At 36.5% G+C, this 56834-nt stretch carries 69 protein-coding genes and 1 riboswitch (1 of these 70 running past the window's edge); of the genes, 16 read left to right on the top strand and 53 right to left on the bottom strand.

Annotation, left to right across the window (positions count from 1 at the left end; all coding sequences use genetic code 11):
• The 9 genes from ccsB to BFA01S_RS04310 form a co-directional block, all read right to left on the bottom strand.
• A protein-coding gene (gene ccsB, locus BFA01S_RS04350; protein WP_066226270.1) for a c-type cytochrome biogenesis protein CcsB crosses the window boundary here: on the bottom strand, positions 1–93 show its beginning. Its footprint begins 1083 nt before the window's first position; only the first 93 of its 1176 coding nucleotides appear in the window; its start codon is at positions 91–93; its stop codon lies off the left edge, out of view.
• A 25-nt stretch (positions 94–118) separates the two neighbouring features.
• On the bottom strand, positions 119–1750 hold the full coding sequence (gene resB / locus BFA01S_RS04345) for a cytochrome c biogenesis protein ResB (RefSeq protein WP_066226268.1): 1632 nt from the start codon (positions 1748–1750) through the stop codon (positions 119–121).
• A 16-nt stretch (positions 1751–1766) separates the two neighbouring features.
• Positions 1767–2288 carry a thiol-disulfide oxidoreductase ResA gene (gene resA / locus BFA01S_RS04340; RefSeq protein WP_066226266.1) on the bottom strand — a complete coding sequence of 174 codons (522 nt, stop codon included), beginning with the start codon at positions 2286–2288 and terminating at the stop codon, positions 1767–1769.
• Positions 2289–2378: 90 nt separating this feature from the next.
• Complete coding sequence (gene rluB / locus BFA01S_RS04335) at positions 2379–3113, bottom strand: 23S rRNA pseudouridine(2605) synthase RluB (RefSeq protein WP_066226264.1); 735 nt, start codon at positions 3111–3113, stop codon at positions 2379–2381.
• A 118-nt stretch (positions 3114–3231) separates the two neighbouring features.
• Positions 3232–3759, bottom strand: coding sequence for a spore maturation protein (locus tag BFA01S_RS04330; RefSeq protein ID WP_066226262.1), 528 nt, complete (start codon positions 3757–3759; stop codon positions 3232–3234).
• 6 nt (positions 3760–3765) lie between these two features.
• Positions 3766–4353, bottom strand: a complete 588-nt coding sequence (locus tag BFA01S_RS04325; RefSeq protein WP_066226260.1) for a nucleoside recognition domain-containing protein — start codon at positions 4351–4353, stop codon at positions 3766–3768.
• A complete protein-coding gene (locus BFA01S_RS04320) occupies positions 4346–5497 on the bottom strand; it encodes a D-alanyl-D-alanine carboxypeptidase family protein (protein ID WP_066226257.1) in 1152 nt (383 codons plus the stop codon). The genes BFA01S_RS04325 and BFA01S_RS04320 overlap by 8 nt, the downstream gene beginning before the upstream one ends.
• Before the next feature lie 138 nt (positions 5498–5635).
• Positions 5636–6229 (bottom strand): SMC-Scp complex subunit ScpB, encoded by a 594-nt coding sequence (scpB, locus tag BFA01S_RS04315; protein ID WP_066226256.1) that lies wholly within the window; start codon positions 6227–6229, stop codon positions 5636–5638.
• Between the two features lie 3 nt (positions 6230–6232).
• Positions 6233–7018, bottom strand: coding sequence for a segregation/condensation protein A (locus tag BFA01S_RS04310; protein WP_066226254.1), 786 nt, complete (start codon positions 7016–7018; stop codon positions 6233–6235).
• 122 nt (positions 7019–7140) lie between these two features.
• Between BFA01S_RS04310 and BFA01S_RS21725 the strand changes: the two genes are divergently transcribed.
• A complete protein-coding gene (locus BFA01S_RS21725) occupies positions 7141–7236 on the top strand; it encodes a YjcZ family sporulation protein (protein ID WP_082799849.1) in 96 nt (31 codons plus the stop codon).
• A 104-nt stretch (positions 7237–7340) separates the two neighbouring features.
• Entirely contained in the window at positions 7341–7871 is a 531-nt protein-coding gene (locus BFA01S_RS04305; RefSeq protein WP_066226251.1) for a DUF309 domain-containing protein, read from the top strand.
• Positions 7872–7894: 23 nt separating this feature from the next.
• Here BFA01S_RS04305 and BFA01S_RS04300 read toward each other — a convergent pair whose 3' ends face one another.
• The 6 genes from BFA01S_RS04300 to BFA01S_RS04275 form a co-directional block, all read right to left on the bottom strand.
• Positions 7895–8254: a GNAT family N-acetyltransferase gene (locus BFA01S_RS04300; protein ID WP_066226250.1), complete on the bottom strand. Its 360-nt coding sequence runs from the start codon at positions 8252–8254 to the stop codon at positions 7895–7897.
• A 140-nt stretch (positions 8255–8394) separates the two neighbouring features.
• Complete coding sequence (gene ribH / locus BFA01S_RS04295) at positions 8395–8859, bottom strand: 6,7-dimethyl-8-ribityllumazine synthase (protein WP_066226249.1); 465 nt, start codon at positions 8857–8859, stop codon at positions 8395–8397.
• A 17-nt stretch (positions 8860–8876) separates the two neighbouring features.
• Positions 8877–10070 carry a bifunctional 3,4-dihydroxy-2-butanone-4-phosphate synthase/GTP cyclohydrolase II gene (locus BFA01S_RS04290; RefSeq protein ID WP_066226247.1) on the bottom strand — a complete coding sequence of 398 codons (1194 nt, stop codon included), beginning with the start codon at positions 10068–10070 and terminating at the stop codon, positions 8877–8879.
• Positions 10071–10089: 19 nt separating this feature from the next.
• Positions 10090–10734 carry a riboflavin synthase gene (gene ribE / locus BFA01S_RS04285; protein WP_066226244.1) on the bottom strand — a complete coding sequence of 215 codons (645 nt, stop codon included), beginning with the start codon at positions 10732–10734 and terminating at the stop codon, positions 10090–10092.
• A 5-nt stretch (positions 10735–10739) separates the two neighbouring features.
• Positions 10740–11828, bottom strand: coding sequence for a bifunctional diaminohydroxyphosphoribosylaminopyrimidine deaminase/5-amino-6-(5-phosphoribosylamino)uracil reductase RibD (gene ribD, locus BFA01S_RS04280; RefSeq protein WP_066226241.1), 1089 nt, complete (start codon positions 11826–11828; stop codon positions 10740–10742).
• 149 nt (positions 11829–11977) lie between these two features.
• Positions 11978–12126: riboswitch (FMN riboswitch) on the bottom strand.
• Between the two features lie 169 nt (positions 12127–12295).
• Positions 12296–12502 carry a DUF3006 family protein gene (locus tag BFA01S_RS04275; protein WP_066226239.1) on the bottom strand — a complete coding sequence of 69 codons (207 nt, stop codon included), beginning with the start codon at positions 12500–12502 and terminating at the stop codon, positions 12296–12298.
• Between the two features lie 239 nt (positions 12503–12741).
• On the opposite strand from BFA01S_RS04275, the gene BFA01S_RS04270 reads away from it, so the two are divergent.
• The gene (locus tag BFA01S_RS04270; RefSeq protein ID WP_066226236.1) at positions 12742–13632 is read left to right on the top strand and encodes a hypothetical protein; all 891 of its coding nucleotides are present in this window, start codon (positions 12742–12744) and stop codon (positions 13630–13632) included.
• A gap of 258 nt (positions 13633–13890) precedes the next feature.
• Positions 13891–14790 (top strand): hypothetical protein, encoded by a 900-nt coding sequence (locus BFA01S_RS04265; RefSeq protein WP_066226234.1) that lies wholly within the window; start codon positions 13891–13893, stop codon positions 14788–14790.
• A 202-nt stretch (positions 14791–14992) separates the two neighbouring features.
• Here BFA01S_RS04265 and BFA01S_RS04260 read toward each other — a convergent pair whose 3' ends face one another.
• Positions 14993–15430 carry a peptidylprolyl isomerase gene (locus BFA01S_RS04260; protein ID WP_066226231.1) on the bottom strand — a complete coding sequence of 146 codons (438 nt, stop codon included), beginning with the start codon at positions 15428–15430 and terminating at the stop codon, positions 14993–14995.
• A 272-nt stretch (positions 15431–15702) separates the two neighbouring features.
• Here BFA01S_RS04260 and BFA01S_RS04255 point away from each other — a divergent pair, with 272 nt between their 5' ends.
• Positions 15703–16581: a DUF1002 domain-containing protein gene (locus tag BFA01S_RS04255; RefSeq protein ID WP_174521579.1), complete on the top strand. Its 879-nt coding sequence runs from the start codon at positions 15703–15705 to the stop codon at positions 16579–16581.
• A 123-nt stretch (positions 16582–16704) separates the two neighbouring features.
• On the opposite strand, the gene lysA is transcribed toward BFA01S_RS04255, so the two are convergent.
• The 21 genes from lysA to BFA01S_RS04150 all read right to left on the bottom strand — a co-directional run bounded on the left by lysA (position 16705) and on the right by BFA01S_RS04150 (position 34197).
• Positions 16705–18024, bottom strand: coding sequence for a diaminopimelate decarboxylase (gene lysA / locus BFA01S_RS04250; protein ID WP_066226226.1), 1320 nt, complete (start codon positions 18022–18024; stop codon positions 16705–16707).
• Positions 18025–18295: 271 nt separating this feature from the next.
• Positions 18296–19771, bottom strand: coding sequence for a spore germination protein (locus BFA01S_RS04245; protein ID WP_066226223.1), 1476 nt, complete (start codon positions 19769–19771; stop codon positions 18296–18298).
• The gene (gene spoVAEA / locus BFA01S_RS04240) at positions 19764–20333 is read right to left on the bottom strand and encodes a stage V sporulation protein SpoVABEA (RefSeq protein WP_066226220.1); all 570 of its coding nucleotides are present in this window, start codon (positions 20331–20333) and stop codon (positions 19764–19766) included. The genes BFA01S_RS04245 and spoVAEA overlap by 8 nt, the downstream gene beginning before the upstream one ends.
• Before the next feature lie 5 nt (positions 20334–20338).
• The gene (spoVAE, locus tag BFA01S_RS04235) at positions 20339–20689 is read right to left on the bottom strand and encodes a stage V sporulation protein AE (RefSeq protein ID WP_066226217.1); all 351 of its coding nucleotides are present in this window, start codon (positions 20687–20689) and stop codon (positions 20339–20341) included.
• Positions 20689–21711, bottom strand: coding sequence for a stage V sporulation protein AD (gene spoVAD, locus BFA01S_RS04230; protein ID WP_066226216.1), 1023 nt, complete (start codon positions 21709–21711; stop codon positions 20689–20691). The genes spoVAE and spoVAD overlap by 1 nt, the downstream gene beginning before the upstream one ends.
• A 16-nt stretch (positions 21712–21727) precedes the next feature.
• Positions 21728–22183: a stage V sporulation protein AC gene (spoVAC, locus tag BFA01S_RS04225; RefSeq protein ID WP_066226213.1), complete on the bottom strand. Its 456-nt coding sequence runs from the start codon at positions 22181–22183 to the stop codon at positions 21728–21730.
• Between the two features lie 14 nt (positions 22184–22197).
• The gene (locus BFA01S_RS04220; RefSeq protein WP_066226211.1) at positions 22198–22620 is read right to left on the bottom strand and encodes a stage V sporulation protein AB; all 423 of its coding nucleotides are present in this window, start codon (positions 22618–22620) and stop codon (positions 22198–22200) included.
• Positions 22610–23230, bottom strand: coding sequence for a stage V sporulation protein AA (locus tag BFA01S_RS04215; protein ID WP_066226210.1), 621 nt, complete (start codon positions 23228–23230; stop codon positions 22610–22612). Before BFA01S_RS04215 ends, BFA01S_RS04220 begins: the two co-directional genes overlap by 11 nt.
• Positions 23231–23497: 267 nt before the next feature.
• On the bottom strand, positions 23498–24256 hold the full coding sequence (gene sigF, locus BFA01S_RS04210) for an RNA polymerase sporulation sigma factor SigF (protein ID WP_066226208.1): 759 nt from the start codon (positions 24254–24256) through the stop codon (positions 23498–23500).
• A 12-nt stretch (positions 24257–24268) separates the two neighbouring features.
• Positions 24269–24709, bottom strand: coding sequence for an anti-sigma F factor (gene spoIIAB / locus BFA01S_RS04205; protein WP_066226205.1), 441 nt, complete (start codon positions 24707–24709; stop codon positions 24269–24271).
• On the bottom strand, positions 24706–25059 hold the full coding sequence (gene spoIIAA, locus BFA01S_RS04200) for an anti-sigma F factor antagonist (RefSeq protein ID WP_066226202.1): 354 nt from the start codon (positions 25057–25059) through the stop codon (positions 24706–24708). The genes spoIIAB and spoIIAA overlap by 4 nt, the downstream gene beginning before the upstream one ends.
• Before the next feature lie 95 nt (positions 25060–25154).
• Positions 25155–26315, bottom strand: coding sequence for a D-alanyl-D-alanine carboxypeptidase family protein (locus BFA01S_RS04195; RefSeq protein WP_066226200.1), 1161 nt, complete (start codon positions 26313–26315; stop codon positions 25155–25157).
• A 144-nt stretch (positions 26316–26459) separates the two neighbouring features.
• Complete coding sequence (locus BFA01S_RS04190) at positions 26460–27758, bottom strand: pyrimidine-nucleoside phosphorylase (protein WP_066226197.1); 1299 nt, start codon at positions 27756–27758, stop codon at positions 26460–26462.
• Positions 27759–27770: 12 nt separating this feature from the next.
• Positions 27771–28583 carry a purine-nucleoside phosphorylase gene (locus BFA01S_RS04185; protein WP_066226194.1) on the bottom strand — a complete coding sequence of 271 codons (813 nt, stop codon included), beginning with the start codon at positions 28581–28583 and terminating at the stop codon, positions 27771–27773.
• 1 nt (position 28584) lies between these two features.
• Entirely contained in the window at positions 28585–29778 is a 1194-nt protein-coding gene (deoB, locus tag BFA01S_RS04180) for a phosphopentomutase (RefSeq protein WP_066226191.1), read from the bottom strand.
• A 181-nt stretch (positions 29779–29959) separates the two neighbouring features.
• The gene (gene xerD / locus BFA01S_RS04175; protein ID WP_066226188.1) at positions 29960–30853 is read right to left on the bottom strand and encodes a site-specific tyrosine recombinase XerD; all 894 of its coding nucleotides are present in this window, start codon (positions 30851–30853) and stop codon (positions 29960–29962) included.
• A 6-nt stretch (positions 30854–30859) separates the two neighbouring features.
• Complete coding sequence (locus BFA01S_RS04170) at positions 30860–31084, bottom strand: YqzK family protein (protein ID WP_066226185.1); 225 nt, start codon at positions 31082–31084, stop codon at positions 30860–30862.
• A 100-nt stretch (positions 31085–31184) separates the two neighbouring features.
• Positions 31185–31646: a ferric iron uptake transcriptional regulator gene (gene fur, locus BFA01S_RS04165; protein WP_066226183.1), complete on the bottom strand. Its 462-nt coding sequence runs from the start codon at positions 31644–31646 to the stop codon at positions 31185–31187.
• Positions 31647–31760: 114 nt separating this feature from the next.
• Positions 31761–32414, bottom strand: a complete 654-nt coding sequence (gene spoIIM / locus BFA01S_RS04160) for a stage II sporulation protein M (protein WP_066226181.1) — start codon at positions 32412–32414, stop codon at positions 31761–31763.
• 63 nt (positions 32415–32477) lie between these two features.
• Complete coding sequence (locus BFA01S_RS04155) at positions 32478–33644, bottom strand: TIGR00375 family protein (protein ID WP_066226179.1); 1167 nt, start codon at positions 33642–33644, stop codon at positions 32478–32480.
• A 1-nt stretch (position 33645) separates the two neighbouring features.
• Positions 33646–34197, bottom strand: coding sequence for an NUDIX hydrolase (locus BFA01S_RS04150; RefSeq protein ID WP_066226176.1), 552 nt, complete (start codon positions 34195–34197; stop codon positions 33646–33648).
• 77 nt (positions 34198–34274) lie between these two features.
• Between BFA01S_RS04150 and mciZ the strand changes: the two genes are divergently transcribed.
• On the top strand, positions 34275–34397 hold the full coding sequence (gene mciZ / locus BFA01S_RS22265; protein ID WP_412758869.1) for a Z-ring formation inhibitor MciZ: 123 nt from the start codon (positions 34275–34277) through the stop codon (positions 34395–34397).
• A 316-nt stretch (positions 34398–34713) separates the two neighbouring features.
• Positions 34714–35619 carry an aldo/keto reductase gene (locus tag BFA01S_RS04145; protein WP_066226174.1) on the top strand — a complete coding sequence of 302 codons (906 nt, stop codon included), beginning with the start codon at positions 34714–34716 and terminating at the stop codon, positions 35617–35619.
• A gap of 106 nt (positions 35620–35725) precedes the next feature.
• Here the strand turns inward: BFA01S_RS04145 and BFA01S_RS04140 are convergent, their stop codons facing one another.
• From BFA01S_RS04140 to BFA01S_RS04130, 3 genes are all read right to left on the bottom strand, one after another.
• Positions 35726–35959: a YqkE family protein gene (locus BFA01S_RS04140; RefSeq protein WP_066226171.1), complete on the bottom strand. Its 234-nt coding sequence runs from the start codon at positions 35957–35959 to the stop codon at positions 35726–35728.
• 87 nt (positions 35960–36046) lie between these two features.
• Positions 36047–36928: an RNA polymerase sigma factor SigJ gene (gene sigJ, locus BFA01S_RS04135; protein WP_169800431.1), complete on the bottom strand. Its 882-nt coding sequence runs from the start codon at positions 36926–36928 to the stop codon at positions 36047–36049.
• A 7-nt stretch (positions 36929–36935) separates the two neighbouring features.
• Positions 36936–38072: an NAD(P)/FAD-dependent oxidoreductase gene (locus BFA01S_RS04130; RefSeq protein WP_066226165.1), complete on the bottom strand. Its 1137-nt coding sequence runs from the start codon at positions 38070–38072 to the stop codon at positions 36936–36938.
• Between the two features lie 348 nt (positions 38073–38420).
• Here BFA01S_RS04130 and BFA01S_RS04125 point away from each other — a divergent pair, with 348 nt between their 5' ends.
• Together BFA01S_RS04125 and BFA01S_RS04120 are read left to right on the top strand one after the other, a co-directional pair.
• Positions 38421–39326, top strand: a complete 906-nt coding sequence (locus BFA01S_RS04125) for an alpha/beta hydrolase (RefSeq protein WP_066226162.1) — start codon at positions 38421–38423, stop codon at positions 39324–39326.
• Positions 39327–39547: 221 nt separating this feature from the next.
• Positions 39548–41092 carry a methyl-accepting chemotaxis protein gene (locus BFA01S_RS04120; protein WP_066226161.1) on the top strand — a complete coding sequence of 515 codons (1545 nt, stop codon included), beginning with the start codon at positions 39548–39550 and terminating at the stop codon, positions 41090–41092.
• A gap of 80 nt (positions 41093–41172) precedes the next feature.
• Here the strand turns inward: BFA01S_RS04120 and BFA01S_RS04115 are convergent, their stop codons facing one another.
• From BFA01S_RS04115 to BFA01S_RS04095, 5 genes are all read right to left on the bottom strand, one after another.
• Positions 41173–41673, bottom strand: a complete 501-nt coding sequence (locus BFA01S_RS04115; RefSeq protein ID WP_066226158.1) for a hypothetical protein — start codon at positions 41671–41673, stop codon at positions 41173–41175.
• 14 nt (positions 41674–41687) lie between these two features.
• Entirely contained in the window at positions 41688–42932 is a 1245-nt protein-coding gene (locus BFA01S_RS04110) for an aminopeptidase (protein WP_066226155.1), read from the bottom strand.
• Positions 42933–42953: 21 nt separating this feature from the next.
• Positions 42954–43715: an ABC transporter permease gene (locus tag BFA01S_RS04105; protein ID WP_066226152.1), complete on the bottom strand. Its 762-nt coding sequence runs from the start codon at positions 43713–43715 to the stop codon at positions 42954–42956.
• A 1-nt stretch (position 43716) separates the two neighbouring features.
• Positions 43717–44652, bottom strand: a complete 936-nt coding sequence (locus BFA01S_RS04100) for an ABC transporter ATP-binding protein (RefSeq protein WP_066226149.1) — start codon at positions 44650–44652, stop codon at positions 43717–43719.
• A gap of 429 nt (positions 44653–45081) precedes the next feature.
• Positions 45082–45780 carry a class I SAM-dependent methyltransferase gene (locus tag BFA01S_RS04095; protein ID WP_066226144.1) on the bottom strand — a complete coding sequence of 233 codons (699 nt, stop codon included), beginning with the start codon at positions 45778–45780 and terminating at the stop codon, positions 45082–45084.
• Between the two features lie 153 nt (positions 45781–45933).
• Here BFA01S_RS04095 and BFA01S_RS04090 point away from each other — a divergent pair, with 153 nt between their 5' ends.
• Both BFA01S_RS04090 and BFA01S_RS04085 read left to right on the top strand, forming a co-directional pair.
• Positions 45934–46992, top strand: coding sequence for a flavin-containing monooxygenase (locus BFA01S_RS04090; protein WP_066226141.1), 1059 nt, complete (start codon positions 45934–45936; stop codon positions 46990–46992).
• Positions 46979–47287, top strand: a complete 309-nt coding sequence (locus tag BFA01S_RS04085; protein WP_066226140.1) for an ArsR/SmtB family transcription factor — start codon at positions 46979–46981, stop codon at positions 47285–47287. Before BFA01S_RS04090 ends, BFA01S_RS04085 begins: the two co-directional genes overlap by 14 nt.
• A 30-nt stretch (positions 47288–47317) precedes the next feature.
• Here the strand turns inward: BFA01S_RS04085 and BFA01S_RS04080 are convergent, their stop codons facing one another.
• Both BFA01S_RS04080 and BFA01S_RS04075 read right to left on the bottom strand, forming a co-directional pair.
• Positions 47318–47635, bottom strand: a complete 318-nt coding sequence (locus tag BFA01S_RS04080) for an iron-sulfur cluster biosynthesis family protein (protein ID WP_066226137.1) — start codon at positions 47633–47635, stop codon at positions 47318–47320.
• A gap of 114 nt (positions 47636–47749) precedes the next feature.
• A complete protein-coding gene (locus BFA01S_RS04075) occupies positions 47750–48400 on the bottom strand; it encodes a GDSL-type esterase/lipase family protein (protein ID WP_066226134.1) in 651 nt (216 codons plus the stop codon).
• Between the two features lie 150 nt (positions 48401–48550).
• Here BFA01S_RS04075 and BFA01S_RS04070 point away from each other — a divergent pair, with 150 nt between their 5' ends.
• Positions 48551–48757 carry a YqzH family protein gene (locus BFA01S_RS04070; RefSeq protein WP_066226131.1) on the top strand — a complete coding sequence of 69 codons (207 nt, stop codon included), beginning with the start codon at positions 48551–48553 and terminating at the stop codon, positions 48755–48757.
• 3 nt (positions 48758–48760) lie between these two features.
• Here the strand turns inward: BFA01S_RS04070 and BFA01S_RS04065 are convergent, their stop codons facing one another.
• The 3 genes from BFA01S_RS04065 to BFA01S_RS04055 are packed head-to-tail and all read right to left on the bottom strand — an operon-like array spanning position 48761 to position 50371.
• A complete protein-coding gene (locus BFA01S_RS04065; protein WP_066226128.1) occupies positions 48761–49030 on the bottom strand; it encodes a hypothetical protein in 270 nt (89 codons plus the stop codon).
• Positions 49027–49563, bottom strand: a complete 537-nt coding sequence (locus BFA01S_RS04060; protein ID WP_066226302.1) for a hypothetical protein — start codon at positions 49561–49563, stop codon at positions 49027–49029. Before BFA01S_RS04060 ends, BFA01S_RS04065 begins: the two co-directional genes overlap by 4 nt.
• Before the next feature lie 13 nt (positions 49564–49576).
• Positions 49577–50371 carry an SDR family NAD(P)-dependent oxidoreductase gene (locus tag BFA01S_RS04055; RefSeq protein WP_066226126.1) on the bottom strand — a complete coding sequence of 265 codons (795 nt, stop codon included), beginning with the start codon at positions 50369–50371 and terminating at the stop codon, positions 49577–49579.
• 156 nt (positions 50372–50527) lie between these two features.
• On the opposite strand from BFA01S_RS04055, the gene proC reads away from it, so the two are divergent.
• From proC to namA, 3 genes are all read left to right on the top strand, one after another.
• The gene (proC, locus tag BFA01S_RS04050; protein ID WP_082799846.1) at positions 50528–51364 is read left to right on the top strand and encodes a pyrroline-5-carboxylate reductase; all 837 of its coding nucleotides are present in this window, start codon (positions 50528–50530) and stop codon (positions 51362–51364) included.
• Positions 51365–51382: 18 nt separating this feature from the next.
• Positions 51383–51790 (top strand): 3-hydroxyacyl-ACP dehydratase FabZ family protein, encoded by a 408-nt coding sequence (locus tag BFA01S_RS04045; RefSeq protein ID WP_066226123.1) that lies wholly within the window; start codon positions 51383–51385, stop codon positions 51788–51790.
• Between the two features lie 109 nt (positions 51791–51899).
• Entirely contained in the window at positions 51900–52904 is a 1005-nt protein-coding gene (gene namA / locus BFA01S_RS04040; protein WP_066226118.1) for an NADPH dehydrogenase NamA, read from the top strand.
• 96 nt (positions 52905–53000) lie between these two features.
• On the opposite strand, the gene BFA01S_RS04035 is transcribed toward namA, so the two are convergent.
• The 3 genes from BFA01S_RS04035 to rnz all read right to left on the bottom strand — a co-directional run bounded on the left by BFA01S_RS04035 (position 53001) and on the right by rnz (position 55018).
• Complete coding sequence (locus BFA01S_RS04035; protein ID WP_066226114.1) at positions 53001–53330, bottom strand: hypothetical protein; 330 nt, start codon at positions 53328–53330, stop codon at positions 53001–53003.
• A gap of 95 nt (positions 53331–53425) precedes the next feature.
• Positions 53426–53761 (bottom strand): hypothetical protein, encoded by a 336-nt coding sequence (locus BFA01S_RS04030; protein ID WP_066226110.1) that lies wholly within the window; start codon positions 53759–53761, stop codon positions 53426–53428.
• 330 nt (positions 53762–54091) lie between these two features.
• Positions 54092–55018 (bottom strand): ribonuclease Z, encoded by a 927-nt coding sequence (gene rnz / locus BFA01S_RS04025; protein ID WP_066226108.1) that lies wholly within the window; start codon positions 55016–55018, stop codon positions 54092–54094.
• A 227-nt stretch (positions 55019–55245) separates the two neighbouring features.
• Between rnz and zwf the strand changes: the two genes are divergently transcribed.
• A complete protein-coding gene (zwf, locus tag BFA01S_RS04020; protein ID WP_066226105.1) occupies positions 55246–56739 on the top strand; it encodes a glucose-6-phosphate dehydrogenase in 1494 nt (497 codons plus the stop codon).
• Positions 56740–56834 lie beyond the last annotated feature (95 nt).

The raw sequence follows: 56834 nt of genomic DNA, 5'->3' as shown, positions 1-56834 counted from the left end.
TCGATTATTCCGTACTGTACCGCCGAATAAAAAGGTTCCGACTAAGTATGCTATAAAAGCGATATAAAGAAGTGTACTACTAATTTCTGCCACTATTTTCCCCTCCTTAACCCCTTATTTATTCCTTGTCTTTTTGATCTGCCGGTATATTTATTGATGTGCCATCCAGTACATATTTAAGCTCGTTACTTAACCCATACCAGTTTTTATTCGTATGCCCAGCAACTAATATTTCGTCTCCATTACGTTTAATCCATATGCGGCGGTGATTCCAGTACATGCCTTGGATCACACCTATCATAAAGATCGCTCCACCGATTCCAATTACCCATAAAGTCATATCTTTTCTGACTGTCAGTGCTGTAAGATTTTTCGTTTCTACACCTGCAAATTTCATTTTGTATTTATTATCTTCGTTCGGTTCAATTGTCTGTCTAATACCGACAAAACTTGACTCGCCTTCCGGTTTGTCCGGTGTAATCATTTTAAATACAAAGGCAGGATTATCCGGCACTCTCGTTTTTGTTGCAGGCTCTCCATCATCATTAAAATAGAAATTAGGCAAGTAGCTTGCAATCTCTACTCTATATCCGTTTCCAAGATCATATTTCTTTTTAGGATTTAATAAATCGACCGTAATTTCCCCAAAACTTTTATCTGACTGCTTCTCTACTAAATTAAATCTCATTTTATTCAGTTCATTCAGCTTATAACTTGTCTGATAAAGAGCATATCCATCATGCTTTAACGGTTCATTAACCCGTACTTCTTTCCTCTTGATTTCTTTCAGCTCAGGCTCTGCTCCGGGAATAATTTCACCTTTTCTCTCATACAGTACAACATTTGCCTGAAAGTTTTTAATAACAGAGCCGTCCCCCTGTCTATCAATCGCATCACTGAATACTTCGTTTTCTTTATCTTTCTCGTAAACTTCCATAATGAATTTTTCATTTTTCAAAAAATACTTTCCATCTGTACCAGGTATGCCGGCTGTTTCTCCTTCCCGCACCCACAGTACTTCATCTATGTACATTCCTGGAATGAAACGAAGCATCGCACCAATTAAGAAAATAATAAGCCCGATATGATTGACATAAGGACCCCATCTTGAGAAACGTCCTTTTTCAGCTAGGATATTTCCATTTTCCTCCCGCACTGTATAACGGCGTGATTTTAATTTCTTTTTAATTTGCTCATACTCATTTCCATTATGATTATTTATAGAAGAGGAGCTGTATAGCCTTTGCCTTTTCATAAATGATTCATGTCTTGTTACACCTTGTTTTTTCAATGCACGATAAAGCGGAATTACACGGTCTAAGCTGCAAATGACCAATGAAATTCCAATGGAAGCGACAAGAATTAAATACCACTCAGAATTATATAAATTATGAAAGCCGAGCGCATAATATATTTGTCCAAAGATGCCGTACTCATCTTTGTAAAACTCACTCGCTGTCACTGTTGGAGGAATATACATCTCCTGTGGATAAATTGTTCCAAGTGCGGAGGCAATTAAAGTAATAACAATTAGCCATACTCCAACTTTTACAGATGAGAAGAAATTCCATATTTTATCGATGACTGTTTTATTATACGTTTGGGAGCGCCTTGCACTTCCGTCATAACGCATATCTATAAGCTGTTTTTGCTTTTCCCCTTCATCGAGGCTTGTCGCCCTACCGCATGATTCACAAATAATAGTCCCAATAGGATTGACATGCCCGCATTCACATTTTACCTCTCTCATGTTTAAAACTCTCCGTTCAAGGTTTAATCTTTTCCATATAGTCCCGAACCATTCTTTCTGTCATCGACCTTGTCTGAATTTCTACCACTTTTCCTTCTTTATCTATTAAAAAAGTGGTCGGCAGCGGCTTAACTCCATAGGCATCTTTTACTTGCCCATCTTTATCTAATAAGATAGGGAAAGTAAGTTCATGTTTATTGACAAAGTTTTGCACCGCAATATCTGATTCGCCAATATTAACAGCCAGAACTACTACACCCTTATCTTTATAATATTTATACTGATTTTCCATATAAGGCATTTCATATTCACAAGGTGCACACCAAGTACCCCAAAAATTCAGAAAGACACCCTTTCCCTTATAATCAGAAAGCTTATGCTTATTGCCTTCTAAATCAGTTAAAATAAAGTCCGGAGCCTGATCTCCCGGCTTAACGAGTTCTTTATTAGCAAAAAAGTTTATATAGAGCGTATAACCAAGTGCTCCAATTAAGATGACTAAAATAACCGTGCGTACGAGTAAACGATTTTTTTTCATAGCTTTGCTCCCTACACTAATTACATTCAAAATAATTATATCATTATCCAAAATGGCAGCTTTAGAGATTATATGAAGTTTATGTGAAACTTAATTGGCATTTCTTCCATGTAATGCCAACGCTCTTAATTGCTTCACTTCATGGGGAGTAAGCTCGCGTGAATCACCAGTACTAAGCCCTTTTAAATCTAAGAAGGCAAACTGCTCACGTTTCAGCTTCTGAACTTGATGGCCGATTGCTTCAAACATTCTCCGCACTTGGCGATTGCGTCCTTCCCTAATTTTTATTTCAACGATCGATGTTTGTTTCTTTTTATCAATCGATAGAACTTTCACTTTTGCCGGAGCTGTTTTCCCGTCTTCTAACTGAATTCCTCTTTCCAGCTGTTTTACCTGTTCACGAAGCGGGATGCCTTTTAATTTTGCCACATATGTTTTTTCAACTTCATAACGGGGATGCGTGAGGATATTTGCAAACTCCCCATCATTTGTTAACAATAGAAGTCCCGATGTATCATAATCAAGTCTGCCAATCGGATAGATACGTTGTGTTATATAAGGGAAAAAATCAGTAACGACTTTTCGATTTTTATCATCTTTAACAGCCGAAATAACCCCTGTCGGCTTATACAGCAGTAAATATACCGGTTCTTCGCGCTCAAGCGGTACACCTTCCACTTCTACTCTGTCCTGGTCAGTAACCTTTGTCCCAAGCTCTGTAACAACCTTTCCATTTACTTTCACTTTTCCTTCTTGAATCAGCTGTTCTGCTTTTCTTCTTGACGCAATTCCTGCGTGTGCAATTACTTTTTGTAAGCGTTCCATTTGCGTTCACCTCGTTAACATATTACTCGTTTCTACGTTTTTTAACAAGTTTTGATACAATTCTCCATATGAAACGGTTCTCTTTTTTCCTAAATAAAAAAACGCCATAAGGCGCTTATTAAAAAAGAAGTGTAACAATTATAACCGAAGCTACAATTCCGACTACATCAGCAAGCAAACCGACCTTTAGCGCGTCTCCCATCTTCTTAATGCCGACCGCCCCGAAGTAAACAGTTAGAACATAAAGCGTCGTATCTGTGCTCCCCTGCATAACAGAAGCAAGCCTTCCGATAAAAGAATCAGGACCGTATGTGGCGATAATATCAGTCGTTAATCCTAATGCTGCCGTTCCTGAGATCGGTCTGATTAAAGCGAGCGGGAGCATTTCGGCTGGAAAATGAATGAAATTAAGAACCGGCTTAAAAAAACTCATCATAAATTCCAATGCCCCTGATGCCCTGAAAATAGAAATGGAAATGAGCATACCGACTAAATAAGGAATGATGGAGAATGAGATTTTAATCCCTTCTTTTCCTCCCTCAACAAATGTTTCATACGTCGGTACTTTTTTTATCGTCCCATATAATAAAATAAATCCGATTATGAGGGGAATTAACCATAAGGAAACAGTGCTTATTAATCCCATCTTCCATTACCCCTTTCTTTTTCTCCGGTAATAAAAATATCTGTCAATTAAAATAGCACCGATCGCCGATAAAACAGTCGCTAAAAGTGTTGGTCCAACAATCTCTGTCGGGGAATCAGAGCCGTATGTCATACGGATTGCAATAACAGTCGTTGGAATTAACGTAATACTTGATGTATTAATCGCTAAAAATGTAATCATCGAGCGGCTGGCGTGTTCTGATCCGCCATTTAAAACTTTTAATTGCTCCATTGCTTTTATTCCAAGCGGTGTTGCAGCATTTCCTAAACCGAACATATTCGCCATCATATTCGATAACATATATCCCATCGCTGGATGTTCCGGCGGCACTTCTGGAAAAAGCCTTGAAACGAACGGCTTAAATAGGTTTGATAATTTCTCCAGCAATCCTGCTGCCTCAGCAATTTTCATTAAGCCAAGCCAGAAAACAAGTACACTTATTAAACCGATTGAAATTGTAACAGCTTCCTTCCCACCTTTAAAAATGGCTTCATTTACTTCTTCCATTGTTCCGTTAAACATCGCAAAGACGATCCCTATCAACGTGAGAAAAACCCAAATTAAATTAACCATAATATTTACCACCGGCTAACGCAAAAAACAACATGCGAAATGACTGCAGAACAGAGTCGTCAGTCGTGCTTACATTTCCGTTATCATAGTAAATTGGCAGTTCTTCAATTTTTTTATCATTTAGTAAAATCGTCATTCGTCCTACTATATTTGGAATATCTTTTGCATCATTCCATTCTTTCTTCGGTTTTAACAGCCTAATATCTATTTCCAGCTGATCTAACTCTTCCTCTTTTAATGGATAGAGTACATCACGCTTAATGAAAATCTTATTTTTGTAAACTGAATCTTTAATATTTTTTATCGTTCCTTTTCTTTTAATTTTGACGAGTTCATATGAGGCGAATGCATAATTATGCAAATTCATATGATCGCGCCAATCATCAGGATCATTAATCGTTACGACAATCGTATCTAATCCACTCTTGGAAGCCGTTGATACGAGCGTCCTTTTTGCCCTTTTTGTATACCCCGTCTTCCCTCCGGTAGCATATTCGTATAAACCTGTTACTAATTTATTTTTATTTCTCCATACCCGATCCCATTCTTCATTCGGATTTGGTGCACGATATGTTTCCGTTCCTGATATTTCGCGAAAAATTGGATTTCCCATCGCGTATTTTGTTAAAATCGCCATATCGTATGCGGTTGAATAATGGTTTTCATGATCATCCAATCCATGCGGATTTGCAAATTCTGTATTTTTCATCCCAAGTTCTTCGGCTTTTTTATTCATTAAATAAACAAAGCCTTCCAGACTCCCGCCAACATGTTCTGCAATGGCAACTGCCGAATCATTTCCTGAACGGAGCATTAAGCCGTAAACTAAATCCTCCAGCTTTATCTTCTCCCCTTTTTGTAAATAGATGGAGGAACCTTCGGCAAGTGTCGCTCTCTCACTCACTTTCACCTGTTCATCCAGTTTCTCTGACTCAATTGCTAAAATTGCTGTCATAATTTTCGTTATGCTCGCAATTCTTAGCTTTTCATGGGCATTTTTTTCATACAATATCCGCCCCGATTCCTGCTCCATTAAAATTGCACCTTGTGCACTCACACCTAATGCGGATGAGCGTAATGGGAAAAGTGCAAAAATGAATATAAGAACGATTGCTATTATTGTTATTTTCTTTAATTGCGACATAACCTCCACGTCCCCTTAATTGTTTTGTACAAGTTTATGCGAGTGGACAAAGGTTATGAATGAAAATTAAAATAACAAAAAGAGGAAACCGAATATTGGTTATCCTCTCTTAATGATACGTAGACAGCCAGCCGGCCTTTACATATCTTCAAATGTTGAATTAAATTTTTCAAAAAATAAATCCGCTTCCTCCTGAACGAATTCATCCTCTTCTCTTTCACTGAGGGGCGGAAGTTCTTCAATTGTTTTTAAACCGAAATGTTCTAAAAATTCCTTCGTTGTACCGTATAAAATAGCTCGGCCTGATCCTTCGACCCTTCCGACTTCTTTAACAAGTGTCTTTGCTACTAATGTCTGCAACGGACGCTCTGCTTTCACACCGCGTATTTCTTCAATTTCTATTCTTGTAATCGGCTGACGGTAAGCAATGATCGCCAGTGTCTCAAGCGCTGCTTGGGATAAAGATGCATTCCCCGGTGTTTCTACTAGCTTTTTTAAATATACTGCATGAATTTTCTTTGTCGTTAACTGATAAATACCAGCTACTTGAACGAGCTCAATTCCCCGTTCTTCATTCTCATATACTTCCGCCAATTCAGCTAATATATCTGTTACTGCCTGTTCATCCAATTCAAGCACTGTCATCAATTGACTGATAGAGAGTCCCTCATCTCCTGCCGCAAACAGTAATGCTTCGACGATTGATTTCCATTCGGCAACTGCTAAAGCCATGAATTATTCACTCCCTACTATATATATATCTGCAAAATTATTTTCTTGTTCAATCGTAATATGATTTGTTTTCATCAATTCTAAAATAGCTAAAAAAGTAACAACTAAATACTCTCTGCTATCAGAAGGGAATAAATCCTGAAATCTTCTCCTGCCAGGCCTTTTTCTTAAATCAATGAGTATTTCATCCATCCTCGTCTGAATCGGAATTTCCTGTTTTGTAATTTTCGTTTGCAAAGGCTTTTGAATTTTCTTCCGTCTCATCATTTTCTGGAATGCACCGAGCATATCATATAACGTAACATTTAATATTTGCGGTTCATTGTTCTTTTGCTCTGTATACTCACTTAAATCGCTTGGAGCTTTCGTATATACTTGTGCCCGCTCTTCTTCTAAAGAACGCAGCTCCTCTGCCGCTTCTTTATATTTGCGATAGTCAATTAAACGCTCAATTAATTGTTCACGAGGATCTTCTTCATACTCCTCGCCAAATTCCGATTCAAACAGCTCTTCTTGTTTTGGAAGAAGCATTCGGCTTTTTATCGATAAAAGCGTAGCTGCCATTACTAAATATTCTGAAGCAACATCAAGCTTCAGCTCCTGCATTGTATGGATATATATCATATACTGCTCTGTAATTTTAGCAACCGGTATATCATAAATATCAATTTCCAGCTTATTTATTAAATGCAATAAAAGGTCCAGTGGCCCTTCAAATGCATCAATTTTCACTTGATACTGCAAATAAATCCCACCATTCTCAAATAGACAACATCTAGTATAGAACATTATGCCACTTTGACCAATAGTTAAATAGAAAAAACAAAGAAGCGAGACATTCGCCCATACAATTATTCATTCTAATCATATGATACAAATGTAAAATCTTAAAAATTGAGGAGGAATTTTCAATGGGTGATGCAGGTTTTAACTATGGCGGAGGTTTTGCGTTAATCGTTGTATTATTTATTTTATTAATTATTGTTGGGGCAGCTTGGCTTTACTAAGCACATATGAAACAGACGGGTTTTCCTATAAACGGGGAAACCCTTTTTCAATCTATGGTAAACTAGTGGCTATACATAATTTAATCTTGAAAGGATTGTTTTTCATGTATGATCATGCATATATTAATTACCTCGTCCACTTTCATGGGGACCGTGACTATTTCGAATGCCATGAAGTTCTCGAGGAACATTGGAAAGAGGCCCCCCCTTCTGAACGAAAAGATTATTGGGTCGGTCTTATTCAAATTGCTGTCGGACTTTACCATCAAAGAAGAGGGAATTTTAAAGGAGCTTTAAAAATGATTAACAGCTCCATTAACCTTTTAACCGTCAATACTGCTGCTATTACACAACTCGGCTTACAAGCGAATGAGCTTCTTGTCCAATTACAAAGAGTAAAAGCTGATATTATTGAATATAAGCCTTATAAAAGTTTCACGATGCCGATTGCTGATCAGGCTTTAAAAGCAAAATGTATAGAAGAATGCAAAAAGCGCGGACTTATTTGGGACCAGGAAAGCGATCTAAAAAATGAATTCATCCTTCATAAACATTCAAAAAGGGACCGGACAGACGTCATAAAAGAAAGAGAGCTTAATCTTTTAAAAAGACAAAAGGACAGAGGATGTAATTAGCCGCTGTCCTTTCGTCTTTATGATTATTTTTTATCTTTATCATGACATTTTTCAAAGAATGGTTCGGTAAGATTATTCGACAGCACTTTCTTATTTTTATAAAAATCGGTTAGTGCCGTTACCATTTTCTTTCCAATACCTTGTGAACGGTGGGAAGGATTAACAGAAATATGCTGAATTTCAACAATTTCTTCCCCTTTTAATACGACTCCAACTGCACCGACGATATCTTCTCCTTCTTTCCACAAAAAGAGCTGCCAATCATTCTCTGTTTCATATTGCTTTATCGTTTGTTGCAATTGTTTTAAATCTTTTTCTGCTGGCATAAAAGAGAGCAAACCCATTGCAATTTTTTCAAAACTTTTCTTAAAGCGTATTAACATTTTTACCCCTCATTAGCGAAATAAGAAAAGCAAAAGCTTATTATACTTTTACTTTTCTTCATTTTATTGTTTTAGAGAAGAACTACTTCTCAAAACATTATATACAGTTTTCGCTCGCTTTTAAACAGTAAATGCTAAAATTAATGAATAGACCTAAGTAAATTTGCCATTTCAATTGCAGTAATAGCTGAGTCATATCCTTTATTACCTGCTTTTGTCCCTGCACGCTCAATTGCCTGTTCAATTGTTTCTGTCGTTACCAGACCGAAAATAACAGGAACACCAGTTGATAATGATGCTTGTGAAATACCTTTAGCTGCTTCATTACAAACATAGTCATAATGCGTTGTCGCACCTCTAATAACTGTTCCCAGCGTAATAACTGCATCGTATTTTTTAGATTCAGCCAGTTTTTTTGCTACTAACGGAAGTTCAAATGCACCCGGAACCCACGCAATATCAATATTATTTTCTTCCACACCATGACGTATAAGACCATCTTGTGCCCCGCCTAATAAACGGCTCGTAATAAAATCATTAAATCTCGCTACAACGATTGCTACTTTTAATCCTGATCCTAGTAAATTACCTTCAAATGTTGTCATTTCTAATTCCCCCAAATTTAAAATTTTAAAAGATGTCCCAATTTTTCACGTTTTGTTCTTAAATAATTTTCATTCTCTTTCTTCGTTGGCATCTGAATCGGCACTCTATCAGCAATTGTTAAACCATAGCCCTCCAACCCTGCAATTTTACGCGGGTTATTCGTCAATAATCTCATTTCTTTTACACCTAGATCTCTTAATATTTGCGCACCGATTCCATAATTCCTTAAATCAGGAGCAAAGCCAAGTTTTTCATTTGCTTCAACAGTGTCATAGCCTTCTTCCTGTAATTTATAAGCTCTCATTTTATTAAGGAGGCCAATTCCTCTTCCTTCCTGGCGCATATAAAGAAGTATTCCTTTTCCTTCTTCCTCAATTTGTGCCAGTGCCGCATGTAATTGCGGTCCGCAGTCACAGCGGAACGAACCGAATACATCCCCTGTTAGACATTCAGAATGAACACGGACCAATGTAGCTTCATCCGATGTTATTTCTCCTTTGACAAGAGCAATATGTTCTTTGCCGTCAATAATATTCGAGTAGCCGACTGCTCTAAAGTCCCCAAACTCTGTGGGAAGCTTGATCTCAATTTCTCTTTGTACTAATTGATCCGTTTTATTACGGTAAAGAATTAAATCTTTAATCGTAATCATTTTCACATCTAATTGTTCAGCAATAATTTTTAAATCGGGAACTCTCGCCATCGTTCCGTCTTCTTTAATAATTTCGCAAATAACACCAGCCGGCTTTGCACTGCTAAGTCTTGCTAAATCAACAGCGGCTTCCGTATGTCCAGCTCTTCTTAAAACCCCGCCCTCTTTTGCAATAAGCGGAAAAATATGTCCTGGACGTTTAAAATCACCTGGCTTAGCATCTTCACGCAACAGTGCTTGGATCGTTTCTGCACGTTCAAATGCGCTAATACCTGTAGTCGTCGTTTTGTAATCGACACTAACAGTAAAAGCCGTTCCATGCGGGTCTGTATTATGATCAACCATCGGATGCAGATCAAGATTTTCTGCTATTTCCTCTGTAATTGGAACACAAACTAAACCGCGTCCATGTTTAATCATAAAATTAATTGCTTCTGCTGTAATTCCATCCGCTAATGCAACAAAATCACCTTCATTTTCACGATCTTCATCATCAACGACGATAATTACTTTCCCTGCTTTTAAATCATCAAGTGCTTCTTCAATTGAATGAAACATCATAATCCCCCTTCCTTACTTAAAAACCGTTTTCTTCTAAAAATGCTTTGCTTATAGATGACTGCTTATTATGCTGCTGTCCTGAGATAAGTTTTTTCACATATTTCCCGAGCATATCACATTCAATATTGACGATATCACCCGCACCTTTAAATCCGAGAACTGTTTCAGACAATGTATGCGGAATTATAGAGATAACGACCTTCGTCGCCTCAAGTCCAAATATCGTTAGGCTTACGCCATCAACTGTAATGGATCCTTTTAAAATAAGTGTTTCTGTCAACTCTTCAGCAAGCTCAATTTCATAATAAACCGCATTGCCGACAGGCTGTTTTTTTATAATTTTCCCGACACCGTCGACATGACCTGAAACAAAATGACCTCCAAAACGGCCATTCGCTGCCATTGCCCGTTCCAGATTAACCGGTGAGCCTTTCGTTAAATCTTTTAAAGACGTTGCTTTAATCGACTCAGGCATCACATCAACAGTGAATAATTGACCTGTAAAAGATGTAACTGTTAAGCAGACACCGTTAACAGCGATACTATCACCTAAATGAACATCTTCTAACACTTTCTTCGCCTTAATCGTAAGAACAATCGCATCACTGGCACTTTCTATTTTCTCAATTCGTCCAATCTCTTCGATAATACCTGTAAACATATAGGTCACCCTTTTTTCGGTGAAGCGACAATTTTCAAATCGCTCCCGATTTGTGTAAATTCATTTATTTTTAATGCAGGGACATCTACCATTTTTGAAAATCCTTCTCCACCAATGGAAGCAGGAGCAGCCTGTCCTCCGATTATTTTCGGTGCTAAATAGAAAATCAGTTCATTGAACATACTATTCTTTATAAAGCTGCCATGCACAGTCGAGCCGCCTTCAACATAGATGGACATAATCTTATGTTCTCCTAAAACGTTTAAAACTTCCTCTATTTCAATCGTATCATTTGAAAGCTGAATAATTTTCACATCATTTTGCTCAAATATATTTATTTTCTCCTGATCCGCCTGATTGCTGACGATAATCCATGTTGGGGCTAGTTTATCAATTACAATATTCGCATCTTCCGGTGTTCGCAAATATGTATCAAGAATAATTCGAACAGGCTGGCGCTTCGGATTTTCCGTACGGCAAGTTAAGCTCGGATTATCAGCAATGACTGTGTTCACACCTACGAGAATCGCATCATGCAGTTCCCGCGATTTATGAACATCTTTTCTTGCATCTTCACCTGTAATCCATTTGCTTTCACCAGTTACTGTCGCTGTTTTGCCGTCAAGTGATGATGCAGCTTTTAACGTTACAAAAGGCTTTCCCGTCTGGACGAAATGAAAGAAATGTTTATTCAGCTCTGCTGCTTCCTCTTCTAAAAGACCGACTTCCACTTCAATCCCTGCATCTTTCAGTTTTTTAATTCCTCTGCCGCTCACCACAGGGTTTGGATCTGTTACGGCTACAAACACTTTTTTCACTTTAGAACGGACTAAAAGATCAGCACATGGCGGTGTCTTTCCGTAATGACTGCAAGGCTCTAACGTCACATACACAGTGGAGCCTTCTGCTTTATCACCTGCCATTTCAATCGCATGAACTTCCGCATGCTTCTCACCTGCTTTTAAATGAGCACCCATTCCTGCAATTTGATTATCCTTTACAACAACCGCACCTACGAGCGGATTAGGACTTGTCTGACCTGCAGCCTGTCTCGCTAACTCAATCGCTAATTTCATATAATCTTTATCTGTCACGCTTCACACCCCCTCTGCTTTTAATAATGAAAAAAAGCCCCAACTAATAATAGTCAGGGCTTTAAAGAGAGAATTTTTAGGCATGTCAAAAAAGAGTATGCATTTTCTATATTTTCACAGAAAACTACTACTCGTTTCAAAAGAAACATGTGATCCTTCTCCCATCCAGACTTTCACTGTCGGCCCTAGAATTTCACTAGATCCACCGCTTCCATTAAGGTTCGCGGGTCACGGACTAAGAAGCTTTAAAAGCTTCATCACCGCCGGTTGGGAATTACACCCAGCCCCGAAGGATATCAATTATGAGTAAAAGTAATGAATACTTTTAATTGAAGAAAATATTATCACTGAAAATGAGAAAAAGCAAGAAATTAGTTTTTAAATTAGCTTTAAAACGACATTTTTCTTATAAAACAGACTGCCGCTTATGTGGCGGCAGTCCTAATAATTACAAGAAATTTCTCTTTCTATTTGTTTTTATTCATCATTTTCTCTAATAATTGCTGCACATTTTCGCGTGCCGATTCTGTGGCATCTTCAAGAACTTCAGCATTTGCTATATTTCCTTCTTCATCAAAGAAAACACTTAAAATCGTATCTTCTTTCATATGTTGAGGTAATTTATGACGTGGTACATCTATTTGTACAGTTTCAACTTCTCTTAATATTATCAAGATGTCTCTCTAATATAATTCCACAAATATATTATATTAAAAGAGTGCAACATAAAAAGAAAGAGAAAAACCTATATTTAAATAAAGATAGACTATCGAAAAAATACTCTTTTTATAAGGTAAATGTTTCACTAAAATTACAAATAATACAAAAAACAGATAAAATATACTGGAATAAATGTAAAATATATATTATTATGTTAATTGTTGTAATAAAAAACATAAAGAGGAGAATCATTTTGAAAAACAAAAAGATAGTTACTATTCTATTATTTTTCACACTAATATTTACTAGTTTTTCGGCTTTCTTATCAACTGACCAAGCTTCAGCTGCAACACCAAGTTTCCTGATGGATACTAAAAAGATCTATACTTACAGCTTGGATTATAAAAATAAAAAAGAAACTATGACTGCAAGTTTCACTGGAAAAATGAACAATGGTGATCTTTGGAATTTCCAAACAGAGGAATTCTTTTTCAACGAACTGCAGATTCAAGATAATGAAAGCCTAAGAATAGGAGATCCTTTTGATAATACATGGTCCAAGGAATTAATGTTTCCTTTAACGGCAGGAAAACAGTGGAAGAGCAGTGAATCATTTACTGCTAAAATTATATCTTTAGATACTGTGGTTAAGACTTCTGCCGGTACATTTAAAGCAGTAGTAATCGACCATGGTGTCCAGAATGGAAAATCTTACTATGCTCCCGGTGTAGGATTAGTCAGGGAGGAAGATGGTGTTGGACATGTAAGAGAATTAACAAAGATTAGCAATGCACACTATGGCAGAGTTTTAATTAAACAAACAGGCATAAAGCAATACACTCCAAAGGGAGCTGTTCACAAAACATTAAAGAAAGGCGAAGCTCTCAAAGTATTTAAAGAAAATGCTGACTCTTATGATGTAGGAAACGGCTATTATGTAAAGAAAGAGAAAAATACATTATTCTTCACTGGAACTATTTATGGTACAGAAGCACCGTTATCTGTCTATTCTTCAAATGGGAAATTATTTAAAAAGTTTGCAATTGATGAGCCGGTAAGAGTATACGGCTTTAAAGATGGAAAATTCCAAGTTGGCGGCGGCTATTACGTTCCTGCTGCAGATCATATTTTATACGAAAGATAAGCTTAAAATACGGGCACTCGATGTTTTTAACAACGAGTGCTTTTTCCTTGCTTTATTAGCGATAACCTATAGCTGCTTCTCCCTTCTATTAAAAAATTCTCCTGCCTCTATTTATCAAACTTAGGTCTAAATAACCTTAACTTTTTTAAAAAAACAGACTAAATTATTAAAAAATAAGTTAAAATGCACTCGATAATATGGAATTTTTATATTAATTTGGAATTATAAGTATTTAAAATATTTTAAAGGAGAATTGCATTGAAAAATAAACAAATAGTTATCATTACCTTATTTTTCACTTTAGTATTTGGCAGCTTCTCATCCTTCTTATTCAATGATAAGGCCGCAGCCTCAACACCTAGTTTTTTAATGAATACAAAAAAAATCTATACTTACGCCTACTATTATAAGAATACGAGTAAATCTAAAGAGTATATGACTGCGAGTTTTACAGGCAAAATGAATAAAGGTGATTTATGGAATTATCAGTGGGGAGATTTCTTTAATAATGAATTAACTATCCAAAATAGTGAAGGATTAATAAAGGGTGACCCTTTCGAAGATTCAATGTCCCTACAAATAGCATTTCCATTAACAGTCGGAATGGAATGGGAAAGCGATGGACATATTTTTAAAACGATCTCGCTGAATCAGACTGTTAAAACGCCTGCCGGTACATTTAGAACTGTGATGATCGATAACGGTCGCGGCGATACAGGTATTTCTTATTACGCTCCCGGTGTCGGCTTAGTGAAGTATGAAAATGAGGATGGATATGTAACAGAATTAGTAAGCATTAAAAATTCACATTACGGCAGAGTATTAATTAAGCAAAATGGAGTAAAGCTGTACAATCCAAAGGGCAGCGTTTATCGAACATTGAAAAAAGGAGAAGGTCTTAAAGTATTTAAAGAAAATTCCGACTCCTTTGATGTTGGCGGAGGCTATTATGTAAAGAAAGATAAAAACACATTATTCTACACTGGATTTATTTTCGGGACAGAAGAGCCGTTATATATTTATGCTCCTGATGGACAGGTGTATAGAAAAGTTCCTTCTTATGAAGCAATCAGAGCATACAGCTTTGAAAATGGAAGATTCCACGTTGGCGGCGGCTATTACGTTTTTGCCGATTACCATATTTTATATGAAAGATAAGTAATGAGAAGCACTTGACGCATTATAGCTGCAAGTGCTTCTTTGCTTTCTTCACATCAAAAAGTATTATTATTACCATAGAAATCTAAAGTGAACTAATAAATATAAGTGTGATATAATACTCAATTTTAAATAATAAAAGACAGTGTTATCCTCAATAAGGAAGCCCACTGCCTTTATATTTTTATCAGCCTATTATCTATTATGCTTCAAAAACCTCTACTTTTTCCATTACATCTCCGTTTTTCATCGCTTTAGCCGCTTCAAGTCCAGATGTAACTTGTCCGAAAACTGTATGTACACCGTTTAAATGCGGTTGTGGATCATGGACGATGAAAAATTGACTTCCACCTGTATCTTTACCCGCATGTGCCATTGATAATGCACCTGCTGTATGTTTGTGCGGATTACCTTCTGTTTCACATTTAATTGTGTAGCCAGGACCGCCTGTACCAGTTCCGCTCGGGCACCCTCCTTGACTTACGAAGCCAGGAATAACACGATGGAAATTTAAACCATTATAAAACCCAGAGTTAGCTAATTTCTCGAAGTTAGCAACTGTTCCCGGAGCTTCATTCTCAAATAAATCAAATTCAATTTTGTCTCCGCTTTGCATTAAAAAATAACCTTTTTTAGCCATTATTCAAACATCTCCTTATATGTAAAATCAATCAGTCTTTATAATATCATTATTCTCGTAATAAAGAAAAGCGAGACATGTTATTTGATTAAAAGTTTCATTTTTATGAAATAGAGGGAATAATGAAAATAAATATTGAAACTTCTTCTTTCCTTTCCCCGTCTAACTATTTGTTCCGTCTCGCCATTCCTTTAAAAAGCTTCATTGATTAAATAAAACGTACTATAATAGAAGCGAACAGTTGGTCAGCTTTACCATTTAAGGAGGAAAATATATTGAAAAAACTAATATTACCGTTTATTTTGGCTGCTTTACTTGCATTCCCATCCGTTAGCTTTGCGGATGCAGTTGTCGGCGATACAATTATTACTCTCGGAGAAAATCTAACGCCGAAGCAAAAAGAGGATTTGCTTAGTGAAATGAATGCACCTGAAGGTTCACAGCAAATTACGGTATCTAATCAGGAAGAACATAAATATTTAGGAGATTATATTCCAAAAGCAACAATCGGGACAAAGGCTATTTCTTCATCAGCGATAACAATTGAGAAAAAAGGTTCTGGTCTTGAAGTAAAAACGAATAATATTAACTGGGTTACAGATGAAATGTATTTAAATGCCCTTATGACTGCGGGTGTAAAGGATGCAACAATTTACGTAACAGCCCCTTTTGAAGTATCAGGGACTGCAGCATTAACTGGACTTTTAAAAGCTTATGAAATTACATCTGATAAAGCAATTCCAGAGGAAGTTAAACAAGTAGCAAACGAAGAACTTGTAACGACAGCTAAACTTGGGGATAAAGTCGGAGAAGAAAATGCATCGGCATTAATGGCAAAAATTAAAGATGAAATCGCTCAAAATGGTGTCCCTGAAACAGACGCAGACTTGCGTGCATTAATTGAAAAATGCGCAAAAGATTTGAATATTACATTGACAGAAGAACAGCTTAACAGCTTAATTGACCTTTTCAACAAAATGAAAGATATTAATATCGACTGGAATCAAGTTGGAGATCAGCTTGATAAAGCGAAGGATAAAATTTCAAACTTTCTTAATTCAGAAGAGGGTCAAAGCTTTCTTCAGCAAGTAAAAGAATTTTTCATCGCATTATGGAATGCGATTATTTCATTCTTCACTGGCGGTAAATAGGAATATAAAAAGTGAGCTAATGACTCCAAACCGGAGGCTATTAGCTCACTTTTTTAATTTTATATATAGCTCGACTCTAAAAAATATAAATAACAGGCATTTGCCTGTTATTTATGTTTTTATTTATTTAACAACTTTTGATTTTAACGGAATATCATTTACAATGATATTTTCATAGCTTTCTCTTTTCACAACAAGCTGTGCTTCACCGTCTTCAACGAAAACAACAGCAGGACGCGGGATACGGTTATAGTTATTTGCCATTGAGTATCCGTAAGCACCCGTACAAGAAATAGCTAGTAAATCATTCGGTTTCACGCTAGGCAGCGCAATATCCCAAATAAGCATATCTCCGCTCTCACAGCATTTACCAGCAATAGAAACTTTCTCTTCTTCCTTGTCATTCATACGGTTTGCTAGAGCTGCTTCATATTTTGCTTCATATAATGCAGGACGAATATTATCTGTCATTCCTCCGTCAACTGCAACATATTTACGAACATCCGGAACTTCTTTTTGCGAACCAATGGAATATAAAGTCGTTCCAGCGTCACCGACAAGTGATCTGCCTGGCTCAATCCAGATTTCAGGCATTTCCATATTAAGCTCTTTCACTTGTTTTTGAACAGCTTCTACAATTTTCTCTACATAATATGTCGCTGGAAGTGGTGCATCTTCTTCTGTATAACGGATTCCGAAGCCTCCGCCAAGATTAACAACTTCAGGAACATAAGAGAAACGGTCCTTCCACTCTTTAATTTTCTCAAACACTCTTTCTGCCGCAAGAACGAATCCTTGTGTTTCAAAAATCTGTGAACCGATATGGCAGTGGAAACCTAATAAATGGAATGCTTTTGATGCCAGCACTTTTTCAATTGCACGCTCTACTTGTCCGTTTAAAAGTCCAAATCCGAACTTTGAATCTTCCTGACCAGTTGTAATATAGTCATGTGTATGTGCTTCAATTCCTGGTGTAACACGTAAAAGAACAGGGATCTTTCTTTCACCATCAACATAAAGTTCATCAAGTACGTCAATTTCATAGAAATTATCGACAACGATACAGCCGACTCCATGTTCAAGCGCCATTTTTAATTCTTCACGGCTTTTATTATTTCCGTGTAAGTGCATTTTCTCTGCTGGGAATCCTGCTTTAATTGCTGTATAAAGCTCTCCGCCTGAAACAACATCAAGTGAAAGACCTTCTTCTTTTGCCAGCTGAAACATTGCAATCGAAGAAAAAGCTTTACTCGCATACGCTACCTGAGCTTTGACACCCATGTTTTCAAATGCCTTTTTGAAGCTTCTTGCGCGCTCTTTTATTAGAGCTACATCATATACATAAAGAGGTGTTCCAAATTGTTTTGCCAATTCAGTTGTATCAACCCCGCCAATTTCCAAATGTCCTAATTCATTCTTTTTACTAGTACCATGTAAATGCAATTCGCTAACCCTCTTTCTGAGTAAACTATTCGTCTATTTATTCTTTACTGATGAAAATACTACTATATTTTATGAAAAAAAATCTCTGTTGAACAGAGCTGTTCACCTAATAAAGTGAATTTTCTATCAATGTCTATACGTTATTTTTACTATAATCCAAAAAAAGACAGTTAGAGTAACTCATTAACTGCCTATCATTATCATCGATTCGTGTAAAAAACTATCAGTAAAGTAATCATACAATATCATAAATAGACGCTTGTTTCAACATTTAACTCGGCTGTCTCTTCACATTTTGCGGATGCACGATGCTTGGACGAAGCTTAGCACCTGGTACAGATGTACGAATAATAATTTGCCATAGCGCTTTAGCATTAAATGGAAGAAATGGCCATAAATACGGTGTATTAAGAGATTTTGTTCTAACCAATAAAAGAATAAACAGTGTACAGCCGATAACGAAGCCTTCCACTTTAAATAAGGCGACAAAAAGCAGTAATATGAGCCTTGCAATTTTATTGGCGATACTTAATTCATAGCTTGGTGTTGCAAAAGTACCGATTCCTGCAACGGCAACATATAAAATAACTTCCGGGACGAATAATCCGACATCAATTGCAATTTGCCCAATAAGTGCTGCTGCAATTAAACCCATGGCAGTTGATAACGATGTCGGTGTATGAATAGCGGCCATTCTTAAAAATTCAAGACCAAAATCGGCGAGAAAGATCTGAATGACGATCGGAATATTTTTATGCTCATTTGGTCCAATAAAGGCAATATTTTTCGGTAATAATGATGGTTCCAAGACGAATAAAAACCATAGTGGCAATAGAAACAAAGAAGCCAGAATACCTAAAAACCGTACCCATCTTAAAAATGTTCCTACTGTCGGAGTCTGTCTGTACTCCTCTGCATGCTGAACATGATGGAATACTGTTGTAGGTGTAATAATAACACTCGGTGATGTATCAACAATAATAATGACATGTCCTTCCAATAAATGATTCGCCGCAACATCAGACCTTTCCGTATACCGGACGAGCGGATAAGGATTATATCTTTGTTTTACTAAAAATTCTTCCACCGTTTTATCAGCCATCGTTAAACCGTCTATTTTGATTGCTTGAAGCTCTTTTTTTATCTTTTCAACTAAATTAGGGTTTGCTACATTCTCTATATATGCAATACAAATATCAGTTTTTGAACGCTCCCCTACTTTCATCATTTCATAACGAAGACGTTCATCCCTGATTCTTCTTCTGATTAATGCAGTATTAACGATAATATTTTCAACCATTCCATCTCTGGAGCCCCGGACAAGCTTTTCTGTATCTGGCTCTTCAGGCTGTCTTCCCGGGTAACTTCTTACATCCACAACAAGTGCATAACCCATTCCCTCAATGAGAAATACGATTAACCCTGACAGTACCTGGTCAACAACCTCGTCCAATGTTTTTACTTTTGCAACAGACTGGTTTGGAATTCTATTTTCAAAAACTTCCTCTAAATTACCGTTTTCATCAACATTATCATTTATTTCCTGCAGCTGTTCCAAAATTTCTGTAATATACGCAGTATCACATAATCCGTTCACATAATAAAGATTTACCTTTTTATCAAGAACAGAGAATTTCCTAATACCGAGATCAAAGCTTTTATTCAGTCCGACATTTTTTTGGAAATAATGTTCTATTTCGCTCAGACTTGAAGGTATCGGCCTTTTCTCTTTTGTACTTTCAGCCATTATATCCGCTCCTTTCCAAAATTATTTCAACTGCATTCAATGTAACTGGACAACCTCTTTTCACACTGTCTTTACGAGCCATTTTTCCAACATCCCCAATACCTACTACTACCGGGATATCGAGCTCATCGAGGCAATAAACGGTATCGCCATTTATTCTGCCAACTTCTATATCGCTTATTCCATATTTATCTACCCCGTACTCTGTCAGTGTCCCGTAACGGTCCACACTGACATCCACCTTTGTCCATTCTTTTAAATTTGATTTAGATGCTACAGCAATAGCACCGAGAACTTCTATATTTTCATTAACCGCCACATACTTCAGCGCTGTTTCACCTGCACCTTCTCCAGCAAAGCCGCAATCATCAAACATGACAAAGACAGGATCATGAGGAGTTTGTAAAATAAGCTCTACTATTTGCTGCCCGCTTAAAGCTGTAGGATTTCCCTGTGACCTTGAAATAACTCGTCCGCCTACCCTCTTTGCTGTATATTCAATTGCTCTTGCAGCATACTCATCTCCATCTGTTACTAATATGACCCTTCTTTTTGCCTTCATACACATTATCCTTTCGGCTTAAAAATTAAAGCAATGAGAAACGCAAACAAAATTGCAGCTGAAATCCCTGCAGAAGTTAATTCAAATATCCCCATGCCAATTCCTATAAAACCGTGCTCCTTTGCTTGGGCCATAGCCCCGTGCAGTAACGAATGTCCAAAACTTGTAATTGGTACGGTTGCACCAGCCCCGGCAAATTCAATTAATTTATCATAAAGTCCGAAACCGTCCAAAACTGCCCCGCTAACAACAAATGTACTCATCACATGTGCGGGTGTTAATCCAAAAATATCAAGCAGCAGCTGACCGATTACACAAATGGCACCGCCGACTAGAAAAGCCCATATGAATTCCATCAGCCCTCACTCTCCTTATCTGCACGTTCAAATACTACTCCGTGAGCAATTGTTGGAATGGATTCTTTTTGCTGAATCATTGTCGGGCTTAATAATGCCCCTGTTGCAACAACGAACACACGGTTTAAATTTCCTTCATTTAATTCATTAAAAATATGACTGTATGTGACGACAGCTGAGCAAGCACATCCGCTTCCACCGGCAAACACATTCTGGTCCGGTCTATATACCATAAGGCCGCAATCATTATGCTTGTTATAAATATCAATACCTTCTTCTTTCAGCATTTCTTTTAAAATCGGACTTCCTACACCTGATAAATCTCCAGTTAAAAACATATCATAGTCATCCGGCGTCCTATTCAAATCTTTTAAATGCTGTTCAATTGTTGCCGCTGCTGCAGGTGCCATCGCCGAGCCCATATCAAATGGATTCGTAATTCCTAAATCAGCAACAGCACCAATCGTTGCTGATGTAATTCTTATATTGCTTATTTCTTTACTAATAAGAACAGCTCCGGCACCGGTTACTGTAGATGTTGCTGTATCAGGCTTCTGTCCTCCATATTCAGTCGGATAACGAAATTGCCGTTCTGCTGTTGCATTATGGCTACTCGTCGCTGCGATAACCTTATTTGCAAATCCACCATCAATTAACGCAGATCCTACCGCCACTGTCTCCATTGATGTGGAACAAGCCCCAAATAAACATAAAAATGGAATCTGTAAGTGTCTTGCAACATAATTCGCTGTCACATTTTGATTTAAAAGATCACCGCTTAAAAATAAATCAATTTGATCAAGTGTTGTATTCCCTTTTGTCAAGCATTGTTCCACTGCCTGCTCCATCAATCTTCTCTCCGCTAATTCCCAGCTGTCCTCTCCGCAACGCAAATCCTGATGGGATGTATCATACATTTTCCCTAAAGGACCTTCTGCCTCTTTAGGACCGACAGCAGTTCCACTTGAATGAACGAATAAGGGATTTTCAAAAACCCATGTTTGTTTTCCATTTAATCTCAACTAAATCACCGCCTCATTAAAATGCTAACCCATAAAAATAACGAATCATACCGACGATATATGCGGCAACTACTCCAAACACAATGACACTTCCTGCAAGCTTAAACATATTTGTCGCAACTCCCAGCACAATACCTTCACTTCGATGTTCCATCGCTGCACTTGTCATCGAATTGGCAAACCCTGTTACCGGGACCGCTGAACCCGCACCAGCGAATTGACCAAGTCTGTCATAAATACCAAAACCTGTTAAAAGGGCTGAAATTAAAACTAATGTGGCAACAGTCGGGTTACCTGCTGTCTTTTCATTGAAATCAAAAAAGGTAATATACATATTTTGGATCAATTGTCCAAATGTACAAATAAGACCGCCAATAACAAATGCTTTTATACAGTTTAAGACATACGGCGGTTTTGGCTGGAATTGTTTAATCTGATTTTGATAATCATCTTTTATTTTTTTTGCTGCCATCGTCTATCCCTCCGCTACTGATTAATAAAGTACACCCAGTGAAATAGTGAGCCGAAAATCTTCCCAAATACAATTGCCATTAGCAGCAGAATAATTTTATCTCCAAACCCAATTCGTTTTGCTAATATTGGTAAAACATTTAACACTTCCGTTAAACCTGCTGCTAACATTCCTACATAAGCACCGCTTAATAAACCTATCGGAATGAGCCAAATACCTGATTGAAAGAAAACAATCTCTCTTAAACTGAGCCATCCTGAAACAACGGCACCGAGAACAATGCCCCATTCATACAGGTAAATAAGCTGAAATGTTTTTGTTAATTGTGTAAGCCTTGGAATGATTCCAAGTACAGTTAAAAAGGCAACAAAGCCTGAACCAACTGTTAATCCCCCTGCAAAACCGATAAAAATGATAATCAGTATTTTAATCGTCATCAATTTTCTTCATACTCTCTTCATTCTCATTCATTGCAACATAGTGGTCTAAATCCATTTGATAATTAAACATTTCAACTTCTAAAGGACTTGGCTCTTCATTAAATCTTTTCTTAAATAAATGATTGAAAAATAAAATCATCCCGAGGCCAAGACCAATTGAATATGGAATTTGCAAAAGAAGCGGCTGTTCATTCGCTTCACCTGTTATCATTTTGTAAATACGTGTATGGACCTGCTGCATACTAACATCTTCATGAAAGTTCATAATCGCAAGTCCCGATCCAACGAATAACAGCAGCCAAACAATCCCGAATAGGAACGGTGAAATTTTTTTCTTTTCATAAACAACTTCGATAATAGTTTGTGACGGGCCGATCGTCTGAACATTTATTTCTTCATCCAATTTATGTATTTCATTAACGACAGCCATTACATCGAGAACGACGATATTTTTATCGCTTGAATTCACATGACGGACAATTATTTTCTTTACATGTTCGGCCCATTCCCGATTACCGACGACCTGTGCAATCTTTCCGATTGTTATAACTTCATTAGGACTAGCTTGAATTCGATGACGAAGCCTAAGATATAATGTCTTTTCCACCAAATCACTTCCTAAAGATTTGTCTGTATATGTAGTATGCATTGTCCAAATTTTAATCATGCAATTTTTTGTGAAGTCCAGTAATTACCACTGTTACAAAACAAAAAACACAATCTCTTCATTACGAAGAAATTGTGTTTTTTGTTTTATCTAACTTTAGCGCCTAGCCCCTCGAGGTCATAAGCTGCTCCGGAATTGAAGGTAAAGAACGACCTTCTATTCCAGATCCTCTTATGCTTGTCGGGGCTGTTCGAGGCGTCTCCGTTTTTACTGGTCCATTCGGTCTTTCATTTGCTGTAGGATTTTTTTCTCAAGCCGTGATACTTGCACTTGGGAAATTCCTAACCTTTCAGCAACTTCCGATTGTGTCTGATCTTTATAATACCTTAGATAAACGATTAAACGCTCACGTTCATCCAAGTCACGGATAGCATCTTTTAAAACCATCTTGTCGAACCACTTTGTTTCGGTATTATCGGCAATTTGATCTAACAGTGTAATTGGATCACCGTCATTTTCATAAACTGTTTCATGGATGGAAGAAGGTGCTCTGACAGCTTCTTGGGCAAGTACAACATCTTCCGGAGAAATCTCTAAATAATTAGCTATTTCTACGACAGTTGGCACTTTTCCTAAAGATTTAGACAGCTCGTCACGCGCCCGCCGGATTTTATTCCCTAATTCTTTTAAAGAACGGCTCACTTTTACTGTTCCATCATCCCGAATAAAACGTTGAATTTCACCGATAATCATTGGTACAGCATACGTAGAAAATTTCACATCGTATGATAAATCAAACTTATCTACTGATTTTAATAAACCAATACTTCCTATTTGGAACAAGTCATCCGGTTCATAGCCGCGATTTAAAAACCGCTGAACGACAGACCAGACGAGACGCATATTCTTCTGGATGATTAAATCTCTAGCCTCTTGTTCTCCTTGCTGGCTGCGCTTAATAAGCTCTTTTACTTCATGGTCTTTTAACTGTACGTTTGCGTTCTCTTTTTTGACCTCCACATCCATAACAAATCACCCTTAATTGCATAAAGCTTTACTTTTTGATAAGTGCTTCACTAACGTAATCGCCGTTCCTTTTTCTTCATTAGATTCTATCTTAATTTCATCCATGAAGTTTTCCATAATCGTAAAACCCATACCTGATCTTTCAAGCTCAGGCTTTGTCGTATACAACGGCTGTCTCGCTTCCTCAATATCAGTAATCCCAATCCCTTCATCGCGGATCGTTAATTTCACAATGCTGTCTTCTAAAATAACGGATATATATACGATACCGTCAGGACTATTATCATATCCGTGAATAATAGCATTTGTCACAGCTTCTGAAACGACTGTTTTAATTTCCGTCAGTTCATTCATTGTCGGATCTAATTGCGCAATGAATGCAGCAACTGTCACCCTTGCAAATGATTCATTTTGACTAAGTGCTGAAAATTGGAGGTTCATCTCATTTCTCATGATGCCACCCCCAAACTTTGCAGTGCACGATGCTCTGTCTCTTCCAGTCTGATAATTTTAAATAAACCTGACATATCAAATAACCGTTTCACAGCAGGTGATATAGCACAGACGACCATTTCACCATTCAGTGCTTTAATCTGCTTATATCTTCCTAAAATAACCCCTAAACCGGAGCTGTCCATAAATAATAAACTTTCCAAATTTAAAACAATATGTTTAATTTCACTACCCGCTAATAGAGTATTTACTTTTTCTCTTAACTGCTCTGCTGCATGATGATCAAGTTCACCAGAAAGTCGGATGCATAGTACCGTTTCTTTTACATCAAATTCAATCGCTAGACTCAAAGTTTATCCCTCCCTAAAAATGTGGATAATGAGTCATTCGCTTCTTGAAAATACATTTCCTGCTCTATGACAAAACTAGTGTCATTTCGGCAACATTAGCTAGATTTAGTAGCATCTCCTAAAACCCGCTTAAATAAATTCCACCAGCTTGCTTCCTCAACATCTTTTTCAGCAACAATTGGGCTTCTTACAATAACTTTCTCATTTTTCTTTAAAATGAGTGTACCGAGTTCATCACCTTTTTTAACCGGTGCTTTAATTTTCTTCTTCATAACAACTTCCTGCGTTATATCATCAATGCCCGCACCTTTTTTCGTTAAAATAGATATTGGCTCTGAAGTGAGTAAATTCGCATGTTTCTTTTCACCTTTACTTACTTCCACCTTTGTAATTTTATGATTTCTTTCAAATAAAGGATGTGTCTCATACTGGCTGAAAGCATAATCCAGCATTTTTGTTATTTGTGCATTCCGCTCCTTCGGTGTATTTGCACCGAAAACAACAGCAATGACACGCATATCCCCTTTTTTTGCCGTTGCAGAAAGACAGTATTTCGCTTCATTCGTAAATCCTGTTTTAATACCATCTACTCCCGGATAAAATTTCACAAGCCGGTTCGTATTCACAAGCCAGAATTTCTTATCTGTATTCTCCCTTAAATAATCTTCATACACACTTGTGAATTTTGTAATTCCGTCATATTTCAAAAGTTCTTTTGACATCATCGCCATATCATGTGCTGTACTGTAATGTCCTTCTTCTGGCAATCCTGTCGGGTTTTTGAATTGTGTATTTTTTAATCCTAATTCTTCTGCCTTTGTATTCATTCGTTTTACAAACTGTTCAACAGACCCTGAAATTTTTTCAGCCATTGCAACAGATGCATCATTTCCTGATGCAATTGCAATTCCTTTTAACATTTCCTCTACAGTCATTTCCTCACCGGGCTCTAAAAATATTTGCGAGCCCCCCATCGAAGCAGCATATTCACTAGTACGCACCTTTTCATCCATTTTTATATGACCTTTATCAAGCTCCTCCATAATAAGAAGCATTGTCATAATTTTTGTCATACTTGCTGGAGGCAGCTTTTCATCACTATTTTTTTCGTATAAAATGCTTCCAGTATCACGTTCGATGAGAATCGCTGATTTAGCCTGATCCGCTAACTTTACAGTCGATTCTTGAGCATAAGCCGATGGTGTTATAGTAAAAATTAAAGCGAATATCGTTAAACATGAAAGAAGTCGTTTCATCTTTCACCCTCCATTCTTTATACAAATCCATTTTTTCCAATGAGAGGAATAATATACTAGGAATAGAGTGAAATATTTATAAAATTTTCATGAACCTGTTTTGCCCATAAAAAAACTTGCCGTCTAAATAACGGCAAGTCTTTTTTATACGTTAGAGTAAATTAGCGGCGGTGCCTGAATATGGGTACCTGAAATTTTGATGCTTTCATACAGTTTCTTTTTCACATCTTCTACATTTTCCCTATTACTGTGAATTGTCACTAATGTGTCTCCCTGTTCGACTCGATCCCCGACTTTTTTATGCAGTTCGATTCCGACGGAAAGATCGATTTTAGATTCCTTCGTTTCTCTTCCAGCACCTAAAATCATAGCGGCCGTACCTATCTCATTCGCAATAATTTCCGAAATATAGCCGGATTCCTTCGCTTCTAATTTTATCTTATATTCAGCCTGAGGAAGCTTTTCTACTTGATCAACAACTGCAGGATCACCGCCCTGCGCTTGTAAAAACGCTTTCATTGTTTCTATTGCTTTTCCGCTTTCTATAGCATCTGTAAGCATTTTCCTTGCTTCCTCAAATGAAGATGCCTTATTTGCCAAATAGACCATATGGCTTCCAAGTGTTAAACAAAGCTCTTCTAAATCTTTTGGTCCTTCTCCTCTTAAAGTAGCGATCGCTTCTCTTACTTCCAGTGCATTCCCTATTGCATATCCTAACGGCTGGCTCATATCAGATATAATAGCAACCGCTTTTTTCCCTACAGTATTTCCGATATTAACCATCGTACGGGCGAGCTCTTTTGCATCATCTATATCTTTCATAAAAGCTCCTGCACCCGTTTTTACATCTAAGACGATTGCATCTGCACCTGCAGCAATTTTCTTGCTCATAACAGAGCTTGCAATAAGCGGAATACTGTTAACTGTTGCCGTTACATCCCGAAGAGCATATAATTTTTTATCAGCTGGTGTTAAATTCCCGCTCTGTCCAACGATAGCAATTTTATTTTCATTTACTAATTTAATGAACTCCTCATTGCTAAGCTCCATATGGAATCCGGGAACAGCTTCTAATTTATCAATTGTTCCTCCTGTATGGCCAAGCCCCCGCCCAGACATTTTTGCAACTGGGACACCAACCGCAGCAACTAGCGGACCAAGAACTAACGTCGTAGTATCACCGACTCCGCCTGTACTGTGTTTATCGACTTTTATTCCCTCAATTCCGCTTAAATCAATTGTGTCACCGGATTGAATCATTGCCATCGTCAGTTCCGCACATTCCTGTTCCGACATTCCTTGGAAGAATACTGCCATTAGAAGTGCGCTCATTTGATAGTCAGGGATGCTTTCATCTGTATAACCCTTAATAATAAATTGGATTTCTTCCTTCGTTAATTGCCTTCCATCCCTTTTCTTTTCAATTAAATCAACCATCCTCATTATAGTGACACCTCACTTAGTATGTATTTTTTCAACAGTTCTCTTTACTAAATTCAGAAAGTTCTCCCTTACCTTTTCCGTCGTTTCTATTACTTCATCATGTGATAACGGCTGATCAAGAATACCAGCTGCCATATTCGAAATACAAGAAATACCTAACACTTTTATATTAGAGTGGCGCGCAACAATCACTTCAGGAACAGAGGACATTCCAACAGCATCGCCGCCTAAAATACGGAGCGCCCGAATTTCAGCAGGTGTTTCATATGTTGGACCTGTATTTGCCACATAGACACCTTCCTGTATATTTATATCTAGTTCCGCACTTGCCTCTTTTGCAATTTTACGAAGCTCTTTATTATACGCTTCTGATAAATCTGGAAAACGCACACCTAATTTTGCATCATTCGGGCCAATTAAAGGATTTGTTCCCATATTATTGATATGATCTGTTATAATCATTAAATCTCCAGGCTCAAATGATTCGTTGATCCCGCCGGCAGCATTCGTGACGATAAGTATTTCAACACCCAATTCCTTCATTACCCTTACTGGAAAAGTAACCTTTTCCATACTGTATCCTTCATAGAAATGGAATCTCCCCTGCATTGCAACGACATCTGCTCCCATCAGTTTCCCGAATACAAGCTGCCCAGCATGTCCTTCCACAGTGGAAACTGGAAAGTTTGGAATTTGATCATACGGGACTTTCACATCATTTTCAATTTCATCAGCTAAAACACCTAAGCCCGATCCTAATATTAAACCGATTTTCGGTATTATTTTATATTTAGAAAGCAGATAGGATACTGTTTCCTGTATCATTTTATTTCCCCCTTGTTATATCAGCTAAAAAGCTCTCCCCGTATTTCGGTAAATCAACGTTAAAATTATCTGCAATTGTTGCCCCTACATCAGCAAATGTTTCCCTGATCGGAAGCTCCCCTGTCTCTTTCATACTAGGACTGTAAACGAGGAGAGGAACATATTCACGCGTGTGGTCTGTGCCTTGATGAACCGGATCATTCCCATGGTCAGCCGTAATGATTAACAGATCATCTTCTTTCAGATTTTCCAATACTTCTGTAAGACGCTCATCAAATTCCTCAAGTGCTTTCCCGTATCCTTTCGGGTCGCGGCGATGACCGAAAAGTGCGTCGAAATCAACTAGATTTAAAAAGCTCAGCCCTGTGAAATCCATTTCCACCGCGTCGTTCAGCTTATCCATTCCGTCCAGATTTGACTTCGTTCTAAGTGATTTTGTAATTCCTTCCCCGTCAAAAATATCGGAAATTTTACCGATAGAAACAACATCGAGACCATTGTCTTTCAGTTCGTTCATCACGGTTCTGTCAAATGGCTTTAACGCATAATCATGACGATTCGCTGTTCGTGTAAAATTGCCTGGTTCCCCAATAAAAGGACGGGCGATAATTCTTCCAACCATGTATTTTTCATCAAGCGTTAATTCACGGGCAATTTCACAAATCTTATAAAGCTCCTCGAGTGGAACGATATCCTCATGTGCGGCAATTTGCAGAACAGAATCAGCAGAAGTGTAGACGATTAATGCACCAGTATTCATATGCTCTTCTCCAAGTTCTACAAGTATCTCTGTCCCCGAAGCCGGCTTATTGCCGATAATTTTTCTCCCTGTTTTACTTTCCAGTTCATCAATTAATTCCTTTGGAAAACCATCTGGAAATACTCTAAACGGCTTTTCAATCCACATACCCATCATTTCCCAGTGACCAGTCATCGTATCTTTTCCATTGGAAGCTTCTTTCATTTTCGTATAAAACGCAAGGGGATTTTCCTGTATAGGAATACCTTTAATTTCACGGATGTTACTTAGTCCAAGCTTTGCAAGATTCGGCATATGAAGCCCATTCATATGCTCCGCAATATGTCCAAGCGTATCGGCACCTTCGTCATTGAATTTACTGGCATCAGGCGCTTCCCCGATTCCTACTGAATCCATTACGACAAGAAAAATTCGTTTATATGTATAGTTTGACATAGTATCCTCACTTTCTCTTTTGTCTACAAAAGAAGACGGTACTTGTATTTGCTGATTCGATATTTCCTTACACCGCCTCATCATATTATTATCACTATTTTACCAAACATTTATCATTTCCACTCATTATGTTTACCCTTTATGATCACAAAAAAGCCTCTTATAATGGAAGAGACTTTCTTTATGCTCTGGGGTGAAATTGCTTATAAACATCTTTTAGACGTGTTTTCGTTACATGTGTATAAATTTGCGTCGTCGAAATATCAGCATGTCCAAGCATTTCTTGTACAGCTCGTAAATCAGCGCCATTTTCAAGCAAATGGGTTGCAAATGAATGACGGAGAGTATGAGGTGTTAATTCTTTTTTTATATTTGCCTGAATAGTGATTTTTTTAAGATTTTTCCAAAATCCTTGTCTGGAAATGCGCTTGCCGTGATGATTTAAAAAAAGTGCATCTGTCGGATGCTTCGCACTTAATAAATGGACTCTTCCTCTTTCAATATACGATGTAATTGCCTCTGTTGCTGCCCTTCCAATTGGAACAATTCTCTCTTTATTTCCCTTGCCGTAGCAGCGGATAAACCCCATCGTTAAATGAACATCCGCTAAATTCAGCTGAATCATCTCACTGACACGGATACCTGTCGCATATAAAAGCTCCAGCATCGCCTTATCACGGTATCCGAAAGGCGAAGTGAGTAGCGGTGTATCAAGCAGCTTTTCCACTTCTTCAAGCGATAATATTTTCGGTAAGCTCCGCTCAATTTGCGGTGACTCAATCTGCACAGACGGATCACTGCCGGCAGCTTTTTCCCTTAATAAGAACTGATGGAATGATCGAATAGATGCCGTATGCCTTGCAATTGTTTTGCTAGATTTATTACTGTCTTTCAATTTTTTCAAAAACTGAATAATATGAAGACGTGAAACCTCATTAAATGAACCTATATTCTCTTCTTCGCTTAAAAACTGGTAATAGCTTTTTAAATCCCGTTCATAGGAAACAATTGTATTGCTGGATAATCCTCGTTCAACGACTAAATAATGAATAAAATCCTTTATTTGATCTCTCAATTCTCACTACTCCCCATTAACATAAAAGAAAAAAAGCCTGTTCATCCAATTTTCTCTTTCAGTGCTAACCATATTTGTTACTTTTAATGCAGCACCTTCCGGCTCATCATAACGTCTCATCTCTTGATATTCCAAGTTTACCCACATGATAGCATAATAGAATAAAATCGTAAATCCCGTAAACAGCATAAATACTTTTAATGTGTTGGCAATCGTTTTAATAAAAATCATTAAGTTTTCCTCCATATCTTCCTTCTTATTAGAAGATATGCCGAAAAGGACAAACTTTATACATAAAAACAAAAACCTTTTCTATTGAAAAAGAAAAGGCTCATTCTTCATCTATTATTTTTTCATTTTCTTTACAATTTTCACAAATACCATGGAATATGAGACGGTGATACTTAATTTCAAAATTCCAATCCTGTTCTACTTTTTGTTCAACATCCTTTAAAAGATCTTCCAGAATTTCCGAAACAGCTCCACATTCAATACATACGAGATGGTGATGAAAATGTGCAGCACCTTCTTTTCTTAAGTCATACCTGGAAACACCGTCACCAAAGTTTATTTTATCAACAATTTTCAACTCAGTTAATAGTTCCAATGTTCGATAAACGGTTGCTAATCCAATTTCAGGTGATTTTTCTTTAACGAGGAGGTATACATCTTCAGCGCTTAAATGATCCTCTTCATTCTCAAGTAACACCCGAACCGTCGCTTCCCTCTGCGGTGTTAATTTATAGCTCGCCGAATGCAGCTGTTTTTTTATTCGTTCCACGCGATTTTCCATTGTAAACTTCCTCCCTCGCCACGTTACACGTTTATTATAACAAAGATGAGGAAAGTGTCCAACTAAAATCATTCCAATTAAAGAAAAGTAATGATTATCTTATAAGAATCATTATTATTTAGTAACAACTTCTACTAATGATTTCATTAACATTGGTGATGCATACGCCTCAAATAATGAAGCAATAACTGTAAAGAGTGAAATACTAACTAAGACAACAACATATTTCATAAACATGGAGAATGGTGATTCCATCATTAATGTCTTTTTCATATACAACTGTTTAACCATTTTCAGTGAAAAAGAAATGGCGACAGCACACATAACGATGAATGCCGGAATAAGCAATATATTTTGCGGCAGGACGGTAACAAAAGAAAGCAGAAACCCTTTCCAACCAAGCTGATTAACGAGAAAGCCCACTGTGAAACCAACGACCATTCCTTTTATAAAAAGCATAACTAATATAACCGGCAGTCCGATAATCGATATTCCGAGCACCCACATTAAACCCAAATACTTCATATTATGAAAAAAGCTCTGTTTAAACATATCGATTGAGCTTGCAATTTTACCTTCAGATACTTGTCCAAAGAAACGGCTTAAATAATAATACAAATCTTCCTTTTGATTTATATTCATGCTGTTGACGATAATTGCTCCGAAAATAACACCCATTAAAAAAAGGACAAATACAAATAAATAGATCGATGACTGGTCTTTTATATGTTGCTTAATAATCGTTTGCAGCTGCTGTTTTTTTCGCATCGTTTTATCCTCCCGTACATCAATTACTAGATTATATGGGAGAATTAAAAAACTATGACTATTTTAAACACCTGTTACTTTTCCATATATTCCGCCACCGCCGGCCTTTACCTGAAGCTTTCCTTCTCTTGCAGCAATAATATAGGACACAAGTTTTTCAGGAATAATTTCTGCTAATTCATTTTCTGCTGCTTCATGTATAATATTCATTTCTGTTTGAAAGACTGCTTTTAATTTTAACAATGTTTTCGGACCTAAACCAGGTATAAATTGCAATGGCACCTGATGAATATAAGGAGGTCTCTCTCTATCATCATTCGATTCTGACGCCAGTTCTTTTAAACGGTTGCTTACACCTTTTGTAAATCTTCTGCTGCCGCATTTCTCACATACCGGTTCTCCAGCTTTTTTCTGTTCGCCGCATTTTTCACACGTCGTTATATAATACTTCCCTAAAAATGGATTCAATCCGTAGTTAGCTACTATTTTACGTCCTTTTTCTTCTCTTAATGCAAGCTTCAATTCAGCAAATGTAGGTGCTTCCAGACAAATTTTCTGATATTCTCTCCCGATTTTAGGAAGAGAATGAGCATCTGAATTTGTAATATACGTGTATTCGTGAAGCTCTGCGATTTCATCAGCCATACTCGTATCAGAACTAAGTCCAAGCTCAACCGCATCTATTAATGAAGGATCAAATACTTCCTTTAAAGAAAAATCAACTCCGCTGCCATATAAACTTTTATGCGGTGTGAAAATATGCGCCGGAATAAAAAGTCCATCAAGTTCCTTCACTTTCTCCTGAAGCACACGACCATTTTCATATATTCTTTGGGAACTTAATGTTATATTTGTCACACGGCTCCTGAGCCATTCGGAAAACTGAATCATTTTTTCAATTGTCGGCATAAATACGAGCACATGGATCGGCCCTTTACAAAACTCATCATATATTTCAAGCTCTGTTCCAAGTATTAATATGGTTTCCTTAAACTGTATACCGCCCTCGCCGAGTTCCTTGCACTCCCCGCTCTCTATTCTTTCTCTCAAGTCTTGGAGCACTTCGGGTACATGACAGTCGATAACACCGACAATATCAATTCCTTTATGTTCACTTGCCTCTATTAATATATTCTCAAGTGTTAATGTTTTTGAGGCGGTAATTTTAACTGGTTTTCCACTTTTTGTTCTGCCGATATGAATATGTAAATCCGCAAAATAATCATTCATATTATTTATGAAGCGCTTGTTGAAGCTGCAAATATTGAACAGCATACACTGTTTTTGCATCATATATCCGCTCATCTTCCACCATTGCCTGCGCTTCTTCCAATGTCACCTCCAGTACATCTAAAAACTCATCTTCATCTAGCTCTGCCGCAACCGTTGATTTTGTCAGCCCTTTAGCAAGGAATAAATGGACAAGTTCATCTGCAAAACCAGGGGATGTATAAAAGGAAACAATCTTCTCCAGCTTTTCACATGTATACCCTGTTTCTTCTTCTAACTCCCGCTTTGCAGTTGATTCAGGGCTTTCCCCTTTTTCTAGTTTACCCGCCGGAATCTCAACTAATGCTCTTTCTAACGCTTTTCTATATTGTTCAACCATAAGCAGCTTATTATCATCTGTTAAAGCAATAACAGCAACAGCGCCCGGATGTTTAATAATCTCTCTCGTCCCCGTCTTACCATTCGGCAGCTCCACTTCTTCTAAATAAAGAGCGATAACTCTTCCTTTAAATATTTCTTTCGAAGTTAACGTTTTTTCTATTAAGTGATCCATTTTCATCCGCTCCTCGTTCTATCATATTTTTCCCTTCATATATTTTATCATATCTTTTCAAGGAGGCATTATTTGTGATGAAGGTTTTCTTTTATACGAACCGCTTAGTTCTCATCGGAAAAAAGAATGAAATCCACAAGAAATTAAAAGAATTTGAGCATGTCTCTACTAGTATGAAACAATTAATGAAAAAGAAATAAATAATACATGTAAATGATAACAATATTCCTGGTTCTTAACTTGAATTTATTATAAAACCGGGTTGATTTTTGGCTCATCCATTTGCAAGCTCTGCTTGCAAATGCTTTTCAGCTTTAGCTGAAAAGTGCTCAAATTTCTCAAAAGGGGAAGAAAAGCTCGCTTTTCTCTCTCCCTTTTGGGAAATTTGAGCGAGATGAGCCAAAAATCGTGCATTATACTAGTTTTAATATGTATTCTATAAAGTCTTCGATCCATACTTCTTTTTCACATTTTGCTATAATGATTTTAAATGACTTAAAATCAGGAGAGTGAAATATGAGAAAAAGACAATTAGGACCGTCTGATTTATTTGTGAGTGAAATCGGTCTTGGATGTATGTCACTTGGAACAGAAGAAAAACAGGCATTGTCATTAGTAGATGAAGCGATTGATCTTGGTATAAACTATCTTGATACAGCTGATTTATATAATTTTGGTTTAAATGAAGAATTTGTCGGTAAAGCGATTAAACAACGCAGGAAAGATATTATTGTAGCAACAAAAGGCGGAAACCGCTGGAATGAAGGAGAAGAAGGCTGGCATTGGGATCCATCTAAAGCATACATAAAAGAAGCTGTAAAAAAGAGTTTGAAAAGACTTAATACAGATTATATTGATCTATATCAATTACATGGCGGGACAATTAGCGATAACATCGATGAAACGATTGAAGCGTTTGAGGAATTAAAGAAGGAAGGAGTTATCCGCTATTACGGAATCTCTTCTATCCGTCCTAATGTTATTAAACAATATTTAGAAAAATCATCCATCATTTCAATCATGATGCAATACAGCCTTCTCGACCGCCGTCCCGAGGAATGGTTTTCCCTTATTAAGGAGCATAATGTCAGCATTATCGCCCGCGGACCGCTTGCAAAAGGTTTATTAACAGAAAAAACTTTTATAAAAGAAGAAGGCAAAGGCTATCTTTCTTACACTGCCTCAGAAATTGAAGCGGTACGAAAAGAAATAAAAGCTTGCGCCCCATCGCGCTCATTTACTGAAACAGCTGTCCAATACTGCCTGCACAATGACATAGTAGCAGCTGTCATACCAGGAGCCAGCAAAATCTCACAATTGAAAGAAAACTGCAGCGCAGCAGGTTCGAACCGACTTACTGAAGAGATTTATACAAAACTTCAGCAAGCAACAAAGCAAGATATTTATGAACAGCATAGATAATAAACCATCCTGTAATGCTTGTAGATAAATACTAAAAATTGTTTACTGAAAGGCCCCTTAATAGAAATCTTCTGATCTTGCTGAATTTCTATAAGGAGCCTCCTCTTTATTTATACTCTTTCCAGTTTAAAGAACTCTCATCTAAAAGTTCTTCAAAGCTCTTATTTTTTTCTTTTTCTTTTCTCTCTTTTATTTTCTCCTGCCTCAATGCTTCTTCTTTTTCTTCCTGCTGCTTCGTTAAATTACTTTTCACCGCTTTTAACTGTTTTAATAAATCTGACTCTAAATGATCTTCCAGCTGTACTGTTGAATCATCTTTTTTCTTCTTTGGATGCTTCATATTACTATCCCCCAACATCTTTTTTTAGATTATAACCTTAGATTAGGAAGGAATAAAAGCTTTTCGCTTTATTAAATAACTCTTAGTTTAATATATCGATATATGCTTTAATTTATTAGGGTTGAGCATATTATAGATCATATTGATTTGGCTATTATGAATCTGAAAAGAAAGGACGGATAAAATCTCTTCCTTCTTATGGATAATGATCGCAGGCTCGCCATTGACATTTGCTTTTATCATTTTTATTTCTTTATCCATTTGCGCATACTTGCTGAAAAGACCTTGAATGAGTCTGCAAATTTTCTCTCCTGTTTCAATCGGCCGGATAGCAGCCTTAATAATTCCTCCTCCGTCTGCATAATAAACCGCTTCTGATGAGAGTAATTTCAGTACAGTATCAAAATCCCCATCATTTAAAGACTTCATAAAGGAGTCTACAATTCGATTTTGTTCTTTTATTTCTATTAGTTCAACACCTGATTGATCCTGTCTAATCTTTTGTTTAGCACGACTGTATATTTTACGGCAAGCCGCATTCTCTTTACCAATTATTTCAGCTATTGCCGCATATTCCATTGCGATTGCTTCCCTTAATATAAACACAATCCTTTCAGTTAAACTTAATTGCTCTAATATATACATATAAGCTATAGATATATTTTCTTTTGAAATAAGCTGATGCAAAGGATCATCATCTTGTAATAAAATTGGTTCCGGAAGCCATGTACCGGTATATGTCTCACGTTTATAGCGTGCTGATTTCAATAAATCAATACTTCTATGTGTAACCATCGTACATAATAAAGACTTTATATTTTTATGATGTACTTCCATATTCATTAATTTTAGATAAACATCATGTACGATGTCTTCTGAATCTGATACATTTCCTAAAAGCTGATAAGACAAATTAAATAATAAACCTTTATATTGTGTATACAAGCTCTCTAATTGCAATTTTTCCACAAGCATCCTACCTCCGAATAATACTTGCCAAATCCCATGTAAGCTGCCGGATCTTCCCTCCGAGTCTCCCTGTAATAAAGAAATTCAATCCAAATGGCTTCATCCAAACAATTCCCTTTTCATTTCCTAAACTAATACAGTAAAAATCAAAATGGTGTTTATGGGATAATTTCTGTTTCCCTTTTAAATCCTGCTTCATTATTTTACTTAATCTTCCTGCCTGATCAATCGCTTCTTTACATGTCATTCCAGCAGTTTCTCCAGTTTTCGGATCACGTATTAAAGCATTGTCACCTAAAGCGTAAATATTGCTTTCACCTTCTATTTGATAAAATGAATTAACAGTTACACTTCCTTTGCAATCTGTCTTAAATCCAAGCTTACGAATAAGCGGATTAGGAATCATTCCGTTTGTCCAAATACATATATCAGCGGGAATAGCCGAATGATTTCTAAACTCTATCCGTTCATTCGCATAGCGCTCAACACGTTTCCCCTGCTCCCCTCTTATACCTAGCTTCCCAAGCTGCTTTTCAACTTTTTTTGCAAAGCTTTCCGGCAGCAGTGGTAAAAGTCTCTCTTCTGAATTTATGAGAACAATATTATGAACAAAACCGGTCTCTTTTCTTAGCCAGTCTGCAATAGATGCCGCAGTTTCAATACCTGTAATTCCCGCGCCGACTATACTAATATTCAACAGTCTTTTACCGCTCTGTTCATTTAACTTCTCGAATATTTGTTTACGAATCATTCGGGCGCTTTCGATATTACGAAGGGAAATTCCTCCAAGTTCAGAGCTCACTTCCCGGATTTCACTGCCCAGTGCCATAATAAGATAGTCATATGAAATAAACTCATGTTTCCCATCTTTTAAAATTAAAAGATTATTCTCATTTTTTTGCACTGACAAAATCTCTCCCTGGATAAATTCAGCGCTGTCCCCACAATACTTTTCATACGGTATTTTTAAATCAGATGACCCAATAATTTCTTTAAAAAGCAACACTTTTCTAAAATGATATTGATTTCGATCAACAAGGATAATCCGAATTTCCTTACCAATCATATTCTTAAATTCCCTTTTAAGCCCCTTTAATAAATGAATGCCCCCATAGCCTCCGCCTGCTATTACAATTGTTTTCATCTTCTCTTCCTCCACTTTCCATTTCCTATAAAACGAATGACGGCCTGCTTTTGTGACAATTGTATAATTATTAAATTTTTCTCACACTTTAATAAGTGAATTACTTTGGTAAAGGGAGGGTTAAAATATGACAAAGCAAAGAGGCCAAAAGGGCAAACCGAATGCAGATAAAGTGAAAAAAGTAATCGCCGTTGAGGAAGTGGAGAAAGCAATACATCCGACAAAAAGACAAAATTCAGAGCAATAATTTAACAGACAAGCAGTGAAGCTTGTCTTTTCTCTTTACTTCCGATAAAAATGTTAGGTAGAATGATGGCGAATATATCTTTTAAAAGGGAGTAAATAAAGATGAAAAAATATATCATTGGCCTGCTCACTATTGTATCCTATGCTTTATTTATCGGTTTCTTTTTCACAAATAAAATCATGTACATAAGAAAAAAAACAGATAAGGAAATTATTGATCTTGAAACAAATGACGGACATTTTAAAATAGAGGACTTTGAAGCTTTAGAAAAGGAAGAAATATGTATCCCTTCCACATTCGGCTATAATATTAAAGGTTCCATTATCGCTCCCCATCATACGAACCGCTATATTATTATTTGCCACGGTGTCACCGTAAATAAATTCAATTCAATCAAATATATGAACCTCTTCTTAGAAAAAGGATGGAATGTTTTAATTTATGATCATAGAAGACATGGCACATCAGGCGGAAAAACGACGAGCTATGGCTATTATGAAAAATTCGATCTCCAGTCCATCGTGCATTTCTTAAAGAAACGTGTTGGTAAAAATATTATTCTCGGTATCCATGGTGAATCAATGGGTGCCGCTACGACATTGCTTTATGCGGGTTCGGTTGAGGATGGAGCTGATTTCTATATCGTTGATTGCCCATTTTCAGACTTAGAATCCCTGCTTCGCTACCGTTTGAAAATGGAATTCCGTATTCCTGGTTTTCTCGTCATGCCATTTGCAAAACCTTTTATTACATTGAGGGACCGCTACTCATTAAAAGATGTCTCGCCAATTACGGTTATTGAGAAAATTAAAAATCCGGTTCTTTTTATTCACAGCAAGCAGGATGATTATATTCTTCCTGAAATGTCAAAACAGCTATATGACAAAAAACCAGGATTTAAAAAAATATATCTTGCAGAAAAAGGAAGCCACGCTATGTCCTTTACTGAAAATAAAGAAGAGTATAATAAAGCAATTGATCATTTCTTAACAGAAATCTCACTTTAGCTATTAAATTTTCAAATAGAACTGAATAATTAGGACTTTCGAAATAGATATTTAACATTATTTAACTATTATATTTTTTAATGGAATTCTCAAGAAAAAGCTTAGAAAAAATATTCCCCTAAAAACAAAAAGATGTATAAAAAATATATAAATATAATGAAGAATCGTCCGATATATAAGAAGTAGAAAAATAAACGGGGAAAAAAGGGGATTTTCAGCTTATGAGGATTTTACAAAATTTGAAAATTAGTCAGAAGCTTTTTTTATTAATCATCATCTCTACTCTCTGCCTGGGAATAGTTGGATTTTCGGGTTATAAATATATGAGAGACATGGCTAAAAGCTCAAATGTCATGTATGACAACCATTTGCAGCCGCTTGATTGGCTAGGCAATGTTCGAACAAATAACCGTGCAATTGATTCTTATACATTAGAATTAATGTTAACGAAAGATCCAGTAAAAAATCAGGAATTAATGACAAGCATTGATGAAGCTGTTGCAGAAAATAATGCGATGCTTGAAAAATTCGGAAAAATACCCCTCTCAGCTGAAGGAAAAGAAGGCTTGGAGCAATATAAAATTAAAGTTATTCAATATTCAGATGCAAGAAAAGTTGCTTTAGATCTAGCAGCGAGAAATGAAAATGAAAAGGCTTACCAACAATATACAAATGTGGTAACAGAAAAACGTAAAGGAGTAAATAATGTTATTACTGGACTCCAGAAATCGAGTTTAGATTTCGCAAAAAAAATTGATCAAGATAATAATGAAAAACTTAAAACAGCGAGTACAATTTTAATTGCAATTATTTTAATAGGTGTAGCTATTTCTATATTAATTGGATTAGTTATCACTAAAATTATCGTCAATCCGGTTAATCAAATGAAAATGTTAATGTCTAAAGCAGAAGAGGGTGATTTCACAGCGAAAGCAGACTATCATTCTAAAGATGAGATTGGTCAGCTTATGGAATCATTCAATAACATGATTACCGGTTTAAGAGCAATCATTTCAACTGTAAGCGAAACATCAGAACTTGTCGCTGCATCTTCAGAAGAATTAAGTGCAAGTGCAGAACAAAGTACGAAAGCTACTGAACATATCTCCTCAACGATTCAAGAATTAGCTGCAGGTTCAGAGCACCAGATGCATAGCTCAGCTGAAACAGTGGAAATGTCGATTGAAGGTAAGAAATCTCTTAATAAAGTAATGTCACAAATGAATTCAATTAATGAAAGTGTAATGGGGCTCGGCAATTCCATTAAAGGGCTTAGTGACCGTTCAACGGAAATCGGACGAATTAACGAAGTTATTACGGCCATTGCAGCCCAGACAAATCTGCTCGCATTAAATGCTGCAATCGAGGCGGCAAGAGCTGCAGAGCATGGGAAAGGATTTGCTGTTGTAGCAGATGAAGTACGAAAACTTGCCGAACAGTCAGCAAATTCAGCAGAACAAATAACAAATTTAATTCAAATGATCCAGCATGAAACAAATCAAACACTGCGTTCTATGGATTCAGCAACAAAAGAAGTAGAAGCAGGTCTTGCAGTCGTTGAAGAAGCCGGAGCATCATTTGATGAAATTGCAACATCGATTAATGCTGTTAAAAATATTGCTGAAGAGTCAGCGGCAAGCAACCAGAACGTATCAGCTGCTACAGAAGAGCAATTAGCATCAATGGAAGAAATTCAAACTTCTTCCTCTACTTTAGCTAATATGTCAGAAGATCTGCAAAATTTAATTAGGAAATTTAAAATCTAATCACATAAAGAGCACCCCTGGATTTTATTACAATCCAAGGGTGTTTTTGCCAGAAGTTTCATTAATATTATAGCTTCCTTCTATTTAAAATGTCCTAAATAGGTAACTAAACGATCAAATTCCACTGAGAAAACATCTTGCAGCCCGAAATAACCTTCTTTTTCTTCAATAACAGTTGCAAATTTTTTGTATAATCGGTGAATATACTTATGATGACGATAAGCATAAAAACGAACTTCCTTACAGTCTTTATTCTCTTCGGCCATATGCCGTACAACTTCTTGAAAACCACGAATAAACAGGTAGCTTTTACGATATTTATTCTCTATTAAACTGCAATCTATAAAGACAATATGTTTATCTTCAAAATTACATTCTCTTGTACCATATGAATAGCTCATCGCCGCAATAACTTTATCATTATCATAAAAAAGAAGAATGTTAGTTTCACTGATCATCGTATAAATGCTTCCCACTGTATCTAATATTGGATATACATCATCAAATTCATTTCGATTACGTAAAAAGAAATATGTAAATTTTTCGTAATCTTCTTCTGCCACACATTTAATCATTTTCATTTTCATCCTCCTCTCTATTCCTTATAATATTCCGTCCAATTCCCTTGCAGAAAAATCGGCTCAATTTCCCCGTCTTCCCGTTCACCATCTACCTGTAATTGTTCCTGACCGATCATAACATCAATATGTATAAGGCTACTGTTAATATTATTCTCTTCACGCTCTTCGGTTGTCATCATTCTCCCATCCTTCAGACCGGTTGTATATGCGTGACCAATCGCAATATGACAAGCCGCATTTTCATCAAAAAGAGTATGATAATATATCAGATTGCTAATTGAGATTGGAGAATGATGAGGAACTAATGCAACTTCCCCTATATATCTCGTCCCCTCATCTGTGGAAATCATCTGCTTCAATTGTTCATATCCCGATTTTGCAGAAAAATCGATAATCCTGCCTTTTTCAAATGTAAGTGTAAATCCATCGATAAGCTGTCCATCGTAAACGAGAGGTTTTGTAATCTGAACAGTACCGTTCACCCCTGTTTTTAATGGTGTCGTATATACTTCTTCCGTCGGTAAATTACAAATAAACGGCGTGCCTTTTACATTTCTATTCAGTCCATTTACCCAAAGGTGATTTTTCGGCAGTTCAATCGTTAAATTCGTCCCCGGTCCTTTAAAATGAAGGAAACGAAAGCTTCTATTATTTAATAATTCGGTTTTTTCATTTAAACCATCCAGATGCTCTTTCCATGCTGTAACTGGATTGTTACAATCTATTCTCGTTGCATGAAAAATAGATTCCCATAATTCCACAATACCTTCCTTTGATTCCAGCTGTGGAAATACTTTTTTTGCCCATTGCACGGTTGGTATGGCAACGACAGACCAGGCTACTTGCATACTAATTAAGCCTTCCATAAAATGACGGGATGCTTCACTTACTGCATTTGCAACTAAATTAATTCGATCCGGATCAATTCCCTCCATATTATCAATATACGGAGATAATACATAAAGGAAAGCAGCACCGTCTCCTGCCATTTTTTCGTATCCTTTTATTTTCCACATTGGAATATTTGTCAATGCCTCTTCTGATGCTAATTCACATTCAAGCCTTTGAAGTTTTTCATCACTCCATTCTATATAAACTTGGCCTGCCCCATTTTCATAAGCGATACGACTTAGTTTTCGAACAAAATCAACAGCAGAAATAGAGGCAAAAATAACTAATGTCTGCCCCTTTTGTATATTTACACCAACTTTTACTGCTAATTCTGCATACTTTTGAATTTTTTCCTCAAATGCAGCCATGAGTCTCTCCTTGTCGAATAATTATTGAACACGCCAATGAATTTTTTTACTAATAAAAAAATATGAGGCATACGAAAAAATAATTAAAATAAACACCGAATTCCTTGTACCCTCTGTCCAGCCAACTGTAAGCATATCCTGCAATGCATTTGCAACATATGTTGTCGGCAGTATATAAGAAATCCACTTTAATATAGCTGGGAGCTGATCTATATCAATCATGACTGGAGTCATAAAGGTAATAAACATTAAAGAGAACTGAGAAATTACACTTGTAAATTGTGGATTAGGTGATAAAAAGCCAATTAACACTCCGATACCAACGACACTGAAAATAGCAATTAAAGCTACTGGTATTAGAAGCCATTCGAAATGAAGCTCAATTCCATATATTTTCTGTCCCAATAAAAAAATAATAATAAACGATGGCAATGAAGTTAATATTCCATAAAAAAGCAGTGACATAATAAAATTCACTTTACGAATCGGTAAGGATGAATAATAAGTAAAATAACCGCCGAATTTTTGATAGGAAATATCTTGACCGAGGATATTCATTCCCATTAATAAAATACTAAAAATCATATTTCCAATAATAAGACGTGCCAGCTGTTCAGAGCTTGTGCCTCCCAAAATAAATTCGAGAAAAAGGAGAGTCACAACCGGGAACATTGTTGCCATTCCTAAAATCCATATTAATTGATGGCGAACAATTGATACTTGAATACGGAACAAAATGAATAACTCAATGAAAAATTGAAAAAAGGAAGATGACCTGTTCATTCTATACATCCTCCTGTTCATTAATTTTTGAATAAACATCTTCTAAACTAGGCGGGATAAGAGAAAATTGGCTAATATATAAATCATCATCTTGAATTAATTCAATAATAGCCGCAGCACTTTCTTTTTCAACCAGCATATGAAGTCTCGTTTCTTCTACTTCCTCAACTGTTCCAAAAGCTGCTAGCTTCTCTTGAATTTTCTCATGATTCCCATTGTAGGTGATCATTTCTAAGCGCATTCTTTGATCTACCCTTCTTTTCAACTCTGCGACACGATCAACTGCAAGCAGTTTGCCTCGATCAATAACAGCCACCCGATGTACAACTTTCTCCGCTTCCAAAATATTATGGGTAACTAGGATAATCGTCGTGCCATTTCTGTTTCTCTCTTTAATAATTTCCCATACTAGTTTTCTCTTTAATGGATCTAATTCATTTGTAGGCTCGTCAAGAATCATAACCGGGGCATTACCAATCAATACGGTTCCTATACTAATAAGCCTTCTTTGTCCTCCTGACAGCTTTTTCAAAAGCTTATCTCTATATTCAGACATCTCAAGCCGCTTCAGTATAGAATCTGTTTGTTTTTTTGCTTCAGTTCGGGATAAGCCTCTTAATCTGCCAGTAAAATAAATAGCTTCCCATGTTTTGAGAAAGGAAAGCGCAAATGTTTCCTGTGAATAATATGCTACTTGCCTTAATACTTCTTTTGTATCTTTAAGAACATCTTGACCGGAAAACCTTATCGTTCCCATCGTCGGTGCAAGCTGTCCGATCATCTGTTTAATTAATGTTGTTTTACCTGCACCATTTGGCCCTAAAATTCCAATAATTTCTCCCTTATAAATAGTTAATGAAATATTATCATTTGCTTTATCATTCGTTTTTTTATAAGAAAGAGTAATATTTTTCAACTCGTAAATTGATTGAGGCATCCTCTTTAAACCTTCCACTTCTCATTTAGAAAATATATTTCAACAAACTGAATCTCCTATAATATTCCCTTATAATAGATTAACAGTTTCAGAAATGGGTCTGACCTAAAAGTCAGACCCATTTCTGAAAAGCTCAGCTTATCTACCGAAGCCGCTTCCGTCTTTTACCGGTTTACCGATTGTTGGCATTGGTGGAAACATCATGTAAACTCCTCCCTTCTCCCATTTGTTACTAATTACCCTGAAAATTCAGATAATCTAGTTTGAAATTACTATAACATAAACTTAATAAATATGACTATAAACCTATCAAAAAAAAGATAACTTTTTACTAGATTTATGTTGCAGCCATCAGGCATTCTTTTATAAATATCATTTTTTCTTTACCCATTATAAAACCTGCCGTCACAACGAACGGCAGGTCATGTTTTATTTTATAATGTTTAAATAATGCGCGGCATCCGGCATAAAACGGAAATTTGTTTTCTCAAGGCTGGCAGTGAATCCTTTATCTCTTAACGTCTCTATTAACTCATCCATTTGTGGATATAATTCATTTTTAAATCCTACGAGCGGATAAATTCGAATAACTCCGCCTTTTTTTGTCACTCGAATAAGCTCTTCAATCGCTTGAAGGTGAAAATCATAATCAAACTGATCCTGGTATAAAAACAAGAAATGATTACATAGTACAAGCGAAAACGTATGATCATTAAAAGGAAGTAACGGCAGTTTTGCTTCTTTATATAATTGTCTATTTTCTTTGTAACTTGCTAGGAACTGACGCAGAGACTGCTCTCTTATCTCCTCATGCTTCTCTAAAGTTTCATATGTATCCCAAGTGAATAAATGTGCATTATTTCTTATTTTTTGAGCAGCCAGTTTAAGCTCTTCGTCTCCATACTTGCTCATTTCTTCAAATGCTAATTTATAAAGCGGATCAACAGCTTGCCCGTCATATCCTCTCTTTATTAACTCTGCAGTAAATGATGATGCTCCTGAAGCAACATCAAGCACCGGCCCTTTTCTTAAAAGGACGTCATCAAGCATGAACATTTCCTTATACTCACTAAATGCACGGCATGTCATCGCCACACCTGTCTGTTCATAAATTACTTCTCTGCTCAATCTAATCTCTCCTTTTCTCTTCTCTGCTAAACTATTACAATTTCATTCTAAACCTCTATGGAAAAAATTACAACTGTTCATTGACAAATGAAATGGATAATCTTAACATAGTATATGAGCATATGCTCATATACTATGTTAAGAGGTGTACATATGATCTACGATATTATTATAGTAGGAGCCGGTCAGGCTGGTTTAGCAATGGGATATTACTTAAAGAAAACAAAAATGTCATTTCTTATCATTGACCAGTGTTCTGGAATAGGTGAAGTTTGGCGGAGCCGCTATGATTCTCTTACATTGTTTACACCACGTTCCTTTAGCTCGCTCCCTGGCAGTAAATTAGCGGGAAATGAGAATAACTATCCAATAAAAGATGAAATTGCTGATTATTTAGCCCATTATGCACAGGAACATGCACTTCCGGTTCAATTAAATACGATTGTTCAAATACTTTCTAAAGAAAAAGATGTTTTTCAAATTACAACGAACCAAGGTTTATTGGAGGCAAAACAAATTGTTATTGCAACAGGTCCTTTTCAGAAGCCTTTTATACCTGACTGTTCAAACTTATTAGCAAAGGAAATTTTTCAAATCCATTCTGCTCATTATAAAAATAAAAACCAATTAAAAGACGGCTCTGTTTTAGTCGTTGGCGGCGGGAATTCAGGCTGTCAAATAGCTGTAGAGCTTGCAGAAGACAGAGATGTTCATTTATCTGTTAGCAAGAAATTAAAGTTCCTTCCACAGGATATTGGAGGGCGCAGCATTTTTCACTGGTTTGATAAGCTTGGAATTTTAAAAGCAACTGTCCACTCTTCTGCTGGCAGATTTCTTAAAAGGCAGGCTGATCCGATCTTTGGTAAAGAATTAAAGGCTTTATTAAAAAAGAAGCAAGTAACTCTAAAACCGCGCCTCACTTCTGTAAAAGACGATAAACTTATTTTTCAGGATGGCAGCGAGTTTAAAGCCGATAATATTATCTGGTCAACCGGTTTTAAATATGATTACAGCTGGGTACATATTCCGCAGGCTTTTCATTCTGACGGCTCCCCTGTTCATGAAAGAGGAGTAACCCCGGTTAATGGTTTGTATTTCTTAGGTTTGCCATGGCAGTATAGACGTGGTTCCGCATTATTGCAAGGTGTCGGCTATGATGCAAGCTATTTATATGAAAAAATAAAGGAGGGAATTTTATATGAAACGAAATGATCATTCTTTTTTACCTGATACGACGGTGAATGAAGCATCCAAAATTTTTAAAGCGTTAGGTGACCCGACAAGAATTAAAATTTTATATTTACTGTCTGAAGAAGAATGTTCCGTTAATCATATAGCTGAAGTGCTTGATCTATCCCAATCTGCTATTTCCCATCAACTCAGCCTGTTAAGAAATTTACGGTTAGTGAAATATCGGCGTGAAGGAAATACATTATTTTATACGTATGATGATGAGCATGTTATTTCTATCCTCCATGAAGTGATTGGGCATATTGAACATAATTAAAAGGAGCATTATGCTCCTTTTAAAAATCATTTATTTCTCTATTAAGCTCATGCGCGGATTTAATATTTGGGACGGGCTCGTTAGCATAAAAGTATTTGCCGTTTCATTAAAACTGATCGTTAAATTTTCATCTAAAAAAACCATTTTTGTTTTTTCAATAACGACAGGAACGAAATTCGTCTCCACTTCCTGATCATCTTCCTCTATTTCGTCGACAATCCATAATGCAGCAACACCGCTAACGACACAGCCGCAGCCATCTGTATCATACTTCAGTTTCAATTTTTTACTACTTGGAATTTTATCAGTTAATTTCTCAATCGCTTCTTTCGTAAATGTGATTTCCATTCAGATCTTCTCCTCTCATTTCTATCGACATTTTAACATACATACATATTTCCCGCATGATTCTATACGAAACTCGCTTTTTATGTAAAAGGATGCTAACATCCTCTTTTCATTTTAAGTTATTCCCTCATATCCTAAATCATTTAAACATTTTGCTATTAACTGATAGCCACGATCATTAGGATGTACTTTATCCACTGATAATAACTCGGCCTCTTTTCCTTTAAAAGCTGAGTAAATATCTGCTACACGGATTAAGTGTCCATCATCAAATCCATTTAATGCCCGATTAAACAGATGAATCCATTTATCGGCAAATTGAATATCCGGAAACGGATTATACAGGTTTAATAAACGAATCATATACGGCTGTCCGCAATTGCTTTTCAATTCTTTTATAACATCCATAATATGATCAATATTTTCCCTGCATTCTTTTAATGATTGCATAAGCTCTTCATTATTTCCTGTTGATTCAAAGGTCCTGCTCGCATTGATCAAATCATTTGCACCTGCTGATAATGTAATAATGTTAGCCTCGTTTATTTTTTCATGCAATGCTTCCGTTTTAACAATTTCAAGCACATCACCTGTCTCTATTCCAGATTTAGCGTAAACATTTATACGTACTGGTGAACATAGATTTCGTTCTATGAATCTTGCATAATAAGACACAAAACTCGGGGCAAACAGAGAAGCTCCAACACCGACTGTAAGTGAATCACCTAACGCTGCATACTTAAGATACGAATGCTTATCCTTCATAATAAACCTCCAAAAAGATCTTCCAATTAACATACTCTGAATAGAGCGATTTGGGGGCTTTTCCATTTATAATTAGGCGCGGTATTCTTAAAACAATAGAAAAAAAGGACGATCCTCTCTATACTTAATAATGAAACGAGGTGCTCTCCTATGGAGGAAAAACTATTAGTGAAAATGTTTCATAAAAGCTTTCAGCAATATGGACGGGACTTAACAATCGATCCATTAAATGAAAAGGAAAAGAAGGAATTAATAAAAGAAGCAGTAAAACAGCAGCAAATAGATCCAGACTCAGAATGGTTTGAAATAATAGAGGATATCGTATATGAATATGTCACAAATCAAGAAATAATATAAGGCTCACCTAAATGAGCCTTTACGCGTTAATTTCTGGAATACAAACTGAATTGTAAAGCATGTAAAAGCTAAAGCTATAAATGAATATACGAATATGAATGGATTACCAACAAAACCGAATGCCACTTCATTTTGCAGCATATAGACACTTTCATCCTTCCCAACATCAGGAACATAAGCCTTCGTTATTATGTAGCCTTTTAAAAATGTGAGAGAGAAATAAACGAAATGTAGGGCAGCTGAAATAATACATGCACGTACGATTATTTTCAATGGAACATCCCTCCATCCTCTTCATAATACTTATCAAATACGTTAGCATATTGCTCTTTTAATTGTTGTATAAGCTCCACATTATCTGACATAATATCAAGTACATCCGTACTTACATATGCCAGAAAACTATCATTATAAAAAGCAATATATACCCCTATGCATCCATGGCTTACTGCCTTACAGTATTTATATATTTCCTCTTTCTTTACATTTTTGACCGTTGCATAAATAACTGCACCTTCCTCATTCGGATTTTTAATCACTGTTTCTTTCCAATTATTAATCTTAAAAAAATCTCCTAATCTAATCTTTTCCCGAAATCGTTTATTTTTATATGTATATCCGATAATGAATGAACAGTCTATTCTTTCCTGGCGATCAAATAAACCTTTTAAAATGTCAGTTAATAATTTTGTATTGCAGTTTTCAAATACCTCCATATCAAACCTAATTCTCTCATCCTGTTCCATTTGAAAAAACGGCGTTTCATCAGCCTCAAACTTTACTCCAAATCTCTCTATTCTTTCCATAGTCATACTCCGTTTATTTTTTTAAAAATGCCTTTCCTCCAATTAATTCTACAAATCCTGGCATTATCTGATAAATTGTAGAACCGAGGCCCATCCATCCGGGCAGATTAATTTCTCTCTTCGGTGTCATCATTGCCTTTACAATTTTTTCTGCTACTTTATTAGGATCGAGCATCCAGCGGTCAATATTTTTCATATAGTCTCCGCCTTCATCAGCAATATCAAAAAAATTCGTTCGAATCGGACCTGGATTAACAGCTGTAACGAAAATATTTTCATCTTTTAACTCCATACGAAGACTGTTCGTGAATCCTAATACAGCATGTTTCGTCGCAGCGTAAATACTTGATTTAGGTGTTGCCAGCTTTCCTGCCTGTGAAGCAATATTAATAATGTGGCCTTTTCTTCTCTCAATCATTTTCGGAAGAACTGCTTTTGTGCTCTCAATAAGACCGAACACATTTACTTCAAACATTGCTCTCATTTCATCTGTTGTTGCATCTATTGCATGATTAAAAATTCCAAATCCAGCATTATTAACAAGTATATCAATCGTTCCTATTTCTCTTTCAATCTTTTCAAAAACGATCTGTATTTCTTCTATCTTTTGCACATCAAGTGCATAATAAGAGCAGGGAACTTTATAAGTTTTTTCTATTTCCCGAGAAATTTTTTCCAATCGTTCTACCCTTCTTGCCAGAAGAATCGGATATGCTCCCTGTTTCGCACATTCTATTGCAATTTTCTCCCCGATTCCACTTGATGCCCCAGTTATTACAACAAGATTTTCTCTTAAGCGCAAATTCATAAATCCACCTCAAAAAATGTTAATGTACTAATCTTTTACCTTTAATTTGAGTGATTTCCTGCTAATAGTCAAGCATTGGAAATGATTAAACTTGACAACTATTTCACTAACAGCACATAATAATGAAAAAAATCGAAAATAAAGGGGATAAAAACTTTGAATAAAATAGGAGTTATCGGTGCCGGGTCAATGGCTGAAGCAATTGTTTCAGGCTTAATAAAAGGTAAACTTATGGCACCGGATCAAATTATTATTTCCAATCGTTCCAATTCTGAACGCTTATTCGAGCTGGAAACGGCATACGGTGTCAAAGTTACTCATGATAAAAAAGAAGTAATCGAACAGTCCAGTATCATTCTTTTAGCTATGAAACCAAAAGATGTAGAAGCTGGAATTAATAGTATAAAAGATTATGTTACAAATCAGCTCATCATCTCTGTTTTAGCAGGTGTCTCCATTGCAACTATTTCTCAAATTTTCGAGAAAGACTTACCTGTAGTCCGTGCAATGCCAAATACGTCAGCTTCCATCGGGAAATCAGCAACAGCAATCGCAGCAAACAATAAAGTGACAGCAGACAATCTTCAAGCATGTAAAACATTATTCGAAGCAATTGGAAGCTGTACCGTTGTAAAAGAAGCCCAGCTTGATGCAGTAACAGGCCTATCAGGAAGCGGGCCTGCCTATCTTTACTATTTCGTTGAATCACTTGAAAAAGCGGCAGAGGAAGTCGGACTTGAAGGGCAAATCGCAAGGGAATTAATTTTGCAGACAATTGCTGGCGCAGCTGAAATGCTGACAACGAGCGGTAAACATGCCTCTGTTCTTAGAAAAGAAGTAACGAGTCCTAACGGAACAACAGAAGCAGGATTAACGATGCTGAAAGACAAAAATTTTGAAGAAGCAGTTATTTCCTGTGTAAAAAGAGCAACAGAACGTTCAGAAGAACTGAAAGAAATGTTTGCAAAAACAGTTATTAATACAACGAAATAATATAATAGGAGTAAATAAATGGAGCATATTAAAAAGGTCCTTCCACATCGCTTTCCATTTCTGATGATTGACGGAATAGAAGAAATGGAACAGGGAAAATCAGTAAAAGGATATAAAAATATAAGCCATAACGATTATTATATAAACAAAAGTGACGAAACATTTCCAAACACACTTGTTGTAGAGGCTCTCGCTCAATTAGGAGCATTTGCAAGTACAACAGAACAAACCGGACTTGGATTTCTCTCCTCCTTAAAAGGAGTTACATTTACAGGATGTGCTAAAGCAGGAGATCGAATCGATTTATATTATGAAGTGCTTCGGAACAAACGCGGCTTCGTTCTTGGAAGAGGAACAGCTAAAGCAGGCAATGAAACGATTGTAACTGCAGAAGAAATTCTAATTTATCAGGCACCGCAAACTTAAATCTTAAGCTTGCGGTGTTTCTTTTTTTAAAATTGAGCAAAAATAATGACGGTACTTCTTTTCAGCTGTATAATCCCTATTAAAACTATCGATATTGGAGGAACAGATAATGACAGCAAAACTTTTTGAACCTTATACGATTAAAAATGTAACGTTGAAAAATCGGATTGTTATGTCACCGATGTGCATGTATTCTGCAGAAGCAGACGGCAAAGTAAATGACTTCCATCTGACTCATTATATTAGTCGTGCAGCAGGCCAAGTTGGATTAATTATGGTCGAGGCTTCCGGGGTTACTCCTCAAGGACGGATTTCTGAAAATGATCTTGGCATTTGGAGTGATGAGCAAATTCCAGGTCTTCGCAAATTAGTCGATGGTATTAAACAATACGGATCAAAAACATCGATTCAAATTGCACATGCAGGAAGAAAATCAAAAGTAAACGGTGATATTATCGCCCCGTCTGCAATCCCTTTTGATGAGCATTCCAAAACTCCAAAAGAAATGACAAAAGAAGAGATCAAAGAAACAATCCAGGCGTTCCAAGACGGCGCAAAGCGCGCACTGCAAGCAGGCTTTGACACAATTGAGCTTCATGCTGCACACGGCTATTTAATTAATGAATTCCTATCTCCATTATCAAATAAACGAGACGATGAATATGGGCAAGACCAGTACTTATTTTTAGAAGAAATTATCAATGCTGTGAAAGAAGTATGGGACGGACCTTTATTCGTTAGAATATCGGCAACAGATCATCATAAGGACGGATTAACTGTTGAGGATTACATCGAGTATTCAAAAAAAATGAAAGCACAGGGGATCGACTTAATCGACTGCAGCACAGGGGCATTAGTTAATACATCTATTAATGTTTATCCCGGGTATCAAGTGCCTTATGCAGAAAAAATCCGTCAGGAAGCTGATATTCCAACAGGTGCAGTCGGACTTATTACGCATGGCATTCAAGCGGAAGAAATTTTACAAAATGAAAGAGCAGATTTAATTTTTATTGCGCGTGAATTATTACGTGATCCGTACTGGCCTAGAACGGCGGCAAAACAGCTCGGTACTAAGATAGAAGCACCTAAGCAATATAGCCGAGGCTGGTAATTTTTCAAAAAATAAAGGCAGCTCCGCATGTCCGGTTGGGGCTGCTTTCTCTTATACAATCTGGTATGTAAAAAAGACTATGGGAAGATACTTCATTCAATACCTTCCCTGTACTTTATTCGTCTTATCTTCATTAAATAATTTAACTTTTGATTCTCCCTTTCTTTTTTTCTGACCTTTTTTGTACCGGTCAGTTACTTCTACCAACTCCTCCACCGCTGCTTCAAATTGTTTACGTGTTAATTGTTTATTCGCAAAAGATAAACATAGTAAAGCTAATGCAATTGGCATCGTATCAAGTTGAATATCAATATTTACATCTACATCTGAGTTTCCACTACGGTTAATATAAGAAGAAGTGGAACCCATATCATAAGAGAAAATTTCCGGTGGTTCCATTAAACTATCAAAATCAATATACTCCACTATTAATTGGCTCCTTTCTAAAAAAATTAGTTTGTATAAGAGAGTATCGGTATAAATCCGAATACTCTCTTACGTGAATCCATCTTATTTAAATCTTAGAAAAAGTCATATTTTTGTCTCTGTTTTTGATTCTGATCTTGATTCTGATCTTGATCTTGATCTTGATCAGCTTCTGCTTCTGTGCGTGCACGTACTTTTGCTTTTGAATCAGAATCCACGTCTACATCGATACGAACTTTAGAATTTCCACTGTTATTAACTTTTGCTACGTTGATATTTTTATCTGTATTTTTTAATTTATTGTCATTGTCATTATCGATATCATTGTCAAAATCAAAATCTACATCTGACTTTGCTTTTGAGTGACTTTTTGCCTTAGCTTTATTGTGATCATCATTGTTATCGAATTCTGGAAACCATGAACGGCTCATATTGTCACCTCCTTCCCTTTCTTTACAAGCATTATATTCAATTCTGGCAAAATGAATTGGACAACATAATCAATATAATTGCGGATTTTGAAACTATTTAAACCAGTTGTGATTCATCAACAAAAAAAGGGACATAAATACTTCTCTCCTATAGAAAAGTATTTATGTCCCTTTATTGCTTTTAGACTATTAAATTATCTTTTATATAATACACACAAAAAAGAGCTTAAAGAGAAAATAATATTTTTTCCCTTTAAGCATATTTTATATTAAAGAATGTATTTAAAAACCGCTGTCACTTGATGCAGTTTTCTTATCCAATACAAATAATCACTCACCTCGTACAATATCAAATAAATCAAAATCGTTCGCAAGCTCTGTATTTGGATGGATACTTCTTGCTTCTGTTAGTAATCCTTCTATATGATGCTCCTGATAACGGGAGCTAATATGGGTAAGGATTAATTTTTTCACATCTGCTTCCTGTGCAATTTTTGCAGCCTGCTCCGTCGTGGAATGGAAATAATCATATGCGAGCTGATCATCTGATTTGCCGAAAGTAGCTTCATGAATAAGTAAATCTGCTTTTTCAGCAAGTTCAATACTTGTCTCGCATTTTCTCGTATCACCGAGTATTGTCACAATTCTCCCTTTTTGCGGAGCACCTAGGAAATCTGCTCCATTTAACGATCTGCCGTCATCAAGGATAATCGTCTCACCTTGTTTAAGCTGCTGAAAATGCGGACCTGCCGGCACATTCATTTCTTTTAATTTTTCGATTAAAAGCGGACCAGGCAAATCTTTTTCCGTAATTCTATAGCCATATGAAGGGATACCATGTTCAAGCTTGCGGGCTTCAACGATAAATGTATCATCTTCGAATATAACACCTTCTTCAATTTCTATAATTTCAAGAGGGTATTTTATATATGTTGTACTTAAAGTAAGTGTTGTCATAACAAACTCTTTAATGCCCTTTGGACCGTAGATTGTCAATTTATCTTTCCCATCTTGAAAGGATCGGCTTCCAAGCAGACCGGGAAGCCCGTAAATATGGTCCCCGTGCATATGGGTAATAAAGATTTTTTCGATTCGCCGCGGCTTTATTGGGGTATGTAAAATCTGATGCTGTGTTCCTTCACCACAGTCAAAAAGCCAAACCGATTTGCGCTCTTCTAATAATTGAAGAGCGATCGATGTTACATTCCGTGCTTTCGCTGGTATACCTGCACCAGTTCCTAAAAATAAAACATTCACAACATTATCCTCCTAAAATACTATTGCATTTAGAATACATTATTTTGCATGCCGAGAGAAGTAGAAACGATAATTAATAGTAAATTCGTTTATAATAAGAATGAATTTTATTTGATTTAATGAACATTTACATTTAATATTTGAAGAGGATATTTCAAAGTACATAGTTCTACATTTTTCAGCATATTTTGACAAAATAAATGCTATTAAAAAGTGAGGTAAAATGAGTGATTACAGAACAACATCCTAAAGCAGTTATCGTAATTTTTGGAGCAACCGGAGATTTAGCTAAAAGGAAATTATTCCCTTCTATCTACCGTCTCGTTCGAAATAATAAAATTGGTAAAGAATTTGCAGTCGTAGGTGTCGGACGAAGACCTTTAACAAATGAAGAATTTCGCCATAACGTGCAGGAATCTATTCAATCATCTATTGAAGATTCAACAGAAACAGATGAATTTTCATCCCATTTTTATTATCACCCGTTCGATGTGACGAACCCCTCCTCTTATAATGAGCTTAAAACCGTCTTACATGAATTAGATAACTCTTATAATACGGAAGGTAACCGCATGTTTTATTTAGCAATGGCTCCTGAGTTCTTTGGAACAATTGCTAGCAACTTAAAAAAAGAAGGTTTAACTGATACAAAGGGCTGGAGCCGTCTTGTAATCGAGAAACCATTTGGACATGATCTTCCATCTGCTCAAACATTAAACCAAGAACTTCGTGAAGTATTTAATGAAGATCAAATTTATAGAATTGATCACTATTTAGGAAAAGAAATGGTACAAAATATCGAAGTTATCCGCTTTGCAAATGCAATATTTGAGCCGCTTTGGAACAATCGCTATATTTCAAATATTCAAATTACATCAAGTGAAGTTCTCGGTGTAGAAGACCGCGGACGTTATTATGAACACTCTGGAGCACTGCGTGATATGGTGCAGAACCATATGCTTCAAATGGTGGCATTACTTGCAATGGAACCCCCGATTAAGCTTGCGACAGATGAAATTCGAAGTGAAAAAGTAAAAGTATTAAGAGCATTGCGACCAGTTAATGAGGAAAATGTTTCTGACTACTTTGTTCGTGGACAATACTATTCAGGAAGTCTTTTCAATAAATCAGTTCCGGCCTACCGGGAAGAAAGTAATGTTGATGAGCAGTCAATGACAGAGACATATGTAGCAGGAAAAGTAATGATTGATAATTTCAGATGGGCCGGAGTACCATTTTATATAAGAACTGGAAAGAGATTAAAAGAGAAATCAACAAAGATTGTCATTCAATTTAAAGATATTCCAATGAATCTTTATTACAACCGAAAAGAAGATTTAGCGCCAAATCTGCTCGTTATCCATATTCAGCCTGATGAAGGTATTACATTGCAATTAAATGCGAAAAAGACTGGAAGCGGTGTATATGGAAAGCCGATTGAGCTTGATTACTGCAATAATTGCCTTGATGGCATTAATACACCTGAAGCATATGAAAAACTTATTTATGACTGTATGCGTGGAGATGCAACGAACTTCACTCATTGGGATGAAGTAGCACTATCTTGGAGCTATGTCGATACGATCTCACATGCTTGGAAAAAAGAAAAAGCAGAGCTTGCTTTCTACCGTGCTGGTTCAGCAGGTCCAAAAGAGGCTGATGAACTTTTAGAAAGAGACAGCTTCCACTGGTGGCATGTAGGTGATGATTTAGGATGTTAATGAAATATCCGTCCCAATATGGGACGGATATTTTAATTATTTACACGTATTGATAAAATGAAATTTCTATCAGCCGGGGTTTCTCCTTCCACACT

The organism is Metabacillus fastidiosus NBRC 101226 (assembly GCF_001591625.1).
Lineage (GTDB): Bacteria > Bacillota > Bacilli > Bacillales > Bacillaceae > Metabacillus > Metabacillus fastidiosus.
This window is presented reverse-complemented; position numbering and strand designations above follow the sequence as displayed.

Excerpts from the sequence above, each read along its gene's own strand:
- resB (WP_066226268.1), bottom strand. The coding sequence starts at position 1,750 with ATGAGAGAGGTAAAATGTGAATGCGGGCATGTCAATCCTATTGGGACT.
- resA (WP_066226266.1), bottom strand. The coding sequence starts at position 2,288 with ATGAAAAAAAATCGTTTACTCGTACGCACGGTTATTTTAGTCATCTTA.
- rluB (WP_066226264.1), bottom strand. The coding sequence starts at position 3,113 with ATGGAACGCTTACAAAAAGTAATTGCACACGCAGGAATTGCGTCAAGA.
- BFA01S_RS04330 (WP_066226262.1), bottom strand. The coding sequence starts at position 3,759 with ATGGGATTAATAAGCACTGTTTCCTTATGGTTAATTCCCCTCATAATC.
- BFA01S_RS04325 (WP_066226260.1), bottom strand. The coding sequence starts at position 4,353 with ATGGTTAATTTAATTTGGGTTTTTCTCACGTTGATAGGGATCGTCTTT.
- BFA01S_RS04320 (WP_066226257.1), bottom strand. The coding sequence starts at position 5,497 with ATGTCGCAATTAAAGAAAATAACAATAATAGCAATCGTTCTTATATTC.
- scpB (WP_066226256.1), bottom strand. The coding sequence starts at position 6,229 with ATGGCTTTAGCAGTTGCCGAATGGAAATCAATCGTCGAAGCATTACTG.
- BFA01S_RS04310 (WP_066226254.1), bottom strand. The coding sequence starts at position 7,018 with ATGTTCTATACTAGATGTTGTCTATTTGAGAATGGTGGGATTTATTTG.
- BFA01S_RS21725 (WP_082799849.1), top strand. The coding sequence starts at position 7,141 with ATGGGTGATGCAGGTTTTAACTATGGCGGAGGTTTTGCGTTAATCGTT.
- BFA01S_RS04305 (WP_066226251.1), top strand. The coding sequence starts at position 7,341 with ATGTATGATCATGCATATATTAATTACCTCGTCCACTTTCATGGGGAC.
- BFA01S_RS04300 (WP_066226250.1), bottom strand. The coding sequence starts at position 8,254 with ATGTTAATACGCTTTAAGAAAAGTTTTGAAAAAATTGCAATGGGTTTG.
- ribH (WP_066226249.1), bottom strand. The coding sequence starts at position 8,859 with ATGACAACATTTGAAGGTAATTTACTAGGATCAGGATTAAAAGTAGCA.
- BFA01S_RS04290 (WP_066226247.1), bottom strand. The coding sequence starts at position 10,070 with ATGTTTCATTCAATTGAAGAAGCACTTGATGATTTAAAAGCAGGGAAA.
- ribE (WP_066226244.1), bottom strand. The coding sequence starts at position 10,734 with ATGTTTACAGGTATTATCGAAGAGATTGGACGAATTGAGAAAATAGAA.
- BFA01S_RS04260 (WP_066226231.1), bottom strand. The coding sequence starts at position 15,430 with ATGGCTAAAAAAGGTTATTTTTTAATGCAAAGCGGAGACAAAATTGAA.
- BFA01S_RS04245 (WP_066226223.1), bottom strand. The coding sequence starts at position 19,771 with ATGGCTGAAAGTACAAAAGAGAAAAGGCCGATACCTTCAAGTCTGAGC.
- spoVAEA (WP_066226220.1), bottom strand. The coding sequence starts at position 20,333 with ATGAAGGCAAAAAGAAGGGTCATATTAGTAACAGATGGAGATGAGTAT.
- spoVAE (WP_066226217.1), bottom strand. The coding sequence starts at position 20,689 with ATGGAATTCATATGGGCTTTTCTAGTCGGCGGTGCCATTTGTGTAATC.
- spoVAC (WP_066226213.1), bottom strand. The coding sequence starts at position 22,183 with ATGGCAGCAAAAAAAATAAAAGATGATTATCAAAATCAGATTAAACAA.
- BFA01S_RS04220 (WP_066226211.1), bottom strand. The coding sequence starts at position 22,620 with ATGACGATTAAAATACTGATTATCATTTTTATCGGTTTTGCAGGGGGA.
- sigF (WP_066226208.1), bottom strand. The coding sequence starts at position 24,256 with ATGGATGTGGAGGTCAAAAAAGAGAACGCAAACGTACAGTTAAAAGAC.
- spoIIAB (WP_066226205.1), bottom strand. The coding sequence starts at position 24,709 with ATGAGAAATGAGATGAACCTCCAATTTTCAGCACTTAGTCAAAATGAA.
- BFA01S_RS04195 (WP_066226200.1), bottom strand. The coding sequence starts at position 26,315 with ATGAAACGACTTCTTTCATGTTTAACGATATTCGCTTTAATTTTTACT.
- BFA01S_RS04190 (WP_066226197.1), bottom strand. The coding sequence starts at position 27,758 with ATGAGGATGGTTGATTTAATTGAAAAGAAAAGGGATGGAAGGCAATTA.
- BFA01S_RS04185 (WP_066226194.1), bottom strand. The coding sequence starts at position 28,583 with ATGATACAGGAAACAGTATCCTATCTGCTTTCTAAATATAAAATAATA.
- deoB (WP_066226191.1), bottom strand. The coding sequence starts at position 29,778 with ATGTCAAACTATACATATAAACGAATTTTTCTTGTCGTAATGGATTCA.
- BFA01S_RS04170 (WP_066226185.1), bottom strand. The coding sequence starts at position 31,084 with ATGATTTTTATTAAAACGATTGCCAACACATTAAAAGTATTTATGCTG.
- fur (WP_066226183.1), bottom strand. The coding sequence starts at position 31,646 with ATGGAAAATCGCGTGGAACGAATAAAAAAACAGCTGCATTCGGCGAGC.
- spoIIM (WP_066226181.1), bottom strand. The coding sequence starts at position 32,414 with ATGCGAAAAAAACAGCAGCTGCAAACGATTATTAAGCAACATATAAAA.
- BFA01S_RS04155 (WP_066226179.1), bottom strand. The coding sequence starts at position 33,644 with ATGAATGATTATTTTGCGGATTTACATATTCATATCGGCAGAACAAAA.
- BFA01S_RS04150 (WP_066226176.1), bottom strand. The coding sequence starts at position 34,197 with ATGGATCACTTAATAGAAAAAACGTTAACTTCGAAAGAAATATTTAAA.
- mciZ (WP_412758869.1), top strand. The coding sequence starts at position 34,275 with ATGAAGGTTTTCTTTTATACGAACCGCTTAGTTCTCATCGGAAAAAAG.
- BFA01S_RS04145 (WP_066226174.1), top strand. The coding sequence starts at position 34,714 with ATGAGAAAAAGACAATTAGGACCGTCTGATTTATTTGTGAGTGAAATC.
- BFA01S_RS04140 (WP_066226171.1), bottom strand. The coding sequence starts at position 35,959 with ATGAAGCATCCAAAGAAGAAAAAAGATGATTCAACAGTACAGCTGGAA.
- BFA01S_RS04130 (WP_066226165.1), bottom strand. The coding sequence starts at position 38,072 with ATGAAAACAATTGTAATAGCAGGCGGAGGCTATGGGGGCATTCATTTA.
- BFA01S_RS04125 (WP_066226162.1), top strand. The coding sequence starts at position 38,421 with ATGAAAAAATATATCATTGGCCTGCTCACTATTGTATCCTATGCTTTA.
- BFA01S_RS04120 (WP_066226161.1), top strand. The coding sequence starts at position 39,548 with ATGAGGATTTTACAAAATTTGAAAATTAGTCAGAAGCTTTTTTTATTA.
- BFA01S_RS04115 (WP_066226158.1), bottom strand. The coding sequence starts at position 41,673 with ATGAAAATGATTAAATGTGTGGCAGAAGAAGATTACGAAAAATTTACA.
- BFA01S_RS04110 (WP_066226155.1), bottom strand. The coding sequence starts at position 42,932 with ATGGCTGCATTTGAGGAAAAAATTCAAAAGTATGCAGAATTAGCAGTA.
- BFA01S_RS04105 (WP_066226152.1), bottom strand. The coding sequence starts at position 43,715 with ATGAACAGGTCATCTTCCTTTTTTCAATTTTTCATTGAGTTATTCATT.
- BFA01S_RS04100 (WP_066226149.1), bottom strand. The coding sequence starts at position 44,652 with ATGCCTCAATCAATTTACGAGTTGAAAAATATTACTCTTTCTTATAAA.
- BFA01S_RS04090 (WP_066226141.1), top strand. The coding sequence starts at position 45,934 with ATGATCTACGATATTATTATAGTAGGAGCCGGTCAGGCTGGTTTAGCA.
- BFA01S_RS04085 (WP_066226140.1), top strand. The coding sequence starts at position 46,979 with ATGAAACGAAATGATCATTCTTTTTTACCTGATACGACGGTGAATGAA.
- BFA01S_RS04080 (WP_066226137.1), bottom strand. The coding sequence starts at position 47,635 with ATGGAAATCACATTTACGAAAGAAGCGATTGAGAAATTAACTGATAAA.
- BFA01S_RS04075 (WP_066226134.1), bottom strand. The coding sequence starts at position 48,400 with ATGAAGGATAAGCATTCGTATCTTAAGTATGCAGCGTTAGGTGATTCA.
- BFA01S_RS04070 (WP_066226131.1), top strand. The coding sequence starts at position 48,551 with ATGGAGGAAAAACTATTAGTGAAAATGTTTCATAAAAGCTTTCAGCAA.
- BFA01S_RS04060 (WP_066226302.1), bottom strand. The coding sequence starts at position 49,563 with ATGGAAAGAATAGAGAGATTTGGAGTAAAGTTTGAGGCTGATGAAACG.
- BFA01S_RS04055 (WP_066226126.1), bottom strand. The coding sequence starts at position 50,371 with ATGAATTTGCGCTTAAGAGAAAATCTTGTTGTAATAACTGGGGCATCA.
- BFA01S_RS04045 (WP_066226123.1), top strand. The coding sequence starts at position 51,383 with ATGGAGCATATTAAAAAGGTCCTTCCACATCGCTTTCCATTTCTGATG.
- namA (WP_066226118.1), top strand. The coding sequence starts at position 51,900 with ATGACAGCAAAACTTTTTGAACCTTATACGATTAAAAATGTAACGTTG.
- BFA01S_RS04030 (WP_066226110.1), bottom strand. The coding sequence starts at position 53,761 with ATGAGCCGTTCATGGTTTCCAGAATTCGATAACAATGATGATCACAAT.